The 57,671-nt window shown below is 63.7% G+C and carries 48 protein-coding genes (1 of these 48 running past the window's edge); 16 read left to right on the forward strand and 32 right to left on the reverse strand.

The genetic code is table 11. From position 1 onward, the window contains the following. Window positions 1-229 precede the first annotated feature (229 nt). Window positions 230-988 carry a helix-turn-helix transcriptional regulator gene (locus VOI29_RS00005; protein ID WP_323775408.1) on the reverse strand — a complete coding sequence of 253 codons (759 nt, stop codon included), beginning with the start codon at window positions 986-988 and terminating at the stop codon, window positions 230-232. 139 nt (window positions 989-1,127) lie between these two features. On the opposite strand from VOI29_RS00005, the gene speB reads away from it, so the two are divergent. After that, window positions 1,128-2,099, forward strand: a complete 972-nt coding sequence (gene speB / locus VOI29_RS00010; protein ID WP_323775409.1) for an agmatinase — start codon at window positions 1,128-1,130, stop codon at window positions 2,097-2,099. A 174-nt stretch (window positions 2,100-2,273) separates the two neighbouring features. Here speB and VOI29_RS00015 read toward each other — a convergent pair whose 3' ends face one another. After that, window positions 2,274-3,482, reverse strand: coding sequence for a mandelate racemase/muconate lactonizing enzyme family protein (locus VOI29_RS00015; protein WP_323775410.1), 1,209 nt, complete (start codon window positions 3,480-3,482; stop codon window positions 2,274-2,276). Between the two features lie 14 nt (window positions 3,483-3,496). Beyond that, window positions 3,497-5,155, reverse strand: coding sequence for a GMC family oxidoreductase (locus VOI29_RS00020; RefSeq protein WP_323775411.1), 1,659 nt, complete (start codon window positions 5,153-5,155; stop codon window positions 3,497-3,499). Window positions 5,156-5,258: 103 nt separating this feature from the next. Here VOI29_RS00020 and VOI29_RS00025 point away from each other — a divergent pair, with 103 nt between their 5' ends. After that, window positions 5,259-6,149 (forward strand): LysR substrate-binding domain-containing protein, encoded by an 891-nt coding sequence (locus VOI29_RS00025; RefSeq protein ID WP_323775412.1) that lies wholly within the window; start codon window positions 5,259-5,261, stop codon window positions 6,147-6,149. A gap of 14 nt (window positions 6,150-6,163) precedes the next feature. Here the strand turns inward: VOI29_RS00025 and VOI29_RS00030 are convergent, their stop codons facing one another. Both VOI29_RS00030 and VOI29_RS00035 read right to left on the reverse strand, forming a co-directional pair. Then, complete coding sequence (locus VOI29_RS00030; RefSeq protein ID WP_323775413.1) at window positions 6,164-7,279, reverse strand: cystathionine gamma-lyase; 1,116 nt, start codon at window positions 7,277-7,279, stop codon at window positions 6,164-6,166. 162 nt (window positions 7,280-7,441) lie between these two features. Next, window positions 7,442-9,133, reverse strand: coding sequence for a thiamine pyrophosphate-binding protein (locus VOI29_RS00035; protein WP_323775414.1), 1,692 nt, complete (start codon window positions 9,131-9,133; stop codon window positions 7,442-7,444). A gap of 893 nt (window positions 9,134-10,026) precedes the next feature. On the opposite strand from VOI29_RS00035, the gene VOI29_RS00040 reads away from it, so the two are divergent. Both VOI29_RS00040 and VOI29_RS00045 read left to right on the forward strand, forming a co-directional pair. Continuing rightward, the gene (locus tag VOI29_RS00040; protein WP_323775415.1) at window positions 10,027-11,280 is read left to right on the forward strand and encodes an aminotransferase class V-fold PLP-dependent enzyme; all 1,254 of its coding nucleotides are present in this window, start codon (window positions 10,027-10,029) and stop codon (window positions 11,278-11,280) included. A gap of 263 nt (window positions 11,281-11,543) precedes the next feature. Next, a complete protein-coding gene (locus VOI29_RS00045; RefSeq protein WP_323775416.1) occupies window positions 11,544-13,961 on the forward strand; it encodes an FAD-dependent oxidoreductase in 2,418 nt (805 codons plus the stop codon). A 120-nt stretch (window positions 13,962-14,081) separates the two neighbouring features. Here VOI29_RS00045 and VOI29_RS00050 read toward each other — a convergent pair whose 3' ends face one another. From VOI29_RS00050 to VOI29_RS00060, 3 genes are all read right to left on the reverse strand, one after another. Beyond that, window positions 14,082-14,468, reverse strand: coding sequence for a type II toxin-antitoxin system death-on-curing family toxin (locus VOI29_RS00050; protein WP_323775417.1), 387 nt, complete (start codon window positions 14,466-14,468; stop codon window positions 14,082-14,084). Beyond that, complete coding sequence (locus tag VOI29_RS00055; RefSeq protein ID WP_323775418.1) at window positions 14,465-14,689, reverse strand: AbrB/MazE/SpoVT family DNA-binding domain-containing protein; 225 nt, start codon at window positions 14,687-14,689, stop codon at window positions 14,465-14,467. Before VOI29_RS00055 ends, VOI29_RS00050 begins: the two co-directional genes overlap by 4 nt. A gap of 80 nt (window positions 14,690-14,769) precedes the next feature. Next, entirely contained in the window at window positions 14,770-15,657 is an 888-nt protein-coding gene (locus tag VOI29_RS00060; RefSeq protein ID WP_323775419.1) for a LysR substrate-binding domain-containing protein, read from the reverse strand. 209 nt (window positions 15,658-15,866) lie between these two features. Here VOI29_RS00060 and VOI29_RS00065 point away from each other — a divergent pair, with 209 nt between their 5' ends. Together VOI29_RS00065 and VOI29_RS00070 are read left to right on the forward strand one after the other, a co-directional pair. Then, on the forward strand, window positions 15,867-17,237 hold the full coding sequence (locus VOI29_RS00065) for an MmgE/PrpD family protein (protein ID WP_323775420.1): 1,371 nt from the start codon (window positions 15,867-15,869) through the stop codon (window positions 17,235-17,237). A gap of 50 nt (window positions 17,238-17,287) precedes the next feature. Then, window positions 17,288-17,596, forward strand: coding sequence for a trimethylamine methyltransferase family protein (locus VOI29_RS00070; protein WP_323775455.1), 309 nt, complete (start codon window positions 17,288-17,290; stop codon window positions 17,594-17,596). Here the strand turns inward: VOI29_RS00070 and VOI29_RS00075 are convergent. Beyond that, a complete protein-coding gene (locus VOI29_RS00075) occupies window positions 17,538-18,425 on the reverse strand; it encodes a LysR family transcriptional regulator (RefSeq protein WP_323775421.1) in 888 nt (295 codons plus the stop codon). The genes VOI29_RS00070 and VOI29_RS00075 overlap by 59 nt on opposite strands. Before the next feature lie 144 nt (window positions 18,426-18,569). On the opposite strand from VOI29_RS00075, the gene VOI29_RS00080 reads away from it, so the two are divergent. The 6 genes from VOI29_RS00080 (at window position 18,570) to VOI29_RS00105 (ending at window position 26,997) form a co-directional block, all read left to right on the forward strand. Continuing rightward, window positions 18,570-19,190, forward strand: coding sequence for a glutathione S-transferase (locus tag VOI29_RS00080; protein ID WP_323775422.1), 621 nt, complete (start codon window positions 18,570-18,572; stop codon window positions 19,188-19,190). Window positions 19,191-19,253: 63 nt separating this feature from the next. Next, the gene (locus VOI29_RS00085; RefSeq protein WP_323775423.1) at window positions 19,254-21,305 is read left to right on the forward strand and encodes a pyridoxamine 5'-phosphate oxidase family protein; all 2,052 of its coding nucleotides are present in this window, start codon (window positions 19,254-19,256) and stop codon (window positions 21,303-21,305) included. Window positions 21,306-21,934: 629 nt separating this feature from the next. Then, entirely contained in the window at window positions 21,935-23,443 is a 1,509-nt protein-coding gene (locus VOI29_RS00090; protein WP_323775424.1) for an FMN-binding glutamate synthase family protein, read from the forward strand. 38 nt (window positions 23,444-23,481) lie between these two features. Next, window positions 23,482-25,155, forward strand: coding sequence for an acetolactate synthase large subunit (locus tag VOI29_RS00095; RefSeq protein WP_323775425.1), 1,674 nt, complete (start codon window positions 23,482-23,484; stop codon window positions 25,153-25,155). Further along, complete coding sequence (locus tag VOI29_RS00100) at window positions 25,152-26,537, forward strand: aldehyde dehydrogenase family protein (RefSeq protein WP_323775426.1); 1,386 nt, start codon at window positions 25,152-25,154, stop codon at window positions 26,535-26,537. Before VOI29_RS00095 ends, VOI29_RS00100 begins: the two co-directional genes overlap by 4 nt. A gap of 115 nt (window positions 26,538-26,652) precedes the next feature. After that, entirely contained in the window at window positions 26,653-26,997 is a 345-nt protein-coding gene (locus VOI29_RS00105; RefSeq protein WP_323775427.1) for a RidA family protein, read from the forward strand. Window positions 26,998-27,076: 79 nt separating this feature from the next. On the opposite strand, the gene VOI29_RS00110 is transcribed toward VOI29_RS00105, so the two are convergent. From VOI29_RS00110 to VOI29_RS00125, 4 genes are all read right to left on the reverse strand, one after another. Further along, window positions 27,077-28,768, reverse strand: a complete 1,692-nt coding sequence (locus VOI29_RS00110; RefSeq protein ID WP_323775428.1) for a BCCT family transporter — start codon at window positions 28,766-28,768, stop codon at window positions 27,077-27,079. Window positions 28,769-29,056: 288 nt separating this feature from the next. Further along, the gene (locus tag VOI29_RS00115; protein WP_323775429.1) at window positions 29,057-30,478 is read right to left on the reverse strand and encodes a carnitine 3-dehydrogenase; all 1,422 of its coding nucleotides are present in this window, start codon (window positions 30,476-30,478) and stop codon (window positions 29,057-29,059) included. Window positions 30,479-30,590: 112 nt separating this feature from the next. Beyond that, on the reverse strand, window positions 30,591-31,508 hold the full coding sequence (locus VOI29_RS00120) for a 3-keto-5-aminohexanoate cleavage protein (RefSeq protein WP_323775430.1): 918 nt from the start codon (window positions 31,506-31,508) through the stop codon (window positions 30,591-30,593). A gap of 18 nt (window positions 31,509-31,526) precedes the next feature. Then, a complete protein-coding gene (locus VOI29_RS00125; protein ID WP_323775431.1) occupies window positions 31,527-33,473 on the reverse strand; it encodes an acetoacetate--CoA ligase in 1,947 nt (648 codons plus the stop codon). 128 nt (window positions 33,474-33,601) lie between these two features. Between VOI29_RS00125 and VOI29_RS00130 the strand changes: the two genes are divergently transcribed. Continuing rightward, on the forward strand, window positions 33,602-34,588 hold the full coding sequence (locus tag VOI29_RS00130) for a GlxA family transcriptional regulator (protein WP_323775432.1): 987 nt from the start codon (window positions 33,602-33,604) through the stop codon (window positions 34,586-34,588). A gap of 23 nt (window positions 34,589-34,611) precedes the next feature. Here VOI29_RS00130 and VOI29_RS00135 read toward each other — a convergent pair whose 3' ends face one another. The 18 genes from VOI29_RS00135 to VOI29_RS00220 form a co-directional block, all read right to left on the reverse strand. Beyond that, a complete protein-coding gene (locus tag VOI29_RS00135) occupies window positions 34,612-35,514 on the reverse strand; it encodes a complex I NDUFA9 subunit family protein (RefSeq protein ID WP_323775433.1) in 903 nt (300 codons plus the stop codon). A 243-nt stretch (window positions 35,515-35,757) separates the two neighbouring features. Next, a complete protein-coding gene (locus VOI29_RS00140; protein ID WP_323775434.1) occupies window positions 35,758-36,795 on the reverse strand; it encodes an extracellular solute-binding protein in 1,038 nt (345 codons plus the stop codon). A gap of 20 nt (window positions 36,796-36,815) precedes the next feature. Beyond that, a complete protein-coding gene (locus VOI29_RS00145) occupies window positions 36,816-37,625 on the reverse strand; it encodes an ABC transporter permease (protein WP_323775435.1) in 810 nt (269 codons plus the stop codon). Between the two features lie 3 nt (window positions 37,626-37,628). Further along, window positions 37,629-38,558 carry an ABC transporter permease gene (locus VOI29_RS00150; RefSeq protein ID WP_323775436.1) on the reverse strand — a complete coding sequence of 310 codons (930 nt, stop codon included), beginning with the start codon at window positions 38,556-38,558 and terminating at the stop codon, window positions 37,629-37,631. Next, window positions 38,558-39,649, reverse strand: a complete 1,092-nt coding sequence (locus VOI29_RS00155) for an ABC transporter ATP-binding protein (protein ID WP_323775437.1) — start codon at window positions 39,647-39,649, stop codon at window positions 38,558-38,560. The genes VOI29_RS00150 and VOI29_RS00155 overlap by 1 nt, the downstream gene beginning before the upstream one ends. A gap of 321 nt (window positions 39,650-39,970) precedes the next feature. Further along, complete coding sequence (gene argE, locus VOI29_RS00160; RefSeq protein WP_323775438.1) at window positions 39,971-41,122, reverse strand: acetylornithine deacetylase; 1,152 nt, start codon at window positions 41,120-41,122, stop codon at window positions 39,971-39,973. Then, entirely contained in the window at window positions 41,115-41,321 is a 207-nt protein-coding gene (locus VOI29_RS00165; protein ID WP_323775439.1) for a dodecin, read from the reverse strand. Before VOI29_RS00165 ends, argE begins: the two co-directional genes overlap by 8 nt. A gap of 11 nt (window positions 41,322-41,332) precedes the next feature. After that, window positions 41,333-43,402, reverse strand: coding sequence for an FAD-dependent oxidoreductase (locus VOI29_RS00170; RefSeq protein WP_323775440.1), 2,070 nt, complete (start codon window positions 43,400-43,402; stop codon window positions 41,333-41,335). A 105-nt stretch (window positions 43,403-43,507) separates the two neighbouring features. After that, the gene (locus tag VOI29_RS00175) at window positions 43,508-44,446 is read right to left on the reverse strand and encodes a LysR substrate-binding domain-containing protein (protein WP_323775441.1); all 939 of its coding nucleotides are present in this window, start codon (window positions 44,444-44,446) and stop codon (window positions 43,508-43,510) included. A 27-nt stretch (window positions 44,447-44,473) separates the two neighbouring features. After that, window positions 44,474-45,970 (reverse strand): aldehyde dehydrogenase, encoded by a 1,497-nt coding sequence (locus VOI29_RS00180; protein ID WP_323775442.1) that lies wholly within the window; start codon window positions 45,968-45,970, stop codon window positions 44,474-44,476. Between the two features lie 26 nt (window positions 45,971-45,996). Beyond that, entirely contained in the window at window positions 45,997-46,671 is a 675-nt protein-coding gene (locus VOI29_RS00185; protein ID WP_323775443.1) for a DUF1028 domain-containing protein, read from the reverse strand. 83 nt (window positions 46,672-46,754) lie between these two features. Continuing rightward, window positions 46,755-47,171: a RidA family protein gene (locus tag VOI29_RS00190; RefSeq protein WP_323775444.1), complete on the reverse strand. Its 417-nt coding sequence runs from the start codon at window positions 47,169-47,171 to the stop codon at window positions 46,755-46,757. A 59-nt stretch (window positions 47,172-47,230) separates the two neighbouring features. Then, window positions 47,231-48,505, reverse strand: coding sequence for an NAD(P)/FAD-dependent oxidoreductase (locus VOI29_RS00195; protein ID WP_323775445.1), 1,275 nt, complete (start codon window positions 48,503-48,505; stop codon window positions 47,231-47,233). 247 nt (window positions 48,506-48,752) lie between these two features. After that, the gene (locus VOI29_RS00200) at window positions 48,753-50,216 is read right to left on the reverse strand and encodes an aldehyde dehydrogenase (protein WP_323775446.1); all 1,464 of its coding nucleotides are present in this window, start codon (window positions 50,214-50,216) and stop codon (window positions 48,753-48,755) included. A gap of 28 nt (window positions 50,217-50,244) precedes the next feature. Continuing rightward, the gene (locus VOI29_RS00205) at window positions 50,245-51,282 is read right to left on the reverse strand and encodes an LLM class flavin-dependent oxidoreductase (RefSeq protein WP_323775447.1); all 1,038 of its coding nucleotides are present in this window, start codon (window positions 51,280-51,282) and stop codon (window positions 50,245-50,247) included. Continuing rightward, window positions 51,279-52,205 (reverse strand): flavin reductase, encoded by a 927-nt coding sequence (locus tag VOI29_RS00210; RefSeq protein WP_323775448.1) that lies wholly within the window; start codon window positions 52,203-52,205, stop codon window positions 51,279-51,281. The genes VOI29_RS00205 and VOI29_RS00210 overlap by 4 nt, the downstream gene beginning before the upstream one ends. After that, window positions 52,202-53,023, reverse strand: coding sequence for an alpha/beta fold hydrolase (locus tag VOI29_RS00215; RefSeq protein ID WP_323775449.1), 822 nt, complete (start codon window positions 53,021-53,023; stop codon window positions 52,202-52,204). Before VOI29_RS00215 ends, VOI29_RS00210 begins: the two co-directional genes overlap by 4 nt. Further along, complete coding sequence (locus tag VOI29_RS00220; protein ID WP_323775450.1) at window positions 52,995-53,597, reverse strand: amino acid synthesis family protein; 603 nt, start codon at window positions 53,595-53,597, stop codon at window positions 52,995-52,997. Before VOI29_RS00220 ends, VOI29_RS00215 begins: the two co-directional genes overlap by 29 nt. Before the next feature lie 134 nt (window positions 53,598-53,731). Here VOI29_RS00220 and VOI29_RS00225 point away from each other — a divergent pair, with 134 nt between their 5' ends. Beyond that, window positions 53,732-54,391 (forward strand): GntR family transcriptional regulator, encoded by a 660-nt coding sequence (locus VOI29_RS00225; protein WP_416361466.1) that lies wholly within the window; start codon window positions 53,732-53,734, stop codon window positions 54,389-54,391. A gap of 103 nt (window positions 54,392-54,494) precedes the next feature. Here VOI29_RS00225 and VOI29_RS00230 read toward each other — a convergent pair whose 3' ends face one another. Then, window positions 54,495-55,412 (reverse strand): LysR substrate-binding domain-containing protein, encoded by a 918-nt coding sequence (locus VOI29_RS00230; RefSeq protein ID WP_323775451.1) that lies wholly within the window; start codon window positions 55,410-55,412, stop codon window positions 54,495-54,497. A 139-nt stretch (window positions 55,413-55,551) separates the two neighbouring features. On the opposite strand from VOI29_RS00230, the gene ugpB reads away from it, so the two are divergent. Together ugpB and ugpA are read left to right on the forward strand one after the other, a co-directional pair. Further along, on the forward strand, window positions 55,552-56,853 hold the full coding sequence (ugpB, locus tag VOI29_RS00235; RefSeq protein ID WP_323775452.1) for a sn-glycerol-3-phosphate ABC transporter substrate-binding protein UgpB: 1,302 nt from the start codon (window positions 55,552-55,554) through the stop codon (window positions 56,851-56,853). Between the two features lie 70 nt (window positions 56,854-56,923). Beyond that, a protein-coding gene (gene ugpA, locus VOI29_RS00240) for a sn-glycerol-3-phosphate ABC transporter permease UgpA (RefSeq protein WP_323775453.1) crosses the window boundary here: on the forward strand, window positions 56,924-57,671 show its 5' portion. 134 nt of this gene lie beyond the right edge of the window; the window shows 748 of its 882 coding nt (coding positions 1-748); it begins with the start codon at window positions 56,924-56,926; its stop codon lies beyond the right edge, outside the window.

Consider the following 57,671-nt stretch of genomic DNA (forward strand, 5'->3'; position numbering starts at 1 on the left):
GAGCGGTTTGACGAAACCCTCCTGAACTTCCTGGCCTGAAGCATGCCCCGTGCGGGTAAGAACCGCGCGGGGCATCCGCTTCAATCCCGGCAATCCGTAGGACGTGATCGGTGTAATCCTGTGTCGCCAGCATCGGTTCAGTGTCCACTCCCCTGATGCTGCCGCCCCTACCGGTGCGTGGCAGCCTGGTCCGGCAAAGCCGCGGAAGGCCATCGCCCTGCGGCGCAAGCTAACCCGCCCCGGCCAAATGCCGGGTGGCCATGGAAAACAACTCTGCCTGCGACGCAATTCCCAGTTTGGAATAGGCGTGATGCCGGTGGACTTTGACCGTGCCCTCGGCAATTCCAAGGTAGGCGGCGGCGGAGGGCGTCGAATGCCCCTGCAGGACCAGCTGCACCACCTCCCGTTCCCGCGGGCTCAGGACGCTGCTGCCAAAGGTTTGCATCCGGTCCTCCCAATCCGGCTCCTGGAACCCTGCTGCCGGCGTCTCTGCCTGCCCCCATTGCCGCCGGACCGCAGCGGATACCACCCGGAATGCTGCATTCAGCCGTGCGGTATCCGCCGCTTCAAACCGCTGGCGGCGGGAAAAACGGGCCAGCGAAACAATGATCCAGCGCTCTGCTCCGTCCTGCACCAGGACGCCGATCTCGTCGCTGATACTGATCTTGCGGAAAAAGGTGCGGTAGTATTCCGACCGGTAGAACGCCTCCGGCGCCAATTCCATCAGCCGGTAGGCCCCTGGGGTGCAACCGTTGCGGCAGGCCTGGTAGAGCGGATCCAGCAGATAGGGGCCGCTGGCGTAGAATTCTACGCTGATCGCCGCCTGCAGCTCATCCAGATCCTGATACAGCGAAACGGGCGGCAGGGCGCCCTCATAGCGTGAGACGATCATCGAATCAAAGCCGCAGCACAGCGACAGGATTTGCCGCAACGCACCGGGACAGCGGTCGGTGCCAAGTGTTTCTGCCAAGGCAGCAATGGCTCTCACCCAGCCGGCGGCCAACGGGGGGTGGGGGATCTCAACGGTCAAATCTATACCTTTCGATATATGTCCTTTGCTAAGTTTACTGGCATAAGCGTGGATTTCAAACTGGGGCCAGCCGGAATTTCATTTAACGGAGCCCCAGATGACCGATACCTCCAGCGTGAACCCCGTACAGGGCGACCTCGCCTTTACCCGCGCAAGCGACCGCGGCGTGATTGCCGAGGCCAGCTATGCCGGCGCGCTCAGCTTCATGCGCCGCCGCTATACCCGCGACCTGAGCGGCGCGGATGTGGCGGTGATGGGCGTGCCCTTTGACCTGTCGGTCTCCAGCCGTTCCGGCACCCGTCTGGGACCGCGCGCGGTGCGCTCAGGGTCCAGCCATATTGCCTGGTCGAAACCCTGGCCCTGGGAGGCGGATCCTTATGAGGCGCTGCGGGTCGTCGACTATGGCGATTGCGAGTTCGACTATGGCTATCCGCACATGGTGCCGGGCCAGATCGCCCAGGCCGCCCGCGATGTGCTGGCCGCCGGCACGGCACTGCTGTCGATTGGCGGCGATCATTTCATCACCTATCCGCTGCTGAAGGCGCATGCCGAGAAACACGGCCCCCTCAGCCTGATCCAGTTCGACGCCCATTCCGACACCTGGGCGGACGAGGAAGGCCGCATCGACCACGGCACCATGCTGTGGCACGCCATCCGGGAGGGTCTGGTGGACCCGTCCTGCTCGGTCCAGGTCGGCATCCGCACCCATAACCCCGATCCGATGGGGATGAACATCATCGATGCCATAGAGGTGCAGAAGTCCGGGCCGGAGGCTGTGGCAGAGAAAATCCGCACCATCACCGGCGGCCGCAAGACCTATGTCACTTTCGACATCGACGCGCTGGAGCCTGCCTCTGCCCCTGGCACCGGCACGCCGGTGATTGGCGGCCTCAGCCCCTATCAGGCGCAGGAGATCATTCGCGGACTGGCGGGCATTGATGTCGTTGGCATGGACGTGGTCGAGGTTGCCCCGGCCTATGACATCTCCGAGATCACTGCCATCGCTGCGGCCACCATCGCCAGTGATCTGCTCTGTCTCTACGCCGCTGGACCCTCTGGCCGGCGGTGAGGCGGCTGTTCGCGCTCAACCGCCAACCGCCCCGGCCGGGGCGGTCTTTTTCGGCAGCCGGAACAGGCTGCGGTGGTCAATTGGGTGGAAACCCGGACGATGCCGGTGCCTGCCCTGCCGGCGCCACCGCCGGCACTGCACATGGGGGCAGCGCACCCGGGCCAAGCTCTGCCGCTATTGAACCACTGGTTCCTGCGCCAGTTCCAGATGCAGTTCGCGGCCGGTATAGGGGCTCGCAGCAATCGCCGCGTCGTCCAGTTCCACCCCCAGGCCCGGCTCGGCGGAGGGGATCACATAGCCTTCCTCCCAGGTGATCGAGGATTTGAGGCAGGACATATACGGCCCTTCAAAAGTGCCGATGCTTTCAAGGATCAGAAAATTCGGGCTGCAGGTGGCGATCTGGATGTTCGCAGCAGCCACCACCGGCCCGCAATACAGATGCGGTGCGATCTGGGCCTGCCGGGTTTCGGCCATGCTGGCGATCTTTTTGGCCTCCAGCAGGCCGCCGACGCGTCCCAGATCCATTTGCAGGATCGAGGCTGCACCAGCCTCCAGCACCCGCGCAAATTCGTGCTTGGTGCAAAGCCGCTCGCCCGTCGAGACCGGCACCGAGGTGAACCGTGCGACCTCCGCCATATCGGCGGGGTTCTCCGGCGTTGTGGGTTCTTCGAACCACAAGGGCTCATAGGGCTCCAGCCGCCGTGCCATCCGCTTGGCGCCGGAAACGGTGAATTGCCCATGGGTGCCGAACAACAGGTCCGCCCGGGTGCCGACCGCCTCGCGGATGCGTTTCACAAACAGCTCGCTGCGCTCCAGATCCTCCAGCCGCGGCTGGTGGCCGTCATAGATCGTATAAGGCCCGGCAGGGTCGAATTTCACCGCGGTGAAGCCCTGCTCCACCCGCTGCAGCGCAACCTCGGCAGCAATGTCCGGATCGTTGTAGACATTCGGCATGTCCGGGTCCGGATAGACGTCCCCTTCCGGCGGATAGAGATAGGTATAGCTGCGCAGACGGTCATGCACCTGGCCGCCCATCAGCTCATAAACCGGTTTGCCCGCGGCCTTGCCGATGATGTCCCAGCAGGCCATCTCCAGCCCGCTGAGCACGCCCATAACGGTCACATCAGGGCGCAGCGTGTAACCCGCGCCATAGGATTTGCGCCACAGTTTCTCGATATGATGCGGATCGCAGCCAGCAAACTGGCGGGCAAACATTTCCTCGGCCATCGCGCAGCACAGATCCGGGCCAAAGGTAGCGTTATAGATCTCCCCCGCCCCGGTGATGCCGCAGGCAGTGGTCAGGCGCACAAAGATGAAGTACCGCCCGCCGTGGCGCGGCGGCGGATTGCCGAACACAAAGGTTTCGATCTTGTCGAGTTTCATCAAGGGTTTCCCTGTCATTCAGCCGCCAAGGGCCTGTTTTCATTGTCTTCCAGCACCAGTTCGGCGCCGCGCGCCGCCAGCATCATGGTTGGAGCATTGGTGTTGCCCGAGGTCACATTCGGAAAGGCAGAGGCGTCGATCACCCGCAGCCCCGCCACCCCGTGCACCCGAAGCTGAGCATCCAGAACCGAATCCGCGGCATCATTGCCCATCCGGCAGGTGCAGGAGGCATGGAACACGCTGCCTGAGCGTTCCCGGAAATTCTCCAGCAAAGTGCTGTCATCCATCCCGATGATATCCGGCGCCCGCCGTTCGCGAGTGACGCGCTTGATCGCCGGGATTGCCGCCAGCGCCTGCAACAGGCGGCTTGCGCGTACAGCTGTTGCCTTGTCCGCATCCGTTGACAGCGAATTCGGCTCAATCAGCGGCGCCTGCGCGGGGTCCGCGGACTGGATATTAATCTGCCCCCGGCTGGTTGGCCGGCTGGGCTGCACGCACAGCAGGAAACCATTGTCCCGGTCAATCTGCGGCTTGCCATTGGGACGCGTCGAATAAGACGCCGGGTTGCAATAGACCTGCACATCCGGCAGCGCCGCGTCCTTGGTGCGGACAAAGCCGCTGCACTGATTGACCGGAACGCTCAGCGGCCCTTTGCGGGTCAGCATATATTGCAGCCCGGCCTTCATCTGCCCGGCAAAGCTGCCCAGCCGGTCGTTCAGCGTTGCGGTATTGGCCCAGAAAAAATGCGACACTGCCAGATGGTCTTGCAGCCCCTGCCCGACCTGCGGCAGATCCTGTGCCACGTTGATCCCGTGCCGCTGCAGCAACCCCGCCGGGCCGATGCCGGACAATTGCAGCAGTTGCGGCGAATTCACCGCACCCGCGCTCAGGATCACCTCCCGCGCTGCCATCGCCTGTTTCTGCCGGCCGTTCACCCGGTAGGCCACGCCAGTGGCGCGCCCGCCGGCAGTCAGTACCTTCTCCACCAGCGCACCGCTGACCACGGTCAGATTGCCGCGCTTCATCGCGGGCCGAAGAAACGCATCGGCCGAAGACCAGCGCCGCCCGTCCTTTACGGTGCTGCGCACGAATCCTATGCCCTCGCTTGGCGGGGTATTGGCGCCAGCATCGGCAGGCGCATTCATGTCCGGCAGCACCGGCCAGCCCATCTCTTGCCCCGCGGACAGGAAGTTGCTGGCAAAGGGGTGCATCCGCGCGCTCAGGTCCGTGACCCGTACAGGACCTGTCCCGCGCAGACGGCGGCTGCCGTCGTGCCATTCGTCATGGCTCTCCAGCGACTCATAGCTGCGACGGACGCAGTCCCAGCCCCAGCCCGCGGCGCCCGCAGCCTCCCAATCGTCGAAATCATGCGGCAGCCCGCGCACATAGGCCATCGCGTTGATCGAGCTTGACCCGCCCAGCACCTTGCCCCGCGGCCAATAGGCCGCGCGCCCCTTCAGCTCCGGATCCGGTGCCGCCGAGTAGCGCCAATTGACCGCCGGGTCCGAGAAGGTAAAGCCGTAGCCCACAGGGATTTTGATCCAGAACCGCCGGTCGGTGCCGCCCGCCTCGATCACCAGCACCTTGTACCGGCCATTGGCAGTCAGCCTGTCGGCCAGCACACAACCCGCCGATCCGGCCCCGACGATAATGAAGTCAAATGTTTGCGCCATAACGTGCCAAGTCCGCTTGTTTCCCGCGACCTTGCACGGCGCCTTAGGTATAAATCAAACAATGGGTTTTGCGTCTAAGGCCCAACTGTGCTTAAAGGCATGCATGACCGATCTGCCCCATGTCACCTGGCTGAAAGCTTTTGAGGCCGCCGCGCGGCTCAACAGTTTCTCTGCCGCCGCCGAGGAACTGGGGCTGACGCCCGCCGCCATCAGCCAGCAGATCCGGCTGCTGGAAAAGCATCTGAACAGCCAGCTGTTCAAACGCCTGCCCCGCGGCGTTGCACTGACCGACACCGGCCAGGCCTATGCCCAGCCGATCCGTAAATCCTTTGACGACATGCAGCGTGCCACCACCGGGCTGTTCAGCAGGAAGCGCAAGCGGGTGGTGCATTTACGCGCCACTATTTCCTGCGCTGCATTGGTGATCGCACCGCAACTGGCCCGGTTCCAGGCAAACCACCCGGATATTTTCGTGCAACTGTCGACCACCGTTTGGGCCAGCCGCTTTGATGAGCAGGCGCTGGATATCGATATCCGCTATGGTTCCGGCGATTGGCAGGAAAGCCAGATCCTGCATCTGGGCCACGAAAACGCCGTTCCGGTCTGCAGCCCCGCCTATGCCGCGGCCCTGGGCGGCAACCCGTCCATCGCAGACCTCGCCCGCGCCGATGTGGTGCAGATCATCGGCTCGGAAACCGACTGGGGCCGCTTGGCCGATCTGCACGGGCTGACCCTGCAGGTGACCACCGACTGGCTCAAGGCCGATTCCTCGCTGCTGGCACTGCAAACGGTGTCCGCAGGTCGCGGGGTGACGATGGTGCTGGAAAGCTTTGCCCGGCAATATATCGAGCAGGGTCTGGTTCTTGCGCCAACTGCATACACTCTGCCGAAACGCCGCTCGCACTATATGGTGATCAACGACGGCGCTGGTCAGCGCGACGAGGTGAAAGCCGTCAGCAACTGGATCGCAACGCTTTATCAGACGCTGACTTGACGCCCTGCCCCGGCTTAGCCGCCAAGCGCCGCGAGCGAAGCCGCCATGGCGTTCCACAGTTCCTCCGCCGGCTCGGTCCCGACCGAGATCCGCACGAACCCCGGCGCCACCGCATCGCCCCAGCGGGCGCGGCGTTCCGCCGATGTATGGACTCCGCCAAACGATGTCGCGGCACGGATCAGCGGGCAGTTGTTGATAAAGGCGTCCGCCTGTTCAGCGCTGTCGAGAGTGACCGAGATCAGGAACCCGAACCGTGACATCTGCTGTTTCGCCAGTGCGTGCGACGGGTCTGACGCCAGGCCGGGGAAACGGACCGCCTGCACCCGCGGATGCGCCGCCAGCCGGTCGGCCAGCACCTCCGCCGTGCGGCACATCCGGTCAAAGCGGATCTCCAAAGTCTCCAAGCCGCGGTGCGCCAGCCAGGCCTCTTGCGGGCCGGGAATGCCGCCGCCGAACTGTCGCCATTCGCGCGCCGCCTGCAGGATTTCTTCGTTGCGGGTGGCCAGATGTCCCATCAGCACATCCGAATGCCCGCCTGGCGCTTTGGTGTCGGAGGCCGCGACCACATCCGCGCCCAGCTCCAGCGGGCGCTGGCCCAGCGGTGTCATGGTGGTGTTGTCGACGATCAGTTGCCCGCCCGCCGCATGAACTGCATCTGCAATGGCGCGCAGATCGCAGAGATCCAGCCCGGGATTTGACGGTGTTTCCGCAAAAACAACGTCAAAGCCTTCAAACCCGCCGTCCGCGAAGCTGGTGGTTGGGCGCTGTTCGAGCTCAACCCCGAGGTTTTGCAAAAACCGCTCGCTCAGGCGCCGGGTGACGTAATAGCCGTCCGAGGGGATCAGCAGTTTTGACCCTGCTTTGACGGTGGCAAACAACGCTGCCGAGATCGCCGCCATGCCGGAGGGGAAAGCCAGCGTTGGCGCGTCTTCCAGATAGGCCAGCACATGCTCCAGGTGCTCCCAGGTGGCGTTGTCCACCCGGCCATAACTGGGCCCGCCCGTCCAGTCGCCCGGCAGGTGGTACATTGAGCTTTGCGTCAGCGGCAGCGCCACCGGATCGCCTTCGGACAGCGTGTTGCCACGCAGATGCAGCATGGCGCCGGCTTTGAAGTCGGTAGGGTTTTCCATTGGGGCACCTTTCCTGAATGCGGGCTTCAGGATTGATAACCCGCTTGCGGGCAGAATAAAATCGGGAGCAGTAGAACTCAAAGGTTTGTACGAAAAGACAGAGGGCAGCGCCGGCCCATTAAGGGACGACGGGCAGAAGCGACCTTGTCAGATCACCAAATCTCACCCCATCCAGCGGCGCACCGGGGCGGCGGAGTCTTCCAGCGCCTGGCAGACCACGTCGATCAGGGTCGGGCCGTCATGGGCAAAGGCCTCCTTGATCGCCGGGTCCAGGTCCTCGGGCCGCTCAACCCGCCATGTCTTGACGCCAAAGGCTTCGGCCACGGCGGCGTGGTTGGTGCGGTTGAAGTCGACATTGTAATAGCGTTTGCCGCAATCATCGCGCTGACTGGCCTTGATCCAGCCGAAGTTGGCATTGGAGAACACCACATAGGTAATGGGGGCCGCGCAGCGCACCACGGTTTCCAGCTCGCCGCAGGTGAAATTGAAGGAACCGTCGCCCATCATCCCCACGACTTTACAAGCCGGCCGCCCGAACCAGGCGCCCAGCGAGGCCGACAAGGAATAGCCCAAAGCGCCATGCGCCCGGTTGGTGATGTATTGGCGGCCCGGATGTTTCTGCTGCGAGTAGGCATTGTAGTAGGGGCAGCTGGTGCCGGGGTCGGAAACCACGATGGCGTCATCGGGCAGGTTCCGGTTCAGCGCGTGGATGATCTGCTCGGGCAGGACCTGTTCGGTCTTGCTGTTTGCCAGTTCCTCGAACCTGGCGAACTTGCGCTGCTTGATGTCGGCGACTCTCGCAGCACCGCCAAAGGACGGCAGATCGGCCTCGCGGTTGTCCAGATAGGTATTCACCGCCTGCAGCGCCAGTTTCAGGTCGGCCACCACACCCGCTTCGGTCGGGTAATTGGCGCCGATGACCATCGGGTCGTTGTCGAAATGCACGATGCGCTGGCCGGGCTTCGGTGCTTCCCAGCGCGAAGTGGTGGTGGACCCCGCCCGGCAGCCCATGAAGACCACCAGATCGGCGCTCTCCATCATCTCCCAGGTCTCGCCGGTGCCGCCGTTGGAACCAACCACGCCCAGCGATTGCGGATGGGTATCGGCAAGCGATCCCTTGCCGGAGATCGAGGTGCCCACGGCAATGTCGAGTCGGCTGGCAAGCTTGCCCAGCTCCTCCATCGCGCGCGCGATCACCACGCCGCCGCCGCAGACGATCAGCGGTGATTTGGCGCTGAGGATGGCCTCCACCGCAGCCTCTGCAGCACCCGGTTCAGGTGCTGCGCGGTAGGCAGGGTAGCTGTGATGTTTTGGATCGCCCCAGATATCATCGGCGGGAACGTCGTCATACTGGATGTCATAGGGCAGCCCTAAATGAACCGAGCCGGACCGCCCGGTGGTCATCGCGCGGAACGCCTGGCGCACCATGCGCGGGATGTGGCCGGCGCGCTTGATCACCGTGTTGAACTTGGTCAGCGGCCGCATCAGCGCGTCCTGATCCACTTCGGTCAACGGGTATTTCCCGTAGGACCCCACCGAAATGTCAGTGGTGATCGCCAGCACCGCATAAGAGCTTTCGTTGGCCTCGATCAGCCCGGGCAGGATGTAGGTGGCGCCGCCGCCGGACGGACCCTCGCACACACCCACCCGGCCGGTTACCCGGGAAAACCCGTCGGCCATATAGGCCGCGCTGCGTTCATCGCGCGTAAGAACGTGGGTGATGCCGTGCTCCAACCGGTTCATCGCATCATAGAATGGCAGCGTGGTATCGCCGCAGAGGCCGAAGATATGGGTGACGCCATGCGCCTCCAAAGAGCGTACCATCGCCTCGGCGCCGTTCATCGTGTTGTTCATAAGTGCCCCCTGCAAGCCGTCGTGAAAACTGTCCGGAGCTGATATCCGGGTCTGTACTCTAAGCTGTATACAATTTTGCAGACAGATGTGAAGACTAAACTTCCACGCGCTGCCAGCCGTTGACCTATCAGACCTCGTTCAGTCGGGGTGCCGGGTTACCCCAGATCCGGTTATTTGGCGGTTTCTGCCAGAATATCAGTGCCATATTGCTGCCATCCCTCGGCAAAGCTGGCCGCCGGCTGTTAGATTGGATACCCGATATCCCTGGACACTCACCTTGACACTAAAGCGCTGGAAGAGCTGGAGAAACAGTATGACTCCGCTCAGAACATGCGCAGCAACGGACCCAGGCTGACGGGGTTCATCACTTGCGCCGGCATTGCCTTTGCCCTGTATCACCTGTGAACGGCCGGGTTCGGCGTGACCCTGCGGGTGGTCTCCACCGTGGTGTTCCACTTTGTGCTGTTTGGCCTGGTGGCGCTGGAAAGCTATTTTCCCACCCCCCTGGCCATATCAAGAACCCATCGAGCCTCGGCCTCACCACGCTTTATGATAGGCTGGATGGGATCACCGTGCCGGCATTGCTGGCCAACCCGGCCGGCGCAATGAAGGAGCGGCTGATCGGCGCCGCCAAACGGCTGGAGGCCAAGCTGAAACGGCCGGTTTCGATATCATAACACTGGCGGAGATGGCACACCGGGCTGCATTGCCGTGCCATTTTCGGGGTTCATAACCTGAGAATTTATAATCCGGCGAAAGACTGAACCGCCCGGCGGCGCCGGCGGGCAGCCACAGAGGTTTCCGCCTCTCATCCTCGGAATTTTTTGCATGCTCCCGCCTCGCAACCGCTCTACTGTGCCGGCAAATAGACCTCTTGCCCGGTTGGACTTGCCATGACTCAGATCACCGACGCCCTGTTGGACAAAATCCGCACCCGCTTTGCCCAAGTTGACACCTGCTCCCAACAGGGCAGCCGCATCTTTTTTGAAAACGCCGGCGGCGCGCTGACGCTGAACGCGGTGGTGGAAACCTCCGCCCGCTATGCCGCAATCCCTGACAACCAGGGCCGCAACAACCCCGGCAGCCACGAGCTGGTGCGGGTGATCACCAAGGCCAAGGACGATATGCGCGTTTTCATGAACGCCCCCGGCGGCCAGTTCTTTGCCGGTGAAAGCGGCACCGAGCTGTTGTTCCGCCTGATCATGAACGCCTGTCTCGGCTCGCCTGAGGGCGGCACCGTTCTGGGCTCTACGCTGGAGCATCCGGCGACCCGCTCCGCCTGTGCCCGCTGGGCCGGCGTGGCGCGGCAGAACCATGTGCTGATCCCGCATGACAACGCCACCGGCACCGTCACTGCAGAGGCCTACGCCCGGGCGGTCACACCGGATACGGTTGTCGCGACCATTGTCCATACCTCCCCCGTGACGGGAATGGGCGTCGACCTTGCCGCCTGCGCCGCCGCCATCCGCGAAGTGGCGCCGGGCTGTCTGATCATCGTCGACGGCATCCAGCACGCCGCCCATGGCCGCATTGACCTGACCGCCTACGGCGCCGACGGCTATGTGATCTCGCCCTACAAGATGTTCTCGCGCCACGGCTATGGGCTGGCCTGGATCTCGGACCGGCTGACCGGGCTGCCGCACAATTCGCTGATCGACGGGCCGGAGGACAATTGGGAAATGGGCACCCGCGACACCGGCAGCTATGCAACTCTCTCCGATGTGGCCGATTACCTGGAATGGCTCGGCGGCGAGGTCAGCGGTGCCACGGACCGGCGCAAAAAATTCGTGGCTGCGGGGGAGGCAATCCATGCCCATGAAAAGGCACTGACCGATGCAATGATCCATGGCACCGGCAACCTGCCCGGCCTGGCGGAGATCGAGGGCGTCACCATTCTAGGCGGCGCAGATAACCCGGCGCGCGAAGGGCTGGTATCGCTTGCTGTTGATACTGTGCCGTCGGAGGAAGTTGTGAAGCGCCTGAACGAGCAGGGCATCCGCACCCACCTGCGCAAGGCGGATCACTACTCGGGCAATATCCTGACACCGCTCGGCATGGAGGCTTGCGTGCGCGTCTCCATGTGCCACTACAACAGCATCGGCGAAGTGGCAAAGTTCCTCGCCGTGATGAAAGAGATTGCAGGTTAGTGTCTTCCAAATTTGCTGAGGGCAGCGCGCGACCCTGGGAAAGTGCAAAGCGCATTCCCGGGGAGGGCCAGGCGCAGCCGGGCTTCTCTTTCAGCAGGAAGTGCCCCGCACTCTGATGACCCATCGAATCCGGGGCCATTGGGTTTGAATTCTTCACGGGTCATCCCATCCCCTCGCAGCTAGGGTCGCGACGACAGAATTGGCGGCTCTCCCCAGCCTGCGGGGCGGGCCGTGCCAGAGGCGCAGGTAAAGGAAACACAGGCATGAAAACCCATGCACAGGCAGTTGTCATCGGCGGGGGCCTGGTCGGCTGCTCGATCCTCTACCACCTGGCCAAACTCGGCTGGAAAGACGTGGTGCTGCTGGAGCGCGACGAGCTGACCGCCGGCTCCACCTGGCACGCGGCGGCCAACATCCACGGGCTGCACGACAACAACAACGTGACCCGCGTCCAGCACTACACGATGAACCTGTATAAGGAGCTGGAGAAGGAAACCGGCCAGGGCTGCGGCGTGTTCCAGCCGGGTTCGCTGTATCTTGCCAAAACCGAACAGCGCGAGCATCAGCTGCGCCTGCAGGAGGCCAAGGCGAAATACTACGGGCTGAACTTCCACGAGGTCAGCCGCGAGCAGGCCAAGGAGCTGCACCCGCTGGCGCAGTTCGACGACATCCGCTGCATCATGTTTGAACCCGATGGCGGCAATGTGGACCCCTCCGGCGTCACCATGGCCTATGCGGCCGGCGCGCGCGCCATGGGGGCGCAGATCGAACGGTTCTGCCCGGTGATCGGCACCGAGCAGCAGCCCGATGGCACTTGGATCGTGAAGACCGAAAAGGGCGACATCCATACACAATGGGTGGTGAACGCCGGCGGTCTCTGGGGCCGCGAAGTGGCGGCCATGGCGGGACTCACCCTGCCCTTGCAGCCCACCGAGCACCAGTATTTTGTGACCGAGAGCATTGACGAAGTGGCAAACATGGGTCGCCGCCTGCCCTCGATCGCCGACCGTGACGGCGAATACTATTTCCGCCAAGAGGGCAACGGCTTCCTGATCGGCGCCTATGAAAAGGACATGCGATTCTGGGCAGAAAACGGCACCCCGCTGGACTTTGCACATGAGCTGTTCCCCGACGATCTGGACCGGATCATGGAGAACGTGATCCGCGCCACCGAGCGGGTGCCTTGCGCCGAGACCGCAGGCGTCAAACGGGTTATCAACGGCCCGATGATCTGGTCGCCGGATTCGAACGCCATCTGGGGCCCGGTGCCCGAGCTTAAGAACTACTTCTGCTGCACTGGCATCATCCCCGGCTTCTCGCAGTCCGGCGGCCTCGGCCTGCTGGCAGCCCAGTGGATGATCGAGGGCGAGCCGCAGTACGACATGTTCGCCTGGGATCTGGCGCGCTTTGGCGACTGGGCCGACAAGGCCTTCACCAAGGCCCGGGTCGAGGACCAATACGCGCACCGTTTCGCCATCCACTTCCCGAACGAGGAACGCAGCGCCGGCCGCCCGGCCCGGGTGCGCCCGGTGTATGAGCTGCAAAAGGAACTGGGCTGCGTATTCGGCCTGAACTGCGGCTGGGAACATCCTCTGTGGTTCTCCGGCACCCCCGGCACCCAGGACACCAACAGCTTCACCCGCCAGAACTGGTGGGAGCCGGTGGGCCGCGAGGTCAACATGCTGCGGGAAAATGTCGGCGTTATCGACATCTCCAACTTCGCCAACTACGTGATCAAGGGGCCGGGCGCCTTTGACTGGCTGGACAAGCTGGTCGCCAACAAGGTGCCCACTGAGGTCGGCCGCTCCTGCCTGACCCCGCTGATCTCGGTGCGCGGCGGCGTGGCTGGCGACTTCACCATCACCAAAGTGGCCGATGACGAGTACATGATGGTCGGCTCCGGCATGGCGGAACGCTACCACCAGCGGTTCTTCAACATGGTGGAGCTGCCGGAAGGCACCACGTTTGAGGTCGCCACCAACCGCATTGCGGGATTCAACGTGGCCGGTCCAAAATCGCGCGGCATGCTGCAGCGGATGACTAATGCGGATCTATCGAACGAGGGTTTCCGCTTCATGCGCTCGCGCACCATCGACGTGGCAGGCGTGGAATGCCTGGCGGTCCGGGTGTCGTTCACCGGCGATCTGGGCTGGGAACTGCATTGCGCCGAGAAGGATCAGGTCAAGCTCTACGCCGCCCTCTTGGAGGCGGCGAAGGAGTTCGATGGCGGCCCTGTGGGCGGCCGTGCGCTCGCCAGCTTGCGGATCGAAAAGGGCTATGGCTCCTGGGGCCGCGAATACAGCCAGGAATACTGGCCGCAAGAGGTTGGCCTGGCCGGGCTCATCAAACTGGACAAGGACTTCCTTAACAAGGATGCGTATCTCAAGGTCAAGGACAACGCCCCGCGCGAAGTGCTGTCGGCGTTTGAGATCGACGCGGTCAACGATGCCGATGCCTCGGGCGGCGAGCCTATATTCACACCGGACGGCCAGCCGGTGGGCCGGGTCACCTCGGGCGCCTATGGCTATTCGGTCGGCAAATCGCTGGCGCTGGGATATGCCAACCCGGCGGTTGGCAAGCCCGGCGATGAGGTCGAAGTCTACATCCTCGGCAAGCCGCACAAGGCGCGAATCCTGGAAGCGGCCGCCTTCGACCCCTCGGGTGCGCGTCTGCGGGCTTAAGGCATTCCGGCAATAAACCGGGTCACCATTTCTTGGTGGCCCGAATTGAAACGCGAAGGGCAGCGCCCGCAGACGGGAGGGACCAGCCTGCATTGTGTCGCAGCACACACGGCGGAAAAATTAAATGGGCGCCATCCCGGCCGTCAGCCAAGCTGCAAATGCCACTTCATCCACATCGCCGGTGGCGAGGTTTTCCATCATCCGTACGCCCTCAACCGGGTCTGGACGGAACTGGTAGCCGTTCAACCTCAGGAAGGTGACAGCCGTCACAAAGGCCGTGCGCTTGTTGCCATCGACAAAGGCATGCGCCTTGGCAATGCCAAACGCATAAGCCGCGGCGACTTCCGCCACCTCTGCATCGGAATAGGCCGCAAGGTTCATCGCCCGCGCACAGCCCATCTCCAAGAGCGCCTTGTCGCGCATGCCTGCCGCGCCGCCGTGGCGGGCAATCTGCCGGTCATGAATGATGATAACCGCCGTCAGCGGCACCCAAATGTACTTGCTCACGCAAGCGCCTGCAGCAGATCGCGATTCTCATCCATCACGATCTCAGCCGCGGCCAGCGCCTCGGCCACCGAGGGGTCATGCGCCACCACCCTGAGGCTGCCGTCATCGCCGCGCACCACAAACAGCGTGTCGCCTTCCTTGGCGTCCAGCATGGTGAGCATCTCTGTCGTCAGGGTGATGACAGCAGAGTTCCCGACTTTTCTGATCTTGGTTTCAATCATGGATGCGCCTTCCGTATATATGCATGTATATACGCGCGGACGAACGGGAAATCAATGCGGCCCGCCGTTTCCGCCTGTCCTTACAACTCCATCTCCGCCGCCGCCTGCAGCAGCCAGGTCTTGAAATGCTTGACCGAGGGCGTCGCCGCCTTGTCCTTGAAGGTGGCGAAATAGGTCCAGGGGCAGTCGAGATCAAAGTCGAACGGCTCCACCAGCCGCCCGGCCTCCACATGCGAACGCACCAGCGATTTCGGCAGCACCACACAGCCAAGCGCATTGACCGCGAACTCCAGCCCCATGTTGGACGAATTGGTCTGCAAGCCGCCCTTCAGCTCGATCCCGGACAGCCCGAAATGCTTGGCGGTCTTTTCCCAATAGACCGGGCGGCCCAGGATGTGGATCAGCTTGGCCTCCGCCAGCTGTTCCGGTCTGCTCAGCGGCTTGCCGGCTACCCGGAACTCCGGCGAGCAGACAAGCGCCAGCTTTTCATCCCATAGCTTGACCGCCGGCCCCATCACATCGTCGACATGGTTGATTGTGATCGAAATGTCCGAAACGTTGGTCTCGACATCGACCCAGATGGTGCTGTGAATGGTCAGATCGATATCCGGGTGTGCCTTGGTAAAATCCTTGATCACGTCGATCAGCCATTTCTCCGCCAGGCTGACCGGGCAGGAAATCACCACTTCCCGCTTGTGGCTTTGCGAGATCAATAGCTGGGTGGCACTGTCGATCTCCTGCAGCGCGTGCCGCACCGAGGGCAGATAGGCCTCGCCCACATCCGTCAGCGACAGCGACCGCGGGTGGCGCACAAACAGCGGCCGGCCGATGAATTCCTCCAGGCTGCGCACATGGTTCGATACCGCCGACTGGGTGCAGTTCAGCTCATCCGCCGCCGAGGTGAAGCTGAGGTAGCGCGCCGCGGCCTCGAACGAGCGCAGGAATGTCAGATGAGGCAGGTTTTTCATGGGACAGTCCGCTGGCGGTTTCGGGGCCATGATCCCATGCTTTGGAATGGGCTGCAATTCCCAGAAGTTAGCGCCACAGAGAGGTCAGAAAACGACGCCAAGCGCAGCATTCACGAAATATTCCGCGGCTTTGACCCCCTTTAATTTGTGTGTCACCTGGCGCCATTGAGCCTAGCCTGTTGCGGAAACCGCCCTGGGAGAGAACCGCCATGGCCGCCACATTCGACCGCGCCGCCGATTTCATCTTCGGCCTTACCCCCGGCGGCCTGCCGGAAACCACCCGCCAGGCCGCGGCGCTGATGTTTCTCGACACCCTGGGGATCACCATCGGCGCCACCCCGATGATGGCTGGCCGTATCGCCCGCGAAACCGCGGCGGCGCTCTATGGCTGCGGTGAGGAAGGCTTCGCTGCGCGGATGCTGTTCGACGGCCGCAAGGTAAGCGTGGCAGGTGCCGCCTATGCCGCCGCCACCGCGACCGACAATCTGGACGGCCATGACGGCTATTATCCGACCAAGGGCCATATCGGCGTGGTGGTGATCCCGGCAATTGCCGCACTGGCGGAAACCGTGCCGGATTTTTCGGGGCCTGAAGCGCTGGCCATCACCACGCTGGGCTATGAGCTGGCGGGCCGCGCCGCCCTGTCGCTGCACGCCACTGTCGGCGATTACCACACCTCGGGCGCCTGGAACGCGCTGGGGGTGGCGGCGATGGCGGCCCGGATGCGCGGCCTCAGCCGGACGCAATTGCGCGAGGCGCTGGGGATTGCCGAGTTCCACGGCCCGCGCAGCCAGATGATGCGCGAGATTGCCAACCCCTCAATGCTGCATGACGGCTCCGGCTGGGGTGCGATGGTTGGGATGTCGGCGGCGGTCTTGGCAGAGAAAGGTTTCACCGGGGCCCCGGCGATCACCCTTGAGGAAGACCGGGTGGCGGAACACTGGGATGACCTCGGCAGCTTCTGGCAGATGGAGCATCAGTATGTGAAACCCTACCCGATCTGCCGCTGGGCCCATGCCCCGATCGACGCGCTGCGGCAGGTGATGCTGGACCACGGTCTTAGCCACGAAAAACTTGCCAGGATCCGCATCAACACCTTCCACGAAAGCGCCTGCCTCTACCCCGGCATGCCTTCGACCACCAGCCAGGCTCAGTATTCACTGGGCTTTGCGGTGGCGGTGCAGGCCGCCTATGGCCGCATCGGGGTCGAACATATCTCGGGCGAGGGTCTGGCCGACCCGCTGGTGGCCTCGATCCACAAGCGGATCTCAGTTGCCGAGGCGGCGCGCCATTCGGTGCGCTTTCCCGCCTGCCGGGTGGCTGATGTGGTGGTGACGCTGACCGACGGCCGGGTGATCGAATCCGGCGATGTGCATGCGCGCGGCGGCCCCGAGGCGCCATTCTCTAAGGAAGACGTGGTTCGCAAATTCATGGAGTTCGCGGCGCCTTCGCTGGGGGAAACGCGTGCCGGCGAAATCCGTGATGCAGTGCTGGGGTTCACCAGCGGAGACAGCAAATTCTCCGATCTCGGCCGTCTGATCTACGACGCGCCTGAACATTTAGCCAGCAAGCTAACCTGAAAGGCAAACGATATGGCACGCGACAGACCCGGCGGCGGACGCCGGACCAGATCAAGGAGGATCCCGGCGTCATCACCATCAACCCGGTGAACTCGCCGCGGCTGTTTGACGATGCGATGGGCGACGGGCTGATTGCGATGGAGGAATACGGCCAGCCGGTGAAGGTGACGCCTTCCACTCTGATGGGGGCGATGACACCGGTGACCCTGCCTGTGGTGCCGGCCCCTCGTGCTCCCCGGAGTATTTTAACCAGAACGAAGCCCCCTCCCAAACGGGCGCGGGCGGTGCAGAGCGGACCAATCAGCGCGGTCCGAAATACTCTGCCAGATGGTCGATCAAAGCGCGGATCCGCGCTGTGAGATGGCGGCTGGACGGATAAACCGCGTAGAGCGTGATCGGATCGGTTTCCTGTGTTTCGAACAGCACTTGCAACCTGCCATCCTGCAGAAACGGCAGCGCGGTGTAATGCGGGCAGCGGGCAATCCCGAGGCCGCTGGCAGCCATATGGGCCACAGCACGCGGTGAATTGGCACGAAAAGTGCCGCCGACAATGACTGTCCGCTGCCGGTCCTTGCGGCCGAAGGTCCAGGCATCCGGCTGCGGCGAGGTCATCTGCAGCAGGCAGTTGCGGGCAGCCAGCGCTTCGGGTTCGGCAGGGGTTCCCTGCGCCGCCAGATAGGCCGGCGACGCCACCACCACCAGCCGCATGGCACAGAGCTTGCGCGCGATCAGTGTCGAATCCTTGAGAGCTCCGAAACGGACCGCCAGATCCACGCCCTCCTCCAGGATAGGCAGGTGGCGGTCGGACAGCAGCAGTTCAACCGCCACCTGAGGATGCATCTGCTGGAACGGCTGCAAGGCTTCGACCAGCTCCCGGCTGCCGAAGCCGGTAGGCGCAGTGATCCGGACCGGGCCGCCCAGCTCCTGCTGGCGCAGCTGCACCACGTCCTCCAGCTCGTCGAACTGATCCAGCAGCGGCAGGCAGCGCTCCAGATAGGCGCGGCCCGTGTCGGTCAGCGTTACCTTGCGAGTGGTGCGGTTCAACAGCTGCGCACCCAGCTGTTCCTCCAGCCGGGCCACATATTTGCTGGCCAGTTTGGTGCTGATACCCAGCTGCAAGGCACCGCTGGTAAAGGAGCTTTGCGCCGCAACGGCCGCAAAGGTGCGCATGCAGGCCAATTTGTCCATCGTGTCTCTCCCGGCGCCTTTATTTATGAACACTGCATACACAATCAATCGCCGAAAAGGAATATTATCGCCCTTGCGCGCCGCCGCTATCTTGCCCGTGTTATCAATAACCCACGGCACATGCCGCACAGAAGGATCCCAGTCATGCCGCATTCCATCCGCATTCACAGCTTCCCCCTCTCCGGTCACTCCCATCGGGTAGAGCTGTTCGCCAGCCTTGCCGGCATCGCCCATGAGGTGATCAACGTCGACCTTGCAGGCGGTGAACACAAACAGCCCGCGTTTCTGACGCTGAATCCCGCAGGCCAGGTTCCGGTGATCGAGGATGGCGAAACCGTCTTGTCCGATTCCAACGCCATTCTGGTCTATCTCGCCCGCAAATACGCGCCGTCCTGGCTGCCATCCGATCCGGTTCTGGAAGCGGAAGTGCAGAAGTTCCTGACCCTGGCGGCGGGCGACATTGCCTTTGGCCCGGCAGCCGCGCGGCTGATCACCGTCTTCAACGCGCCGCTGGACGCGGAGTTCTGCGCCACCGTCGCCGCGCGTGTGCTGGGCAGGATCGATGCCCATATGGAGGGCCGCGGCTTCCTGGCCGGCGACACCCCCACAATCGCCGATGTGGCGGTCTACTCCTATCTGGCCCACGCGCCCGAGGGCGGAATCCCGTTGGAGCCCTACCCGAATGTGCGTGCCCTTCTGGCCCGCATCGAAGGCCTGGAGGGCTTCAAGCCGATGCCCGCCACCAAGGCTGGCCTGGCGGCCTGACCCCTTGCGCGGCGGCTGCTCTGACGGCCGTCGCCTCTCTCCTTCAGACAACAGGAGGTTTCCGTGACTCCCTTTGATGCAGACAGCCCCTCGCCCTTTCATGAAGGCGAGCAGGAAATGCAGCGCCGCGCGGGCAAGCGTGATGCAATGGAAGCCTTCGCCCGCCGGCTGATCCGCCCCTTCATGCCGGATCAGCACCGCGCGTTCTTTGCGCAGCTGCCGTTTCTGGCGGTAGGCGCGGTGGACCATCAGGGCTGGCCCTGGGCAACCCTGCTGAGCGGCCCGCCCGGATTTGCTGCCACCCCGGATGCGCGGCATATGCATGTATCACTGAGCGGCAGCACCGAGGATCCCGTCCATGTTGCCATCCGCAAGGGCGCGCCATTGGGGATTTTGGGGATCGAACTGCACAGCCGCCGCCGCAACCGGGTCAACGGGCGCATCATTGCCGCCGCGCGGCACGGGTTTACCCTGCGTGTCGATCAGTCTTTTGGCAACTGCCCGCAATACATCCGGCTGCGGGATTTGAAACCTGCAGAACCACGGGTAGCTGCCAAGCCGCAGCGCTTTGTCAGCTTAGACAGCGCCCGCACCGCACTGATTTCCGATGCCGACATGTTCTTTGTCGCAAGCCATGTGCCTGCGGCGGCGCACCCCGAACGCGAAGGCGTCGATGTCTCGCACCGGGGCGGGCGGCCCGGTTTTGTCCGCGTCGACGGCAACACCCTGGCCATCCCCGATTTCCCCGGCAACAACCATTTCAACACCTTGGGAAATTTCCTGCTGAACCCGCGCGCGGGCCTGGCGTTTGCGGATTTCGAAACAGGCAGCCTGCTGCTGCTGACCGGTACGGTTGAGCTGCTGGGCGAAAACCACCCTGATGTCACCACCTTTCAGGGCGCTGAGCGCGGCTGGCGGTTTACCCTGCACCAAGGCATCTGGCTGGAGGGCGTTCTGCCCTTCCACGCCGAACGCGGTGATTTTTCACCCAACGCGATGATGACGGATACTTGGTCTGAGTCAGAGGCCCGCAAAACCCTGGAAGCACAACGCAGCGCCTGGCGCCGCTTTCAGGTTGCGCGGACCGAGCAAGAAAGCACCACGATCCGCTCCTTTTATCTGCAGCCGGAGGACGGCGGCCCGCTGCTGCCATTTGAGGCCGGCCAGTTCCTGACCCTCCGCGCCGCGCCGCCCGGCACAGAAAGGCCGCTGGTGCGGACTTACACGGTCTCCTCAGCCCCTGGGGAAGGCCACTACCGCATCTCGGTCAAACGCGAGGAAAACGGCACCCTGTCCCGGCTGCTGCATGACACCCTGCAGCCCGGCACGATGATTGAGGCCAAGGCCCCGCGCGGCGCTTTCTTTCTGGACCCGTCGCAAATGCGTCCAGCGGTGCTGATCGCCGGCGGCGTGGGGATCACGCCCATGATTGCCATGGCGCGCCACAGCTTGCGCGAAGGGCTGCGCACCCGCCATCAGCGCCCGCTTATTCTTTTGCACGCTGCGCGCAGCGTCCGGGACCGCGCCTTTGCCAGTGAACTGCGCAGGCTTGAGCAGGCCGCCGGCGGCATGATCCGGTATGTTTCGCTGATCAGCGAGCCTGCCGCGGATGAGGTGGCAGGCAGGGATTTCGATCTGACAGGCCGCATCGATACCGGAATCCTGCAGCGGCTGCTGCCGCAACAAAGGGCTGATGTCTACCTCTGCGGACCTGGCGGGTTCATGCAGGCCGTCTATGACAGCCTTCTCAGCCTTGGTGTCCGCGACGCTGACATCCACGCCGAGGCCTTCGGGCCATCCGCATTGGCGCGCGCCGCAGATGCCGCGCGCCTGAAGGATACAGTGCCAGAAGCCGCAACCGCCATTGTCCGCTTCACCAGATCCGGATTTGAACAGCCGTGGACCCCCGCAGACGGAACCCTGCTTGAGCTGGCAGAAACCCATGGGCTGACACCGGAATTCAGCTGCCGCGCCGGTAATTGCGGCAGCTGCAGCACCCGGCTTGGCGCAGGCAAAGTGTCCTACCGCCGCGCGCCATCGGCTGCGCCTGCGCGAGGGGAAACACTGATCTGCTGCGCCGTCCCTGCGTCAGACACAATCGAACTGGATTTGTGACCCGGACTCGCTCCGTGAAGCCGCACCATCGTGCCATTGCCACCGGCGGCGGCGTTGCCGGCGCCTCTGCCCTCGATCACCCGGCACTTCGGAATGACCGGCCCGAACGAGCAGCTGCCCGGTGCACCTTATGCCACCGGTTTGAAACGCGGACGGCGGATGGGCTCAGCGCAAAATTATCCCGAATACTGAAAGCTCACCCACCACGGTGACGTTTTGCACATGATCTCCCAGCGGGTAGCGCCGCAGGCTGTGCCGTCGCACCTGCGCCACAATTCCAACACCGAGGCGCAAATCACCCGGACCGGGAGTTCGCCGAAGGGGCACTGGAGCGCTGACAGCGCAGCCCTTGCTGCAGCGGAACGGGCGCGGGGCCGGTCCCTCGCACCCGCAGGCTGGACAAGGTTCCACCCGGTGCCGCAGTATCCGGGTATTGGCCCGCGGTGCGGAACCATTGCGCTCGGTCGCAGGTTCTCCTTGGGGACAGCAACTTGCCCGCCCCTGCGGCTCCAAAGGAAGTGACCACACCGTGAATGCAATGCCCGGTACAAAGGCGCATTCTCTATAGGCGAAAACCAGGCCCGCGGAACCAGCCGCGCCGCCAAGCCCCCAAAGGAGCGACGGAAAACATGTCCCAGATATCCAGCACCGTCCTGGCGCTGCTTGAATTCCTGTCATATGCGTTCATCTTTGTCTTCGGCGCCGGCGTTTTATGGCTGGTAGTGATCTACATCCGCGACAAAACCCAGACCGACAGCACCCTGCGCCGCAATTACCCGGTGGTGGCCCGCTTCCGCTATTTCTTTGAACATATGGGCGAATTCTTCCGGCAGTATTTCTTTGCCCTGGACCGCGAGGAAATGCCGTTCAACCGGGCGGAACGCTCCTGGGTTTACCGGGCCGCCAAGAATGTGGACTCCACCATTGCCTTCGGCTCCACCCGGGATCTGCGCCCGGCCGGAACAGTCTATTTCGCCAATTGCCCCTTCCCGGCGCTGGCGCAGGACGCAACGCCCGCCGCCTCCGTCACCATCGGCCCTTACGCGCGCCACCCCTACACCACGGATTCGATCTTCAATATCTCCGGCATGAGCTTTGGCGCCATCTCCGTGCCCGCGGTCCGCGCGCTGTCGCATGGCGCCAGAAAGGCCGGCATCTGGCTCAACACCGGCGAGGGCGGGCTGTCGCCCTATCATCTGGAGGGCGGTGCCGACATCGTGTTCCAGATCGGCACCGGCAAGTTCGGCGTGCGCAAGCCCGAAGGCGGCTTTGACGAGGACAAGCTGCGCGCGGTCGCTGCGCATGACTCTGTCCGCATGTTCGAGCTGAAGCTCAGCCAGGGCGCCAAGCCCGGCAAGGGCGGTATTCTGCCCGGCGCCAAGGTGACACCGGAAATTGCCGCCATCCGCGGCTTGATCCCCGGCGAGGACGCCATCAGCCCCAACCGCCACCCGGAGGTCAGTACGGTAAGCGACCTGCTGGACATGATCGCCTATATCCGCGAGGTGACCGGCAAGCCGGCGGGCTTCAAGGCGGTGCTGGGCGCCTATGGCTTTATCGAGGGCCTGTGCCAGGAGATCCTCTCCCGCGGCGTCGAAAGCGCGCCGGATTTCATCACCATCGACAGCGCCGACGGCGGCACCGGCGCCGCCCCGATGAGCCTGATTGACAACATGGGCATGCCGCTGCGCGAAAGCCTGCCGCTGACCGTCGATATCCTGACCCGCTATGGGCTGCGCGAGCGGATCAAGGTCTGCGCCAGCGGCAAGCTGATCAACCCGTCCGAAGTTGCATGGGCGTTCTGCGCCGGCGCCGATTTTGTCAACTCCGCCCGCGGCTTCATGTTTGCGCTCGGCTGCATCCAGGCCCTGCAGTGCAACAGGAACACCTGTCCCACCGGCATCACCACCCATGACCCCAAGCTGCAATTCGGACTCGACCCCGCCAGCAAATCCGAACGCGTCGCCTATTACGCCAAGAACATGAAAAAGGAGGCCGAAATCATCGCCCACAGCTGCGGCGTCGCGGAACCGCGGCTGCTGCAGCGTTACCACGCGCGCATCGTGCTGGATAACGGCCGTTCCGTCTCGATGGATGAACTGTTTCCGGTGCCGGCACAGCAGCACGCCGCGCAATAAGCCGCCCTCCCCTGCACTCTCAATCAACAGGAGCCCCCATGCCCGAGACCCGCTCTGTGCCCCATTCCCCCGCCAAAGCTTCTGACCTGCTGGTCGACGCGCTGGAGGCCGAAGGCGTCGAATACGTCTTTGCCGTCCCGGGCGAGGAAAACCTCGACCTGCTGGAATCCCTGCGCACCTCGAAGATTGAGCTGGTGCTGACCCGCCATGAACAGGGCGCCGCCTTCATGGCCGCCACCTATGGCCGCCTGACCGGCAAGGCGGGCGTCTGCATGGCGACACTGGGCCCCGGCGCCACCAATTTCGCCACCCCCGCCGCCTATGCCCATCTGGGCGGCATGCCGCTGATCATGATCACCGGCCAGAAGCCGATCAAGAAATCGAAACAGGGCCGGTTCCAGATCATCGACGTGGTGGGTCTGTTCGAGCCGATCTGCAAGATGTCCAAACAGATCGTGCACGGCAATACCATCCCGGCGCTGATCCGCGAGGCATTCCGCACCGCCGAGGAGGAACGCCCCGGCGCCGTCCTGCTGGAGCTGCCGGAGGACATCGCGGCAGAGGAAACCGATGCCTCCGTCATCCCGCCCCACCCGCGCCATTACGCGGTGGCGGGGGACGAGGTGCTGACCGAGGCCGCGGAAATGATCCGGGGCGCTAAGATGCCGCTGCTGCTGCTTGGGGCCGGCGCCAACCGCCGCAAGGCGCGCTCTGCCCTGTGTGATTTTACCGGCCTGATCCAGATCCCCTTCTTCAACACCCAGATGGGCAAGGGCGTGGTCGATGAACGCTCGGACCTGTTTCTGGGCACCGCCGCGCTGTCGGACGGCGATTATTTGCACTGCGCCATCGAACGCGCCGACCTGATCATAAACGTGGGCCACGACGTGGTTGAAAAACCGCCCTTCTTCATGGAGGACGGCGGCACCAAGGTGATTCATGTGAACTACAAGGCAGCGCAGGTCGACCAGGTCTATTTCCCGCAGCTGGAGGTGGTCGGCGACCTGGCGCAATCGATCACCCGGCTGGGCAATATCCTGGGCGGCCCGCTGGACTTTGACCGCAGCTATTTCCAGCGCATCAAGCAGGAAACCGAGAAACACCTCTCCGACCGCGCCGGCGATGCGCGTTTTCCGGTGATCCCGCAGCGGCTGGTGGCGGACACCCGCAAGGTGATGGGCGACTGCGATATCATCGCGCTGGACAATGGTATCTACAAGATCTGGTACGCCCGCAATTACAAGGCTTATCACTCCAACACCGTTCTGCTGGACAATGCGCTGGCGACGATGGGCGCGGGCCTGCCATCGGCGATGATGGCGGCCAAGCTGAACCCGGACCGCCGGGTGATGGCGATCTGCGGCGACGGCGGCTTTATGATGAACAGCCAAGAGCTGGAAACTGCCGTCCGCCTCGGCCTCAACCTGGTGGTGACGGTGCTCAACGACAGCTCTTACGGCATGATCCGCTGGAAGCAGTCGCACGCAGGCTTTGCCGACTGGGGGCTGGAATTCGGCAACCCGGATTTTGTCCAGTACGCCAACAGTTACGGCGCCACCGGCCACCGGATCGAGCGCACAGAAGACTTGGTGCCTACGTTTGAGAACGCCTTTGACGCGGGCGGCGTGCATCTGATTGACGTGCCGGTGGACTACAGCGAAAACCAGCGCGTGCTGATTGATGAACTGGCTGAAAAAGTGTGCCTGATATGACCGGAACCGTAAAAGTCGTGAACCCCTTCAGCCTGGAGCGCATCGGCACGGTCGAGACCTCAGACTGGGACCGGATCGACGCGATGCTCACCACCGCGCATGGGCTGTTCCGCCAGCGGGATAGCTGGCTGCCGGCCTATCAGCGGATAGACATCCTTAAGAAAACCGCCCGGCTGATGGAAGCGCGGTTCGACGAGCTGGCGCTGCTGATCGCCAGCGAGGGCGGCAAGCCGCTGGTGGATGCCAAGGTAGAGGTCAAACGCGCCATCGACGGGGTGGAGCTGTGCGTGCATGAGATCGGCCAGATGACGGGCAAGGAAATCCCGATGGGCTTGACCGAGGCCGGATCGGGCCGGATTGCCTTTACCCAGCGCGAGCCGATCGGCGTGGTCGTCGCCGCCAGTGCCTTCAACCACCCTCTGAACCTGATCGTGCATCAGGTGGCGCCCGCGGTGGCCACCGGCTGCCCGGTGATCGTCAAACCGGCGCAGGACACGCCGCTGTCCTGCCAGGCCTTTGTCGCGATGCTGCACGAGGCCGGGCTGCCGCCGGACTGGTGCCGCGAGGTGGTCTGCTCCAACGCAGTGGCGGAAATGATGATCACCGATGCGCGGGTCGGCTTCTTCTCTTTCATCGGCTCCGCCCGCGTCGGCTGGATGCTGCGCTCCAAACTCGCCCCCGGCACCCGCTGCGCACTGGAACACGGCGGCGCCGCGCCGGTGATCGTGGCCGGGGACGCGGACATCGACGCGATGATCCCGGCGCTGGCCAAGGGCGGCTTCTACCACTCCGGCCAGGTCTGCGTCTCGGTGCAGCGGGTGTTTGCTCCCGCCGCCAAGGCCGAAGAGATCGCGCAGAAGCTGGCCGAAGCCGCCAAGGCGCTGAAGGTTGGCGACGCCACCGACCCCAGCACAGACTGCGGCCCGCTGATCCGCCCGGCCGAGGTCGACCGGGTGGAGGAATGGGTGCAGGAGGCGCTCGACGGCGGCGCCAGGCTGCTGGCGGGCGGCAAGCGCCTGGGCGAGACCACCTATGCCCCCACCGTGCTGCTGGACCCGCCCGCGGACGCCCGCGTCTCGCAGCAGGAGATCTTCGGCCCGGTGATCTGCATCTACAGCACGGACAGCATCCCGCAGGCGATCGAGGCCGCCAACGGCCTGCCATTCGCCTTCCAGGCCGCGGTGTTCACTCAAAGCCTCGACACCGCCATGCAGGCCGTCCGCCAGCTCGACGCCACCGCGGTTATGGTCAACGACCACACTGCCTTCCGTGTTGACTGGATGCCCTTCGCCGGCCGCCGCCAGTCCGGCTACAACACCGGCGGCATCGGCTACACCATGCATGACATGACCCAGGACAAGATGGCGGTAATCAAGCTCTGACCGCGCCGGGCGCGGCTTGCGCCCGGCAATTATCCAGCCCGCCCGCTTTCGCCCTTTCCGCCTGCGGGTTCCGCCGCTATGCCGGCAGCATCCCAAGACAGGAAAGGCATCGACCATGACCATCACCCGTTCCGGCACCACCGCCCGCTCCAGCAAGATCGTCAAGCACAACGGCGTTGTCTACCTCAGCGGCCAGGTCTCCGAGGCCGAAACCGCCGCCGAGCAGACCCGCGAGATCCTCGCCAAGGTCGACGCCCTGCTGGCCGAGGCCGGCAGCGACAAGACCCGGCTTTTGCAGACCGTGATCTGGCTCGCCGACATGTCCTATTTCGCTGAGCTGAACGAGGTCTGGAACGCCTGGGTTCCCGAAGGCCACGCCCCGGCCCGTGCCTGCGGCGAAGCCAAGCTGGCGCGCGAGATCCTGAAGGTCGAGATCATCGTCACCGCCGCCTGCGACTGATCCGGTTGCCGTCCGGCTAATGCACTGCGCCGGGCCTCCTTGAGGCCCGGCGCTTTTGGTTTCATCCCTGTAATCCGGGTCAGGCAGGCAGATCCCCGGTGATCCCGGTGTCCTCCGGTCCGCTGGCACGCACCTGGATCGGCGCCGCCGAGGGATCATCCCGCAGCGATTTATACAGCCCCCAGACCATCGCGATGATCAGGAATGAAATCGGGAAGGCGGTCGCGATCAGGGCCGTCTGCAGCGCGTTCAGCCCGCCCGACATCAGCAGCACGATGGCGGTTGCGCCGATCCCCGCGCCCCAGATGATGCGGAACTTGTTCGGCGGGTTTTCATCGCCCATCGATAGCATGGTGGTGATCACCAGGGTGCCGGAATCCGCCGAGGTCACAAACCAGCTGACCAGCAGCAGGGTTGCGAGCAGCGACAGCGGCCAGGCGGTCCAGCTCAGATCGCCCATCCAGGAGGTCGCCCCGAGATTGCCGATGGTGCCATACAGCGCCGCCGGCAGTTCCCAGTTGCGCACGGTGGCAATCACCCCTGCGCCGCCGTCGGACGCCGGGCCCGCACCCATGTGCATCTCCTGCCAGATCGCAGTGCCGCCAAAGATGCACAGCCAGAAGAACACCGCGGCGGTCGGCACGCACAGCACCCCGACCATGAACTCGCGGATGGTGCGGCCATAGGAGATGCGGGCGATGAAAATGCCCACCAGCGGCGCCCAGGCGATCCACCAGCCCCAATAGAAGATGGTCCAGCCGCCCTGCCAGGCGATGTCCGCCTCTTCGGTGGCGGTCCAGAAGCCCATCGGGATGAAGTTCCACAGGTAGTCCCCGACAGAGGTGATGTAGAAACCCATCAGCCACTTGCCCGGGCCGATCACCACAAAGGCGGCCAGCAGCGCGACAGACAGCCAGATGTTCCATTCCGAGATCAGCCGGATGCCGCGGGCAACGCCGGACACGGTCGATGCGGTGGCGATGACGGACACGATGACGATCAACACGATTTTCAGGGTCAGCGTCACCTCCAGACCGAACAGCACGTTCAGCCCGGTGGCAATCTGGGTGGACCCCAGCCCCAGCGAGGTGGCAATGCCGAACACCGATCCGAACACCGCCAGCAGATCGACCGCATGCCCCCATGGGCCATAGATCCGCTCACCCAGGATCGGATACAGGGTTGAGCGCATGGTCAGTGGCAGCTTCTTGCGGAACCCGAAATAGGCCAGGCAAAGCCCGACCAGCACATAAAGCGCCCAGCCGTGGAAACCCCAGTGGAAAAAGGTCACCCGCATCGCGTCCTGCGCCCGCTGCATGTTCATGTCCAGATGGCCCGCCATGTCGGCATGGGGGTTGTTCGGATAGCCAAAGGCGCCGGAATTGTCGAAATAGAAGATCGGCTCCGCCACCCCGAAGAACAGGATGCCGACGCCGATGCCGGCCGAGAACAGCATCGCGAACCAGCTGAAGTTGCCGAATTCGGGGCGCGAGTCGTCGTCGCCCAGCCGCAGCTTGCCAAACCGCGAAAACATCAGGCCAAAGCAGAAGAACATGCCGGCAATCAGCACTGCGATGTAGTACCAGCTGAACCAGCTTTCGATCCAGCCGCGGACGGATTTGTACAGGCCGTTTGCCAGCTCGACATTCAGCGCCGTGAAGATCACAAATGCGGCGATCATCCCCATCGCCGCCAGCCCCATCCCCGGATGAAGACCGGCAAAAAAGCCGGACTTCGCCACCAGGTGGCTGTTGGAATTGCTCTCAGACATTTGGTCCTCCCTTTGACCCTATAAGATTTGCCCCCCGGCGCTGGCCGCCTCGGGGGGGCTGCCCGGCCCGCCGGGCAGAAATGTGTTCATCGTGTCCTGCCGTGCGCCGCAAGGGGCCGCCCGCCGTGCGGACCTTTCCCGCGGCAGGAGGCTTTGGCTGCGGGCCGGAGCGGGGAGGGTGTCCGGCCCGCAAAGCGGGGATTCCGGCTGCCTGGCAGGCGCGACACACTGTTCCGCCATGCTGTGCGGCTGAACAGCCTGAAGGCTACCGGTCCCCATCTCAGCCCCTCAGCCGCGCTGGCCGACGTGGCGCCCGGCGCCTTCGGGCAGCGGCAGCCCCGCGTGCGCGGCGGCAAAACTTGCCAACTTGTCCGCCACCGCATCGGACGGCAGCGAAGTACCGCGCGCGTTCAGGTCCATATGCAGCAGCAGCGTTTCCACGGTCGCCGCCAGCTGCCCCTCGGGGCCGGACAGGCGGTGGAACAGATGCATCTTCTTGCCCTCGCCCGTCAGCACCTGGGTGGTGACGGTCAGCGCATCGCCCTCGTGCAGCTCATCCAGGAAGCGCACGTGGTTCTCGACAGTGAAATAGCTGCCGCCCGCAGCGATATAGTCCGCATCGCAGCCGATCAGCTCCATGAACCGGTCGGTCGCCTGGGCCGAGGCCTCGGTATAATGCGCCTCGTTCATGTGCCCGTTGTAGTCGGTCCAGCTCTGCGGCACCGGACGGCTGACGGTCACCGGCAGATCCGCCGCCTCCGGCGTGGGCAGCGCTGCCTCATGGGAGTTGATCACACCGCCAGCCCCGCTGCCGGATTTCTTCAGCGCCCGCATCATGCCGACCAGGTTGTCGTCCCGCAGCCGCTCCAGCTCGCGGATCGGCATATGGCCCGACTGCGCATCCGACTGGCCTGCGATCAGGTCGACCAGCTCGTCGGTGAACTCCGGCACGTCCATCAGCTTGGTCCAGGGCCATTCCAGCGCCGGGCCGAACTGCGCCATGAAATGCTTCATGCCCGCTTCGCCGCCGGCAATCCGGTAGGTCTCGAACAGGCCCATCTGCGCCCAGCGGAGGCCAAAGCCCATGCGGATCGACTCATCCAGCTCTTCGGTGGTGCAGATGCCGTCCTTGATCAGCCACAGCCCTTCGCGCCAGACCGCTTCCAGCAGCCGGTCGGCGATATGGGCGTCGATCTCCTTGCGTACGGTCAGCGGGTACATGCCCACTTCGCGCAACAGGTCCGAAGCTTGCGCGCAGGTCTCCGCATCGCCCACCAGCTCGACCAGCGGCAGCAGGTAGACCGGGTTGAACGGATGCGCCACCACGGCGCGGGCGCCCTCGGCATTCAGCTCCGACGGCTTGAAGCCGGAGGTGGACGAGCCGATCACCGCAGCTGCCGGCGCATGCTCCACGATCTGCGCGTGGATTTTGTGTTTCAGGTCCAGCCGCTCCGGCACGCTTTCCTGGATCCAGGATGCCTCCGCCACGGCCTCAGCCATGTCCGCGTGGAACGTCAGTTCCCCTTCCGCAGGCAGCGCCTTGTCATAAAGCGAGGGCAAAGAACGGCGGGCGTTGGCCAGCACCTCATTGATCTTGCGTTCTGCTTCCGGGTCCGGGTCGAACACCCGCACGTTCCAGCCGTTCAGGAGGAACCGCGCGGCCCAGCCGCCGCCGATAACCCCACCGCCGATGATTGCTGCTGTTTTCATGATCTATCCTCTCGGAATTTCTTCTGGCCCGTGCCCAGCACGAGCCGCGCCCGCCCCTCCCCCGGGAGGGCGCAGTGCGCCCACCCAGGCTCGGCCGCGGCCCTGTATTGAGTTACTTTGCCGCCGGTGCGCGCTTGGTGAGGCCCAGCTTCTCGCGGACCGCGTCGGGGCCGATGATCTTGGCGCCCATGCCCTCGATCACGCCCGCCGCGCGTTCCACCAGCTGCGCATTGGTGGCCAGCACGCCCTTCTCCAGGAACAGGTTGTCTTCCAGCCCGACCCGCACATTGCCGCCCGCCAGCACCGACTGCGCCGCATAGGGCATCTGGTCCCGGCCAAGCGAGAACGCCGACCAGGTCCAATCCGCCGGCACATTGTTGACCATCGCCATAAAGGTGTTGAGGTCGTTCGGTGCGCCCCACGGCACCCCCATGCACAGTTGCACCAACGCGTTCTGCTCCAGAATCCCCTCTTTTACCAACTGCTTGGCAAACCACAGATGGCCGGTGTCGAACGCCTCGATCTCCGGTTTGACCCCCAGATCGGTCATCATCTGTCCCATCGCCCGCAGCATGCCGGGGGTGTTGGTCATCACGTAATCAGCCTCGGCAAAGTTCATGGTGCCGCAGTCCAGGGTGCAGATCTCAGGCAGGCATTCGGCAATATGGGCCATCCGCTCGGTGGCGCCGATCATGTCGGTGGCCGCCTCATTGACCGGGAACGGGCTCTCGACTCCGCCAAAGACAATATCGCCGCCCATGCCGGCAGTGAGATTCAGCACCACATCCACTTCAGAGTCGCGGATTCGGTCGGTAAGCTCCCGGTAAAGCTCAAGTTTCCGGGACGGCGCGCCGGTCTCAGGGTCGCGCACATGGCAATGAACAACGGCGGCGCCAGCCTTGGCCGCCTCAATCGCGGACTCGGCGATTTGCTTGGGGCTGCGCGGCACATGGGGGGATTTGTCCTGAGTGCCGCCCGAGCCGGTCACGGCACAGGTGATGAAGACGTCTCGGTTCATGGTCAGGGGCATGGTTTCGCTCCTTTGGGGTTAAGCTTGCAATTCAGGGTGATCCGCAAACAGCGCCAGCGCCTGCGGGTTGGCGAGGCCGGAGAGGTTGCGGACCGGGTGTTTGTTCACCACGTCGCGCACCGCCAGCTCGGCGGTCTTGCCGGATTTGGTGCGCGGGATGTCAGCGACGGCGATGATCTTTGCAGGCACATGCCGCGGTGAGGCGTTCTTGCGGATTTCAGTTTTGATACGGAGGGATAACTCATCGTCCAGTGCGACGCTTTCGGCCATGACCACAAACAGCACCACCCGCACGTCGTTGTCGGAATTTTGGCCGACAACCACCGCGTCCGACACCTCCTCGATCTTGTCGAGCTGGCGGTAAATCTCCGCGGTGCCGATCCGCACACCGCCGGGGTTCAGGGTTGCGTCCGAGCGGCCCAGCACGACAAAGCCGCCGTGCCCGGTTCGGATGGTGAAATCGCCCTGGCGCCAGATGTTGGGATAGGCCTCGAAGTAGCTGGCGCGGTAACGCGCGTTGCCCGGATCGTTCAGAAACCGCACCGGCATCGACGGGTGCGCATTGCGGCAGACCAGCTCGCCTGCCAAGCCCTCCACAGATTCGCCCTGATCGTTCAGGGTGGCCGTATCCAGCCCCAGCATCGGCGCCTGGATCTCGCCCTGATGCACCGGCAAAACCGGGCAGCCGCCGATGAAACAGCCCAGAATATCGGTGCCGCCGCAGATCGAGGCCAGCTGCACATCCGCCTTCCAATCAGCATAGACATGGGCAAACCCCTCCGGCGACAGCGGCGAACCGGTGGACAGAACCACCCGCAGCGCAGCCAGGTCATGGCTGTCCGCGGGCCGGTTCCGGCGCTTGAGAGAGGCGTCTATGTATTTGGCGGAAATACCAAAATGGGTGACTTTCTCCGTCTCGGCCAGATCGAACAGGCGGCGGATACCGGGATGCATCGGGTTGCCGTCGAACAGCACGATCGCGGCCTCGGAGGCCAGCGCCGCCACCTGCCAGTTCCACATCATCCAGTTGCAGGTGGTGTAATAAAACATCCGGTCGCCCGGGCGCAGGTCGCAGTGCAGCTGCTGCTCCACCAGCATCCGCAGCAGGGTGCCGCCGCCGGAATGCTCGATGCACTTGGGCTTGCCGGTGGTGCCAGAGGAGAACATCACATAAAGCGGGTCGCGGAACCCCATCGGGCGGCAGTCCAGCGCCGGGGCGTCATCCTGTTTGAACGCCTCATAAGCCTCCATGCCCTCCGGCAGATCCGCAGCCTCCCCGGCATAGGGCCAGACCACGATGCGTTCGATCGACGGCACCCGGCCGGCGACCTCGGCAATCGCTGCACGGGTGTCAAAGGTCTTGCCGTTATAGAAATAACCGTCGGCGGCGAACATCAGCTTGGGTTCAATCTGACCCAAACGATCCACCACCACATCCGGCCCGCTTTCCGGCGCGCAAGAGGACCAGACCGCCCCCAAGGACGCCGTGGCCAGCATCGCCGCCACGGTCTGCGGCATGTTCGGAACGTAACCGGCCACATGATCGCCAGCGCCGATTCCGGCCTCCCGCAGCGCGGCGGCCAGCTGCTCGACCTCGCGTTTCAACTCCGCGCGGGTCCAGACCATGCGGCGGCCGTCCTCGCCACTGAACACAATGGCCTCGCGCCCATCGGCGTTCTTCAGGAAGGTGTCCACGACGTTCAGCCGCGCCTCGGGGAAGAACCGCACCTGCATCGGGTCGGCATTCGGCAGCAGAGGCACCCCGCCCTGGTCCCCCGCCAGTCCGCAAAACTCCCAGGCCAGCGGCCAGAACGCCTGCGGCCGCGCAACCGACCAGGCGTGCAGATCCGCGAACCTATCCAGCGCCGTGCCGGCAGCGGCAGCGGCTTGCGCCATGAAATCACACAGCAAAGGTTTGCGGCGCACCGAAAGATCCGGCTGCCAAAGAAGGGGAGCAGTTGTCATGGGACTATCTATAATTAGAGAGCAGTCGTCGGTTCAGCATCGGCGGATCGTCAAGAAGCTTGACTTTCCGCGTCAATAGCGCAGGAAATGCCGCCACGCTTATACAGTTCCGGTCAAATAACATACAAATGCCGCCAAACCCGCCGCCAATCTTTGAATTTCTGCTGTTCGACGGATTTTCGAACATGGTGCTGGCCAGCGCCATGGAACCCCTCCGCGATGTGCGGATGAACGCAGGCCAGGAAACGGCGGGCTGGCGGGTCGCCACGTTGGACGGGGCGCCGGTCCGCAGTTCCAGCGGTCTGCAGATCACTCCGGACGGCGCGTTTGACGCAGGCGCCGGCAACCGCACGCTGGTGCTGGTTGCAGGCTACCGCGTGCGTGAACAGCTCAGCCCGGCGCTGCTTGCAAAACTCAGGACCGCCACCCGTCAGGCCAAGCTGGTTCTGGCACTGGACACCGCCGCCTGGCTGCTGGCCGCCGCAGGGGTGCTGGATGGCCATGCCGCAACGATCCACTGGCAGGAACTGGACGCCTTTGCCGAGGCCTTTCCCAAGACCGGGGTTTCCACCGCGCGGTTTGTGCGCTCGGGCCCGTTCATGACGTGCGGCGGGGCCAGCACCGCGCTGGATTTGATGCTGAACCTCATCCAGGATCTCTATGGCTCGGCTGCGGCCTTTGGCGCCTCGACCATGTTTGTCTATGACCCATCGCGCCAGTCGGAACTGAACCGCGGCGCTGCCCGGCTGGAGCAGAAGGGCTCGCCCAAGGTGCTGAAAGCCGCAAACCTGATGGCAGAGACAATCGAGGCGCCACTGAACAGCGCTGACCTGGCAAGGCGGGTATCGCTGTCGGAGCGCACTCTGGCGCGGGCGTTTCAGCGCGATTTGGGGATGACGCCGGGCAAATACTACAAGATGCTGCGGCTTCAGCACGCCCGTTACCTGTCCGAGGAAACCCACCTGAGTCTGGAGCAGATCGCGCTGCGCTGCGGGTTTTCTTCCGCCTCCTCGCTGGGGCGGTCGTACAGCGGGCTCTACGGCCGCACCCTCCGCGAGGCGCGGGCTCAGGAACGGCCTTGGGTGGCTTCCGGCCATAACGCCAAGGACCGCTAGGACACAGCAGCCGGCAGCGGTGCTCAGACCAGTCCCATGGCGATGGCGGAGTGCGGTTCGATCCCGAGATCGGCAAAGCCCGCCATCGCCTCACCGGCGGTATTGTCCTGCTGCATCAGGACGACCTGCGCCTGGGTCAGCGGCGGATTGCGCATCAGCCAAAGCACAGCCGCCGCCGCCCGCCACACTGCAAAAGGCACCGGCAGCAGCAACCGGCGGCGGCCGGAACGGATCGCCAGGCGCTGCAGGATGCCGCGATAGGTGAAAATATCCGGCCCGCCCAGCTCAAACACTTTTCTGCGCGCCCGCGGACCATCAAGCAACCGGCAGACGGCCTCGGCCACATCGCCTGCCCAGACCGGCTGCAAGCGCGTGCGCCCGGTGCCGAACAGCGGGATGACCGGCAGGCGGTCAACGAGTTTTTGCAGGTCGCCGAAAAAGGCGCCGGAGCGGCTGAACATCACGCTGGGGCGCAATACGATGGCGCCGGGGCAGAGACTGCGGATTGCGGCCTCGCCTTCGGCGCGGGCGCGGACATAGGCCGAGACAGAATGCAGGCTGGCGCCGATTCCGGAAATGTGGATCAGGCGCTGACCGTCGTCCAGGCGCACCAGCCGGGCAATTCTTTGGGCCCCATCGACGTGCACGTCCTTGAAGCTCTGGTGGCGGCTTTCGGTGTAACAGCCGATGCAATTGATCACAGCGCCAAAACCCGTCAGGGCCTGTGCCAATCCGCCCGGGTCTGACAGATCCGTCTTGACCAGGCGGATGCCGGTGCTGGCGGAGCCGCCCTGCGCTGCCGCAGCCTCCGGGAACCGTGTGCCGATGCTGACCCGGCAGCCGTGCTCCTGCAGCCGTTGAACCACCCGCCGGCCGAGAAACCCTGTGCCGCCAAGTACAATCACATTCCGGGCACTGGTGGTCATGGGCACGCGCTCCTCATCAGGCCGGGTACAACGGGCCGGCAACGCAGGGTCCTGCCATGCGCAGCCACCGCCCCAGGCGCGAAATGCACCGGACGGAAACAACCCTCGGCCAGCCACCACATAGCGCGGCAGCCCGTGCGGGCCAGTTGCGGCCAATCCGGCTGCCCCGCTATCGGGTTTGCGGTCCCGGCGGCACCCCGCTCGGGGGAGCGCAAGGGGCAGACAGCCCCCTCGCTTGCCTGCTCATTTCTTGAGGTTGGTCCAGATCTGGTCGTAGACTGCCTGGGTCTGCTGATCGCAGACTTCAATAAACACGCCCTCGCCTGCGTCTGCATGGGGGTTCTTTTCCGGCTGGGCGGCCAGCGCCGGGTCCAGGAACGCGCTTACCCCGGTCACACCGGCATTGTACTGCGCATAATTGGTGACCACGGCGATGTTTTCCGGCTCCAGCAGGAAATCCATGAATTTCAGCGCATTGTCCCGGTTGGGCGCGCCCTTCAGCAGAACGACGTTATCCATCCAGGCGATATAGCCCTGGGTCGGATAGGCATATTCCACATTGGCGCCTTCCTCGCGCGCCTTGGCCGCAAAGCCATCATAGATCTGCCCCACGGCGGCATCCCCCGACACCAGAACTTCCTTGGCGGTGTCAGAGTTGAAGGACGCCCAGTGCTGCTTGGCCTGTTGCAGCATCGCATTCAGCGCCTTCAGCTGTTCGCGGTCGGTGGAGCACTGCGGGATCCCCATATGCAGCGAGGCCATCGCCATCACCTCGCCCTGGCTGTCCAGCATGTTGATCTTGCCCGACAATTCCGCCGGCGGCTCAAACAGAATGGCGGTGGTCTGGATATCCCCGTCATAGGCATCCCGGTTCACTGCAAAAGAGGTAGAGCCCCATTGATAGGGGATCGAGGACGCGCGGCCCGGGTCAAAGCCTGGATCGGCCCATACCGGCGCGATATTGCCTTTGTTCTCCAGCTCGCCGTCGGCGATGGTGTCCAGCAGACCCTCGCCCGCCATGATGCTGACCATGTAATCACCCGGCACCGCCAGGTCATAGGTGCCCATACTGCCGGCCTTCAGTGTCGCCAGCATTGATTCATTGGAGTCATAGGTGTCCATTGTCACCTCGATGCCGGTCTCCGCGGTGAATTTTTCCAAGAGCTCCTGCGGCATGTATTCGAACCAGTGGTACAGCACCAGCTTGCCCTCGGCGGCGGCGGCATTGGCGGCCAGGCTCAGCGCAAACGCCGCGGCGCTGGATTTCAGCAGGGTTTTCATGATGTTACTCCCAGGTTGAATTATTTTGTGGTGTCGGATTTGCTGACGAAGTAGCTGATGGTGACCATCACCACCGAGACGCTCAGCAGCATCGTCGAGATCGCCATGATGTTGGGCTTGATGCCCTGTTTGACCGAGCCGAAAATCGCGGTCGGCAGGGTCTCAACCCCCGCGCCCTTGACGAAATTGGTGATAATGAAGTCGTCCAGCGAAACAATGAAGGCGAGCAGAAACCCCGAGATGATGCCCGGCGCCATCAGCGGCATCAGAATTCTGGTAAAGGCCTGCCGCCGGGTGGCGTAGAGATCCATCGCCGCCTGTTCAAAGCTGTCCTCGATTCCCTGCATCCGGGCCGAGATCGGCAGGTAGGCAAAGGGGATGCAAAAGGCGATATGGGCCACCAGAATAGTCATGTAGCCGCGGGTGAAGCCGATGGCGTTAAAGAAGATCAGCGTTGCCACCGCGGTGACGATCTCCGGCACCATCAGCGGCAGGCTGATCAGGCCAAACGACACCGTGCGCAGTTTGAAAGTGCCGCCGCGCACCATCGCCGTGGCCGCCAGCGTGGCAATTGCCGTGCTGGCCGTCGCCGCGATGATGGCAATCGTAAAGCTGTTGATCGCGGCGGTCTTGAACTTGCCGCTTTCCGGTCCGGTGAACACATCGGCGTACCAGCGCAGCGAGATGCCCTCCCAGTTGGTGATCGATTGGGAAGCATTGAAGCTGTAGATGGTGACGATCACCAAAGGGGCATAAAGCACCACCAGGCACAACAGGGTGATCGCGCGGAAGCCTGTGTAGGTCTTTATGTCGTTGTTTACATGCGCCATGGCTCAGCCCCCTGCCTTGTCTGCTTTGGCCTGCTGGCGGGCCGAGAACATCAGGATGACCAGCACCATACTCAGCAGCACCATTGATGCAGCGGCGCCGAACGGCCAATTGCCGGCATTGCCCTTGAACTGTTCCTCGATCAGCGAGCCGATCATGAAGTTCTTGGCTCCACCCAGAAGATCGGGCGCCAGGAACGACCCCATCGAGGGCACGAACACCAGGATGCAGCCCGCCACCACGCCCGGTTTCACCGCCGGCAGCACGATCCGGCGCAGGGTGGTCCATTTGCTGGCGTAAAGATCCGCCGCCGCCTCGGACAGCGAGAAGTTGTAGCGTTCCACCGCCGCATAGACCGGCAGCACCATGAACGGCAGATAGGAGTAGAACAGCCCCAGCTGCACCGCAAAGTTGGTGTTGACGATATGGATCGGGCTATCGATCAGCCCGGTGCCGATCAGGAAGTCATTCAGCGGGCCCTGGTCCCGCAGCAGGAACTTCATCGAAACGGTGCGGATCAGCAGGTTCACCCAATAGGGAATGGTGATCAGGAACACCCACATCGGCCGCGCATGTTCCGGCCGGGTGGCGATGAAATAGGCGGTCGGGAAGCCGATCACCAGGCTCAGCAGCGTTGCCGCCCCGGCCTGCCAGATCGAGCGCCAGAAGATGGTGATATAGGTCCATTCGATCGCCGGCGGCTCATCCCCGAACAGCCCGCGGTCAAAGAAGAACTGATCATAGGCCGAAAGGCTGAATTCCCAGATCACCCCGCCGCGGAATTCCTTGGTCAGGAAAGAATAGACCAGCATCATGCAGACAGGACCCAGCACAAAAATGCCAAGCACCGCCCAGGACGGCAGCAGCAGCCAGCCGCGGGCGTCCTTGTATGTGTCTGCGCGGGCCGAGCCGCCGCTTGCTGCGCCTGCTGCCATCAGTCCATCAGGAGGCGCCCGGCCCCCAGCTCCATGTTGACGAAAATTTCGCTGCCCGGCTCGAAAATCCGCTTGTTTCCGCGGTCGGAATTGGAGGTCCGCACGATGAACTGCGGCCCTTCGGCCAGATCGACCAGAGTGCTGATGTCGGTGCCGACAAAGATGTTCTCGGCGACCCGCCCTTTCAGGCTTTCGGCCTCCACCGGCGCGTCGGACATGAACAGCCGCTCGGGCCGCACCGACATATGCACCTTGGCGCCGGTCCCTATGCCCTCGACCGAATTGCAGGACAGCGCCTGGCCGCCGCCCAGATGGCAGGTCGCTCGGCCGTTCATGACCTGATCCACCGACACCTCCAAAAGATTGGTCTCGCCGATGAAATCCGCCACAAACATATTGCGCGGCTGCTCATAGATCTCGGTCGGGGTGCCCAGCTGCTGCAACTCGCCCGCCGACATCACCGCGATGCGGTCGGACATGGTCAGCGCCTCTTCCTGATCGTGGGTCACAAAGATGAATGTGATCCCGGTTTCCCGCTGCAGGTGCTTCAGTTCCAGCTGCATCTGCTTGCGCAGTTTCAGGTCCAGCGCCGACAGCGGCTCATCCAGAAGCAGGACTTTGGGCTGCGGCGCCAGCGCACGCGCCAGCGCCACACGCTGCTGCTGGCCACCGGAGAGCTGGGACGGTTTGCGGGCAGCGAACTGCGACAGCTGCACCAGCTCCAGCATTTCGCCTGCGCGGGTGCGAGCCTCAGCCTTGGACTTGCCGCGCATTTCCAAGCCAAAGGCGACGTTGTCCAGGTTCGTCATATGCGGAAACAGCGCATAGTTCTGAAACACCGTGTTCACCGGCCGCTGGTGCGGGGGAAGTTTGGCAATCTCCTCGCCAAACAGCAGGATCTCTCCTTCGGTCACATCCTCGAACCCGGCGATCATCCGCAAAAGCGTGGTCTTGCCGCAGCCAGACGGCCCCAGCAGGGTGAAGAACTCATTGTCCTCGATGGTCAGCGAGATCCGCTTGAGGGCTGTGAAATCGCCATAGCGCTTGACCGCATTGCGCACATCAATTGCGTTTGTCGTATTGCCGGGCACTTGCGCTTCCCCCTCTGCCGCATGTCGTTTGATCCAGCATAGGCAGCGGCGGGGGTGTGGCTAAGAATTGACTTCCTCAGCAAATGTTAGTCTGCGCCTAATCTTTTAAAGTTGTTCAGCGTCAATAGATTAGCATTTTCATGGCGAGACTTTCCGGGCGGGGAACTGCAGCGCTCCGCAGGGAAACCGGGATACGCCCGGGGGGCCGCATCCGCACGGCGCCGGGGGAAACGGGAAAATTGTCATCTGACAATTCCGCTGGAACTCAAAGCCAAATCCGCCATCAGAACAAAGCCGCAGCATCCTGCGCCGCCCCTGCCGCTACTGTGTCAGGCCGCCGAGGATGCGGTCCATCATCGCGTCGCAGGCCGTCAGCTGGCGCAGCTCCAGATATTCGTCGGGCTTGTGCCCCTGCCCCGCCATCGAGCCGGGACCGCAGACAACGGTCGGCACGCCCAGCTGATGGAAAAACCCGGCCTCGGTGCCAAAGGCAACTTTTGTGGTGCGGCTGCTCCGGGCGAGCGTCCGGGCATAATCGGCGACCGCACTGTCCGCTGGCACATCCAGACCGGGGTAGGCGTTGTATTGCTCCACCTCGATGCGGGCGTCCTTTGCCGGATAGCGGCAGGAAACCCGGTCTGCCGCGTCCCGGATCCGCGCCAGTATGTCCGCGCCCCGGTCAGCCGCCAGATGGCGGTACTCAAAGGTCAGCTCAGCCCGGTCCGGCACGATGTTCAGCGCGGTGCCGCCGGACATTTTCCCCGCGTGGACAGTGGAATAGGGCACGTCATAGGCTGCGTCCCGCGGGCCATTGGCGGCGAAATCCGCCTGCAGCGCGCGCAGTTCGGCCAGCAAGTCCGCCGCCAGGTGCAGCGCGTTGGTAAAATCCGGTGCCAGGGCGGAATGGCCGCTTTGGCCGTGGCACACAGCACGCAGGGCAGCCTTGCCCTTGTGGCCGATGGCCACCTGCATTTCCGTTGGCTCTCCCACGATACAGGCCCGCGGGCTGCCGATCAGCGGTGCCAGCCGCTCCAGCATTTGTTGAATGCCGACGCAGCCGACTTCTTCGTCATAAGACAGCACAATTTTCAACGGCTCGTTCAAATTTACTGATGCCGCCCGGTCCGCCAGCGCCAGAACACTGGCCGCATATCCCTTCATATCGGTGGTACCGCGGCCATAGATGCGCTCGCCCTCGCGGGTCAGTCGGAAAGGGTCGCGGGTCCACTCCTGGCCGTCCACCGGCACCACATCAGTATGCGCCGACAGCAGAACCCCCGGCCCTGCCAGGCCTTTTTCGGCATAAAGCCCCGTTTTGGTGCCATCCGGCGACGGCAGCCGCGTCACCGCAAAGCCGCGCTCCACCAGAAAGGCCCCGGCATAGGCGGCCAGGTCCAGATTGGAGTTGCGGCTGACCGTGTCAAACGCGATCAGCCGCTCCAGGATCTCCAGCGTCCGTGACGTGTCAGTCAAGCCGGAACCCGATTTTGAGCGCGACCTGGTAGTGCGCGACCTTGGCGTTCTCGACATGGCCGCGGATCTCGCCGACCTCGAACCAGCTGATGTGGTCGATGGTCTTGGACGCTTTGGCAATCGCGCCGCTTACCGCATCCTCGATGCTGCTGGCGGAGCTGCCCACCACATCGACCGTCTTGTAAATTGAGTCACTCATCACTTTTCTCCTCACTCTGCAGCCAGCTCGGTGATCTCGCGGCGGAATGGCAGCGCATCGCCGATATCCGGCTCATCCAGCTCCCGCGCATAACGGTGGCCTGCGTAAGTAGCCCACGCAATCGGCCCCGGCGCGTTCGCATCGCCGATCAGTTTGACCGATTTGATGCCTGCGTCCAGCCATTCCGCCTCGCGGGAGAGGAGATTTTCATAAAGCCCATCGTTACCAATGCGCGAAGCGACCATCACAACCGCGTCCGCCTCGATATTCCAGGTGCGGTCCGTATAGGTGCAGTTGGAGACCACATAACCGGCGTGGATTTCACTAATGCCCTGATTGAGAACGATTTCCACCCCGGCGTCGACCAGCCGCGGATGGATCGCCACCTGCTCCAGAGTGTTGTTGGTCCAGTCGCTGACATAGGCCGAGGGTGTCACCAGCGTCACCTGCGCGCCTTTTGACGCCAGCAGCTCGGCCAGCACCCCGCCCATGTAATAATGGTCATCATCATAAACCACCACACGGCCTTCGGGGATGGTGCCGTCCATCAGGTCATCGGGGGTATAGATCCTTGCGCCTGCGGCAATCGGCATCGGCACCACGTGCTGGCGCGCGACCCCGTCGGCGCGCCATGTCGCTCCGGTTGCGATGCAGATGTTTTCAAAGCCGAATTCCAGAATGCTGTCCGCATCCAACGGGCTTTCGCGGTAGATCTCCACATTCGGGCGCTGGCTCAGCTGGTAGTCGCGGTAATCCACCACCCGGCCCCAGGCGTTGAGGCCCGGCAGCATGCGTTCGCGCGTTACCCGGCCGCCGATCACATCCTTGGCCTCGGCCACCGCCACGTCATAGCCGCGGCGGCACAGCGCCCAGGCGGCCTCCAGACCAGCCGGGCCGGAGCCGACCACCAGCACGTTATCGCTGCCGCCCTTGGTGTTCATCTTTTCCGGATGCCAGCCCTTGCGCCATTCCTCCATAAAGGTCGGGTTCTGGGTGCAGCGGCTGATCGACATAGTCATGTCGCCGGTGATGCAGATGTTGCAGCCGATGCATTCGCGGATGTCCTCGATGCGGCCTTCCTCGATCTTTTTTGGCAGGAAGGGATCGGCGATCGACGGCCGCGCGCAGCCGATGAAGTCGAGCGTGCCGGATTTCACCATCCTGGCCATCACGTCGGGGCTGGTGAAGCGGCCGACACCGACGATGGGTTTCTCCGTCAGCTCATGAATGCCGCGCACCAGCTGTTCCTGCGCGGCCTCTTCCTTGAAACGGCTGGGGCCGGAACAATCCTCCCACGTCCCCTGCGCCAGGTCCCACAGATCCGGCAGGTCCTTGTTCATCTCGATGTAATCGCGCACCTCGGCGTTGGAAAAACCCAGCTCGCCGATGGTTTCGTCCAGGCTGACCCGCAGCGTGATCGCCATGGTATCGCCCACCGCATCGCGCATGTCCGCGATGACTTCCTGGCTGAACCGCGCGCGGTTCTCCAAGCTGCCGCCGTACTCATCAGAACGCTGGTTGGTCGCCCGGCTCAGGAAGTGCTGGAAAATGCCGAACCCATGCGCGCCATAAAGGCAGATCAGGTCGAAGCCAGCGTCCTTGGACCGTTTCGCCGCATTCACGAACCAGCGGCGCAGATCCCTGATGTCCTGCTTGTCCAGCGCGCGCGCCTGCACCGGGTCATTGGTAAAGGTGCGGATCGGCAGCGCCGAGGGCGCCAGCGGCACTTCCTTGGAATAAAGGTTCGGCCCGTTGATCCCGGAATAGGCCAGCTGAATGCCGGCCAGCGCGCCGTGCGTCTTCATCCGCTCCGACATCTTCCTGAGCTGCGGGATATCCTTGTCCTCCCACAGGCGCAGTTCGATAAAGGGGGTGATCTCGCTGGTGTGGTGCATCTCGCATTGTTCGGTGAAAATCACCCCCCAGCCGCCTTCGGCCTTGATGCCGCGCATCGCTGCCGCCGCCGACGGATCGCGGTAACCGCCGCCGTTGCAATGCGGCACCTGGTAAAACCGGTTCTTGGCGGTAAGCGGGCCGATGTTCATCGGCTCGAACAGAATGTCATAGCGGGGATCGCGCAATTTCCATCTCCTTTGGTGCAAGAGCACTCAAAGGGTACAGGACTGGGCGGGGCGCGAAAGGTCAGCTTGCGGAAGCATTGATTAGCCTGCCGCTAAGCCGCTGGCCTACCCCTGCGGTACGGCGTTCAAACCGGGCAAGGCGCCGGCCTTCACCAAGTCCGTGCAATGCTCGACAAAGGAGCGGATGGTGATTGAGTTTTCCGAGTCCGGTGCCATCAGCAGCCCCATCCGCATCGGCCGCAAATCGCCCTTCAGCGGGATGAACTTCAGCGTCTTGCCGTCGGGGGACTGGTCATTGATGGGACGGATATTGGCAATCGAATAGCCGTATCCATTGGCTACCAGACTGCGCATCACCGCGATGTCGCGGGTGCGTTCGGCCACGTTGGGCTTGATCCCGGCCTCATGGAAAAACGACAGGAAGTACTCGGCGCTGAACGGCAGGTCCAGCAGCACCATCGGATGCTCGCGCAGTTCCTTCACCGTGACCTCCGGCAGATCCGCCAGCGGATGCCCCTCGCCGACCAGCGCATAGGGCGGCAGCTCCGCCAGGGTGATGAACCGCAGATCCGCCGGAATATCCAGATTGTAGGTCAGCGCAATGTCCAGCTCCGCCCGCCGGATACCGCTGAAAATTGCCGCCTGATCCAGCTCGATCTGGCGCACATGCACGTCCTTGTAGCGGTCCTCGAACCCGCGCCGCACCGCAGGCAGCACCACCTGGGCAAAGGTCAGCAGGCAGCCGATCGCCAGCGGCCCCCGCACCTGGCCGGAGATATCGCCGGCAATATCCATCAGCCGGTCCGCCTCGTGCAGGACGCTGCGGGCCTGCTCCAGCATCACCCGCCCCGCCTGGGTCAGCGCCAGCCCTTGCGCGTGCTGGCGCACAAACAGCGGCAGCCCGAATTCCTGTTCAAGCTGCGCAATCGCCGCCGAGATCGACGGCGACGACACGTTCACTTTCTCCGAGGCCAGCGCGATTGAGCCCGCCTCCCCGACCGCAACGAAATACTCCAACTGGCGCAGCGTGTATCTGACTGGCAAGGGCAGGCTCTCCCGGGGCTTGGCGGATCAGGTCTTGTACTTGATCCAGGTGGTCTTCAGCGCAGTGTACTTCTCCAGCGAGTGCAAGGACAGGTCCCGCCCGAAACCGGACTGTTTCATGCCCCCGAACGGCGTCTGCGCCGACAGCGCGTCCACCGTGTTAACCGACACCGTGCCCACCTGCAGGCGGTCCGCCACCCGGCAGGCGCGGCTGAGGTTATCGGTCCAGACCGATGCCGCCAGCCCATAGACCGAGTCATTGGCCATTGCGACGGCCTCATCCTCGCGGTCAAAGGGAATAACCGACAGCACAGGGCCAAAAATCTCATCCCGCGCCAGCGGGTCGCCGTGGCTGACGTCATCAAAAATCGTCGGCTGCACGAAACATCCCTTGCCATCCACGGTGATCCGTTCGCCGCCCGCCACCAGATTGGCTGATGCCTTGCCCGCCTCGACAAAACGCAGGATGCCCTCGGTCTGTTTCTCATCCACGATGGCCCCCATTTTCGACGCCGGATCCAGCGGATCGCCCGGCTGGGTGGCTTCGGCGCGGGCAATCAGCTTCTCGACAAATTCCTGCTGAATCGAACGTTCCACATAAAGCCGCGAGTTGGCAGAGCAGACTTCGCCCTGGTTGAAGAAAATCCCGAAGGCCGCCATATCCGCCGCCGCCTCCAGATCCCCGCAATCGGCAAACACCAGATTGGGGCTCTTGCCGCCGGTCTCGGGCCAGACCTGTTTCAGGTTCGACTGGCCGGAATACTGCATGAACATCTTGCCGATGGCAGTCGATCCGGTAAAGGCAAGGCAATCCACATCCATATGCAGCCCCAGCGCCTTGCCCGCGGTGGCGCCATAACCCGGCACCACGTTGAAGACCCCGTGCGGAACTCCGGCTTCCGCCGCCAGCTCCGCCAGCCGCAGCGCGCTCAGCGGCGATTGCTCCGCAGGCTTCAGCACAACCGAATTGCCCGCCGCCAGCGCCGCCGCCGCCTTCCAGGTCGCCATGTCCAGCGGGAAGTTCCAGGGCGTCACCGCCCCCACCACCCCCAAAGGCACGCGGGAGACCAGCGCCAAATCGCCCGGCCCGGTCGGCGCCACCTCGTCATAAATCTTGTCGATGGCCTCGGCGTGCCACTGGAAAAAATGCGCCGAGCCGGGCGCATCCACCGTCGCCGCATCGGTCACCAGCTTGCCCATGTCGAGCGAATCCAGCAGCGCCATCTCCTCCAGATTGGCGCGGATCAGGTCGGCCAACCGCAGCAGCACCGCCTTGCGATCCCCCGGCGCCATCTGCGACCAGCGCCCGTCCTCGAACGCCCGGCGCCCGGCGGCCACCGCGCGGTTCACGTCCTCTGCATCACATTCGGCAACCTGCGCCAGAACCTCGCCGGTCGCGGGGTTCACACTGGCAAAGGTTTTCCCCGACGCGGCATCCGTGAATTTGCCATCAATGAAAGCCTGCCGGCGGAAAGACAGCGCCGCCGCGCGGCTTTTCCAGTCGTCATAGCTGTAGTCCAGCATCTCTTTCCCTCCCTGATCCGCCGCGCTCATTCGTCGCCGGGCACGCCGTAGGACGGCGCCTCCCGCGGGTCGAGCGCACGCTGCACATAGGCGTCCAGCTGCGGCTTGTAGATCTCCCAGGCGGCGGCAATGTTCTCGATGGGGCAGTCCCCGGTCCAGTCGCAGCGCAGATCCGCCACCGGCCAGCTCACCTTGTCGACGAGTTTCATGCCTGCCGAATGCACCGGCCCGGCTTCGCCGCCCGCCGCCAGCCCGGCGCGCATCGCGGCAATCAGCCGGTCGCCCAGATGCCCTTCAGCCGACTGAAACCCGTCCACAACCGCCTGGCACACCCCGTCATTGGCCAAAAGATTGCCGCCCGAGGCCGCGTCCTTGCCTTCCGCCTGGGTCCAGATCCCCAGGGAATTCGGCCCCGAATGAATGGCGGTGCCGCCGATGCTGTCCACCGCCAGCACCTGCCGGTAGTCGATGAACCGGCCGATCTCGCGCACCTTGGCCACCGCCGCCGCGGCGGTCATGCCCTGCTCCATCAGATCCAGCGCCAGCGGGCCGAGGCTGGGATCGGTCACATTCTGGCTCGCCACCGCGCCAACGCCGGCGCGGGCAAAGGCACAGCGCGCCGCCACCGCCGGCGAAGAGGACGAAACCGCCACCCCGAACATGCCAGTCTGCGCACAGCGCGCCACAAGCGAAAAGGTCATTGCCGAACTCCCTGCTGCTTCTTTCTGGTTAAAAATTCTCCCGGGGGAGTGCGAGCGGGCAGGCAGCCCCCTCGTTTCCGCCCTTACTCCGGAATCACCGCCGTGCCGTCGATCTCCACCAGCCAGTCGGGCCGCGCCAGCGCCTGCACCACCAGCCCGGTCGAAACCGGATGCACGCCCTTGATGTATTCGCCCATGGTGCGGTAGACCGCCTCGCGGTGGCGCACGTCGGTGATATAGACCACCACCTTCACCAGATGCTCCATCGAGCCGCCTGCCTCCTCGATCAGCTGCTGGATGTTCTGCATCACCTTATGGGTCTGCTCGGCCGGATCGTGGCTGTCGATGTTCTTTGCATCCTCCAGGTTCTGCGGGCACTGGCCGCGCAGGTAGACGGTCTTGCCGCCGCTGGTCACCACCGCCTGGCACAGATCGTTGTCCAGGTTCTGTTCCGGATAGGTGTCAGAGGTGTTGAATTTTCGGATACGGATATGGGCCATGGTGTCCTCCTGGCGTGGCGGGATATCGGCGCCGCCGGGGCATCGCCCGGCGGCAGGGGTCAGACAGCGTCCGCGCGGGGCTCGCCGGGACGGCGGTAGCCCTCATAGTGGCGCTGGATGGCGATCTGGTCGGCCACATGCTTGGCATCATGCCAGACCCCCCAGATAAAGGTCGAGCCGCGCCGCGTCTGCCAGGGCAGCCCCAGGAAATAGATCCCCGGCTCGGCCGACACGCCGCGCTGATGCTGCGGGCGGCCTTGGGCGTCAAAGGCATCGACCTGCATCCAGCTGAAATCCTGGCGGAAACCGGTGGCCCAAAGGATCGTGCTGATGCCTTCCTCTGCCAGATCCAGCGCCCGCACCGGATCGGTCAGGCTTGCGGGGTCCGGGAACGAACGGCGCGCGTCCGGTTCCTCCGGCAGATCAATCCCGGTGCGCGCCACATAAGCGTCAGCCAGATCCAGCATCTTCAGGTAATCGGCGTCGCCGCTGGCGATGTTGTCCTGCAGATCAGCGGCAAAATTCAGCACCCCGGCCTCATAGGATTCCGTCAGCCCCAGAAGGGTCACGCCCTCGCCGGCCAAGCGGCGGAAATCCATAGTCCGGCCGCCGTAGGCGCCGCTGACCGAGATCGTCACATGCTCCTTGCCCGGCTCCATCGCCGCCTGGTCCCACAGGCCCAAGACCCCCAGCCACCAGACAAAATCGCGGCCCCGGTACATCCGCGGCGGGCGGTCGTGCGGGCCGACCGACAGATACACCTTGCGGCCCGCCCGGTTCAGCTCATCGGCGATCTGTGCGCCGGAAGAGCCGGCACCGACCACCAGCACGGCGCCTTCGGGCAGCTGCTCAGGGTTGCGGTAATGGAAGGAATGCAGCTGATTCACCTCGGCACTTTCCGGCACCAGCGGCGGGATCACCGGGTGCTGAAAGGCGCCGGTTGCAGCCACAATCCGCTGCGTCTCGATCACCCCGCCCGAGGTTTCGACCCGAAAACCGCCCTGCCCTTCGATCCGGGTGGCGCTGGTCACCTCAACCCCGGTGCGGACGGGGGCCTTGATCCGTTCGGCATATTCGGCAAAGTAATCCGCCACCCTCTCCTTGCCGGCAAAGGCCTCAGGATCGGTGCCGGTGAATTCGAGATTGGGAAAGCGGTCATGCCAGGCCGGGCCGTTTGCCACCAGCGAATCCCAGCGCCCGGTGCGCCAGGCCTCGGCGATGCGGTTCTTTTCCAGCACCAGATGCGGCACGCCATGGCGGGTCAGATGCTCGCTCATGGCAACGCCCGCCTGACCCGCACCGACTACCAGCGTGTCTATCTTTTCAATCGCCATCCCGAAACCCTCTCCTGACACTGCGGCAAGGGCTGCCCCTGCCGGTCTTCCCCATCAGAAGTTCCACATTCCCGGGCCCGGAAAAAGAAACCTATGGCTTACCTCTGCTTCGCGTGCGGCTAATCAGGGAATTTCCGATTTTTTACAGTGCCTTGCCGGACAACAGCAGGCAATAGAAACCGCCCCGCCGCGTGAGCGGCAGAGCGGCTGGAGGCGCGGCTTGTTTTGATAACCTGCGCGGCGAAGGTCAGCGCATCACGAAGGGGTCTGGAATCGGATCGTCGCTGGTGCGCAGCCACACGGCCTTGACCTTGGTGTAATCCAGCGCCGCCTGCAGCCCGCCCTCACGCCCGTGGCCGGACAGCCCGTGACCGCCAAAGGGCGCAATCGGGCTGACCGCGCGGTAGGTGTTGACCCAGACGATGCCCGCCCGGATGCCGCGGATCATCCGGTGTGCACGGGTCAGGTTCCGGGTGAACACCCCCGAGGCAAGCCCAAAGGCGGTGTTATTGGCAATCTCCAATGCCTCGGCCTCAGTCTCGAAGCTGACCACCGACAGGACCGGGCCAAAGAACTCTCTGCTGAGGCAGGGGGCCTCCGGCGCCTCCGAGCAGTCCAGAATGGTGGGCGGGAAATAGAAGCCCTCCCCCTCCACCGCCGCACCGCCGGTAACCAGCTTGGCGCCCGCCTGCAGAGAGGTCTGGATCAGCCGCAGCGCATGGTCGCGCTGTTTCAGGGTGCACAAGGGGCCGACTTCGGTGGCCATGTCCTGCGGCGCTCCGATCACCACGGCCTCGGCCTTTTTCTTGAGCCGGGCCAGAAAGGCATCCTTGATCCCCTTCTGGATCACCAGCCGCGAACCGGCAACGCAGCTTTGCCCTGTCGCCGCAAAGATCCCTGAAACCTGCGCGTTCACTGCGCTTTCCAGATCGGCGTCGTCAAACACGATGAAGGGCGACTTGCCGCCCAGCTCCAGCGAGGTGGAGGCCAGATTTTCCGCCGAGTTGCGCACGATATGGCGCGCGGTCTCCGGCCCGCCGGTGAACGCCACATGGGCGACCTTTGCATGGCTGGTCAGCGCCGCCCCCGCCTCCGGCCCGCCGGTGATCACGTTCAGCACACCGGGTGGAAACCCCGCCTGATCAAAGATGCGGGCAAATTCCAGCATCGGCGCCGGGCCTTCCTCCGAGGCTTTCAGAACAACGGTGCAGCCCGCCGCCAGCGCCGGGCCGATTTTGACAGCGGACAGGAACAGCTGCGAATTCCACGGCACGATGGCGGCCACCACGCCGACTGGCTCACGCCGCAGCCAGACCTCCATATCGGGCTTGTCGATCGGCAGATGCGCGCCCTCGATCTTGTCCGCCAGCCCGGCGTAATAACGGTAGTATTCCGCCACATAAGCGATCTGCGCCGAGGTCTCGCGGATGATTTTGCCGGTGTCGCGGGTCTCCAGTTCCGCCAGCCGCGGGGCATTCTCCGCCACCAGATCGGCGAGCCGCAGCAACAGCTTGCCGCGCTGGGTGGCACTCATGCCCGCCCATTCCGGCGAGAAGAACGCCGCCTCCGCCGCCGTCACCGCCCGGCCCGCATCCGCCGGTGAGGCAGCGGGCATCTGCGCCCAAGCCGCGCCGGTGGCGGGATCAAGGCTTTCAAAAGTTTCGCCCGCATCCTCAAACGCGCCGCCGATATACTGCTGGAAGGTCTGCATTGGCAGGCTCCTTTACTGGAAGGCCGGGTTACTGGAAGGCGGGCATCACGTCCGTAATGAACCGCTCTAGCGAGGCTTTCTTGCGCTCAAAACTCATACTGGAGTCGATCCAGAACGAGTATTCGTCATAGCCCAGGGCCTCGTATTTCTTCAGCCGCTCGACCACAGCTGCCGGTTCGCCGATCACCAGGTCGCGCGCCATCGCCTCAGGCGAGTAGAACGGATGCGCGGCGATTTCCTCGTCTGACAGCGGATCAATCAGTCCCTGAGTGACGTCCCGCTTGTTCATGAACCAGGCGCCAAAGTAGTTGTAGAAGCGGTTCAGCTCCTCCGCCCCGCGTTTCACATCCTCGGCGCTGTCCGCCACATAGGTGTGCTGCAGCAGCATGATCTTCGGCCGCGGCACGTCCGCGTGTTTCTCGCAGGCGGCGTTGAACTTGCCCATCAGATCTTCAATCTCGCCGTCGCCCTGCCACAGCGGCGTCACCTGCACGTTGCAGCCATTGGCCACCGCGAATTCATGGCTGTTCGGGTCGCGCGCCGCGACCCAGATCGACGGACCGTTTTCCTGCACCGGCTTGGGCGAGGATGAGGTTTTCGGGAAAGAATGAAACTCCCCTTCCTGCGCATAATCACCCTGCCACAGACGCTGCACTGCCGGGATCAGCTCGCGCATCCGCTGGCCCGCCTCCCAGGCGTCCATGCCCGGCATCATGCGTTCGTATTCATAGGAATAAGCACCCCGTGCGATGCCCAGGTCCAGGCGGCCATTGGTAATGATATCGGTCATCGCCGCCTCGCCCGCCAGCCGGATCGGATGCCAGAACGGTGCAATCACCGTGCCTGTCCCCAGCCGCACATTCTTGGTGTGCCGCGCCACGTCGATCAGGTTCAGGAACGGGTTCGGCGCGATAGTGAAATTCATCCCATGATGCTCACCGGTCCAGACCGCGTGCATACCGCCGTCATCGGCGATTTTGCACAGCTGGATGAACTCGTCATACAGCTGCTTCTGATCCTGATCCGCCGAAATCCGCTCCATATGCGCAAAAAGCGAAAACTTCATGAGCCCTTGCCCCCTGTCCCGACCGCGCGGACCTGCCCGCGGGTTTGGTTTCCATAATACACTCCGAAATTGCCCATCCGGCTTTCACTGGCGAACCGTTCCAGCATAGTGCAGACCGCCGCATCGGCGATGTCCATCAGCGTGGATTGGGTCAGCTGGGTGAAAGCGCCCTTGGCCGCTGTGCCCCCGGCGGATTGGCACAGAAACGAAATGTGCTGATGTTCGCGCGCTTCGTCCTCGAATACCGAATAGATGAACCCCGGCTCCGCCGCGACGCCGGTTTCAGCAATCAGCCGGGCCAATGCCGCCGAGGCGCCCTCCTTGCCGACGCGGGTTTCCGGCAGGGTCAGCTTGCCCTGATCATTGCCCATCAGCAGCACCTTGCCCTCGTGTTCAATCAGGGCCGAGACGATCAGCTTGGCGCCCTGGCTCAGCGCTTCGGCCTCTGCCGCCGCGGTCACATAGGCGCCGCGGGCGTATCCCAGCCCCGGCGCGGGCGAGGTTTCAAACGCCTCCACCCGGCCGATCAGGATCAGGTGGTCGCCCGCCTCCACAGTTTTGTGCATGGAGCAGTCGAACCAGGCGGAAACACCCTCGAACACCGGGCTGCCCGCTGGCCCCTTGCGCCATTCGACGGCGGCAAAGCGGTCCTCGACAGGCCGGGCAAAGCTGTTGGAGACATCCTTCTGATCTTCTGCCAGCACATTGACTGCAAAGCCCTCCGCCTGCTCGAAAGCGGCGTAATTGCTGGAGGAATTGGCCAGGCAGACCAGCACCAAGGGCGGATCCAGCGACACCGAAGTAAAAGAGTTGGCGGTAAATCCGATGGGATGGCCATCCGCATCCTGTGCCGTCACCACGGTGACACCGGTCATGAAAGTGCCAAAGGCATTGCGCAGGGCGCGCGGGTCGATCTCGCTCATGACGGCTCCTTTTCCGCTGATGCGTTCAGCCAGTCCCGCAGCGCCCTGTTGACCTCGGCGGGGGCAGTCAGGTTGACCATATGCCGGTGGCCTTCGATGACAACCGCGCGGCCTTGCGGCGCGGCATCAGCCATCCTCTGCGCCATGTCCGGCGTTGAGTTGGGATCGCCACCGCCGGTCAGCGCCAGCAGCGGGCAAGCGATGCCGCCGAACCCGTCCGCATAGGTGCTGTCGCCGCGGGCAAAGGCGGTGTAGGCCGCAGCGTAGCCTGCAAGGTTCACAGCCGACAGCCATTCCGCGACCTGTGCCCGCGCCGCCTGGTCCGCCGCACTTTCGCCGAACCAGCGGGTGAGCGGCGTTTCCAGATCAAAGCTGCCTGCGCGGATTTCGGCAGCGCGAGCTTCTACGGCTTGCCGCGCCTCAGGCAAACGCCGGAACACCCCATTCAGCAGCGCCACCCGCGCCACGTTCTCAGCATGGCAGACCGCATAGCCGCCGGCAATCAGCGCCCCCATGGAATGGCCGGCCAGCGACACCGGCCCCAGATCAAGCGCCTGCAGCACGGCGTGCAGCCAGTCCACATAATCCGGCAGCTCCGCGCCCTCAGGCAAGGGCACGCTGCCACCGTGGCCGGGCATATCCAGGGCAATCACCTTGTGGGTCAGGGACAGCGCCTCGATCTGCGGTGCCCAGGCTGCCGATTGCATGCCAACCCCGTGGATCAGCACCACCGGCGCCCGCAGCCCATCCCCCTGGCCCGCCCGTTGGCAGGTGACGGTGCCGTAAGGCTCAGACAGCGGCAGGGTTGTCGGCGTCATGGCCCAGTTCCTTCAGATCCTGATAGCGGTCGCCGATGCGGTGATGCGGGCGGCCGCCGATCGAGGCACCCAGCGCGATCACAATCTCATCCGGGCCCGGCGCATCGGCCACCGACAGCTGGATGGTCAGGTAATGGCTGCGCCGCCCGCCGTCGTTCTTGTCCATCAGCGGGATCTGCAGCGGCGCATTGGCCGGGCCGCGGGTGTTGGTGAACGCCAGATAAGACTTCGCGCCCACCGCCTCGCGGAAATGATTACCGAAGCGCAGAGTGTGAATGAGGGCCGAGGCGTGCTCGACCTCGCCGTTCACCCCGACGATGGCGGATTTGCCGTAGCCCTCAACCTTATCGCCGCCGCCTGCGGCCTTCAGAATCATCGCTGTCAGCTTTTCCCCCAGACCCGGCGCACAGTCGTGGATCGCCGGGCGCAAATCCTCGACAAACCCCTGTCCCGCCCAGGGGTTTTTGATCACCGCCACCGCGGCAAACATCCTCAGCGGCGTCTCTGCTGCCTTGCCGCCCTCGATCAGGGTCTCTTCGGCATGCAGCAGTGTCTTGCGGATTTCAGCGGGCATGGGCGGGTCTCTCGTATCTGATTCCAGTTGTCGTAATATGGTATACCATAAGACAGTATGTCAATGCAGACTTGTTCCGCCCCGCCCCGGCTGCTATCGGAGGACCCATGAACAGCCCCGTGAACCGTCCCGTGATGAGCAGAATAGACCAGCCGCCGCAGACCCTGCGCGACATCGTTCAGGAGCGGATGCGCGAGGCGATCATCGCTGGCCAGTTCGCCCCGGGAGAGCGGCTGGTGGAGCGCCCCTTATGCGACCAGCTTGGTGTCAGCCGCACCGTGGTGCGCGAGACCATCCGCTATCTGGAAGCCGAGGGGCTGGTCGAGATCCTGCCCGGCAAAGGCCCGATTGTGGCGCAGCTCAGCTGGGAGGACGCGCGGCAGATCTACGACATCCGGCAGATGCTGGAGACCGCCGCCGCCACAGCCTGCGCCCGGAACATGACGCCCGGCCTTTCCGGGGCGCTGCAGGATGCTTTGAAGGTGCTGCAGGAAGCGGTTGCCGCTGGCATTCCCGGTCCGATGCTGCGGGCCACCACCGAATTCTACCGGATCATATTCGAGGGCGCAGGCCACAGCGTCGCCTGGGAGATCGCCCAGCGTCTGAATGGCCGCATCAGCCGGTTGCGCGCAGTGACGCTCTCGACTGAAGAGCGTCAGAAACCCGGCCCCGCCCATATGCAGGAGATCTGCGGGGCCATTGTGTCAGGGGATGCAAAGGCTGCGCGGACCGCGATTGAGCGGCACCTTGAAGACGCCAAACGCACCGCGCAACGGCTGCTGCAGGAAGAATAGCCGGTCTTCTGCGGACAAAACTGCCTCGAAAATCACTGTTCATGGCTGAGATCCGCGCCGGATGTCAGCTTGCGGTCCGCATGGCCGCGGCGGCGGGCGGGGCTCATATCCGCGGCGGCGGATCCAGGTCGGCACGGAACGGCGCCAGGCTGTCGGTGAAAGCGTCCAGAAAATCCAGCGCCAGCAGCGACCGGCTGCCCGACACCGGGCGCAGGATCGACAGCCGGTGAGGCAGTTCCGGGGCGAAGGGCACGATGGCAATGCCCTGGCCGCGAAATTGTTCGGCATCCAATGCGCTGACAACGGACGCCCCCTGCCCCTGGCCGACCATTATGCAGGCGGTGGAGAACTGGCGCACCTCAATCCAGCTGTTCAATTCCACCCCGGCTTCGGAAAACGATTTGTGCAGCTTGCGGAAAAACGGGCTGTCGCGCCTTGTGTGGATGATCTTGCGGTGCTGCAGGTCGCGGGGCGTGATAACATCCTGTTCTGCCAGCGGGTCATCCTGCGGCAGCACACAGACGGTGCGGATGGGCAGGTCGATGTTTTCCACCGCCGGATGGGCGGCAAACCCGTCGGTGATGCCGCAGTCATACTGCTCTCCGATGATCCACTCCAGGATCCTCTCGGGCCGGTCCGGCTCCAGCGTCAGCCGCACGCCGGGGCGGTGCTCCAGAAACCCGGCCAGCAGTTTCGGCAGCAGCGCTGTTGCGAACCCCGGCAGGCAGGCGATGCGCAGATGGCCGGCGGTGCGCTCGGTCAAGTCCCGGTTGAGTTCCTCCAGATGGTTCAGACTGTCGAACACCCGGCCCACCTCGGACAGCAGATAGCGCGCCTCGGAGGTGGGAATCAGCAGCCCGTCCTTGCGGGTGAACAGATCCACCGCCACTGTTTTTGAAAAATCAGACAGCAGCCGGCTGGCCGCAGGCTGGGAAATCCCCAAGCTTTCAGCGGCGCGGGTGACGGAGCCGGTACGGGCAACGGCCTGAAAGGCCTCAAGCTGTCGAAGTTTGAATTTCAAGGGGTTAGCCGCTTTCAAGAGAAGAGTAACGCGCCGCCTCATAACATTATGTTATGATTTTTGTCAAAAAACTTTTGCTTGAATTATTTTACCCCCCGGACAAATGCTGTCGCCATAGCCAACCTTTGGAGAGAAGCTCATGCCGATCAAATCTTTGCTCTGTGCCTCGGCCGTTCTGGCCGTTGCTGGCAGCACCGCATTTGCAGAAACCGAAATTCAGTGGTGGCACGCCATGGGCGGCACCAACGGTGAACGCGTCAAAAAGATCGCCGAAGATTTCAACGCCACGCAGGACGACTACAAAGTGGTGCCCGTCTACAAGGGCAACTACACCGAGACGATGACGGCAGCGATTGCCGCCTTCCGCGCCAAGGAACACCCGCAGATTGTGCAGGTCTTCGAGGTCGGCACCGCCACCATGATGGCCGCCAAAGGCGCGATCTATCCGGTTGAAAAACTGATGAAGGACGCGGGCGAACCCTTCAACGGCGACGATTACCTGCCCGCGGTTGTGTCTTACTACCAGACCCCAGAAGGGGAACTGCTGTCGATGCCCTTCAACAGCTCCTCCCCGGTTCTGTGGTACAACAAGGACGCGCTGGACGCCGCTGGTGCCGACGTTCCCACCACCTGGGACGAAGTGCGCACCGCCTCGCAGAAGCTGGTCGGCAACGGCATGAAATGCGGCGTCTCCTTCGGCTACCAGTCCTGGGTGATGATCGAAAACTACTCAGCCTGGCACAACCTGCCCTCCGGCACCAAGGAAAACGGCTTTGCCGGCTTCGACACCGAACTGACCTTCAACAATGACAAGGTCGTGGCGCGGCTGGACGATATTGCCGAAATGGGCAAGGAAGGCCTGTTTGTCTACGGCGGCCGCCGCGGCGACAGCCTGCCGATGTTCACCAACGGCGACTGCGGCATGTGGATGAACTCCTCGGCCTATTACGGTTCGATCGCCGAGCAGGCCGGTTTCGAATTCGGCCAGACCATGCTGCCGCTGGACACCAAGGTGGCTGACGCACCGCAGAACTCGATCATTGGCGGCGCTACCCTGTGGGTCCTGGCCGGCCATGAAGAGGAAGAGTACAAAGGCACCGCCAAGTTCATGACCTATCTGTCCTCGCCCGAAGTGCAGGCCTGGTGGCACCAGGAGACCGGCTATGTGCCGATCACCACCGCCGCTTATGAGCTGTCCAAGGAACAGGGTTTCTATGAAAAGAACCCCGGCACCGACACCGCGATCAAACAGCTGAGCCTGAACACCCCTACCGCCAACAGCCGCGGCATCCGCTATGGCAATTTTGTTCAGATCCGCGACGTGATCAACGAAGAGCTGGAAGCGCTGTGGGGCGGCGAGAAGTCCGCACAGGAAGCCCTGGATGCAGCCGTGGAACGCGGCAACGACCTGCTGCGCCGCTTTGAGCGCTCGGCCAAGTAACCCATCCTGACGACCCGGCCCAGCCGCCCTTTGCAATGGGCGGCTGGGTCTTTTCCTGATTGGGGGCTTCATGCTCAAACGGGTGCATTTCCCTTCTTCCCTGCTGCCCTACCTGCTGGTGGCGCCGCAAATTATCATCACTTTGGTGTTCTTCATCTGGCCCGCAAGCCAGGCGATGTACCAGTCGTTCCTGATCGAGGACGCCTTTGGCCTTGGCACCGAATTTGTCTGGTTCGAGAATTTCGAGCAGCTGCTGACCGACAGCCATTACCTTGCCAGTTTCCAGCGCACCGCGGTGTTCTCCCTCTTGGTGGCGGGTCTGTCGATGGGCACAGCGCTGATCCTCGCGGGCTTTGCCCAGCGGGTGGTGCGCGGCGCGATGTTCTACCGGACCCTGCTGATCTGGCCCTATGCGGTCGCCCCCGTTCTGGCCGGTGCCCTGTGGGTCTTCATGTTCAATCCCACCCTAGGCATCTTCCCCTATTTCCTGGAATTCGCAGGCATCACCTGGAACCATTACCTGAACGGCTCCCAGGCGATGGCGCTGGTGATCCTGGCCGCGGCGTGGAAGCAGGTCGCCTATAACTTCCTGTTCTACCTCGCCGCCATGCAATCGATCCCCAATTCGGTGATCGAGGCCGCCGCCATCGACGGCGCAGGCCCGGCGCGGCGGTTCTGGACCATCATCTTCCCGCTGATTTCGCCCACCACGTTTTTCCTGCTGGTGATCAACATGGTCTACGCCTTTTTCGAGACCTTCGGCATCATCCACGCCGTCACCCAGGGCGGCCCCGGCACCTCCACCACCATTCTGGTCT

Origin of the sequence: Leisingera sp., from assembly GCF_034669605.1 — a bacterium.
Lineage (GTDB): Bacteria > Pseudomonadota > Alphaproteobacteria > Rhodobacterales > Rhodobacteraceae > Leisingera.

What these genes read in the sequence shown, in the direction of transcription:
- speB (WP_323775409.1), top strand. Translation starts at nt 1,128, where the DNA reads ATGACCGATACCTCCAGCGTGAACCCCGTACAGGGCGACCTCGCCTTT.
- VOI29_RS00015 (WP_323775410.1), bottom strand. Translation starts at nt 3,482, where the DNA reads ATGAAACTCGACAAGATCGAAACCTTTGTGTTCGGCAATCCGCCGCCG.
- VOI29_RS00020 (WP_323775411.1), bottom strand. Translation starts at nt 5,155, where the DNA reads ATGGCGCAAACATTTGACTTCATTATCGTCGGGGCCGGATCGGCGGGT.
- VOI29_RS00025 (WP_323775412.1), top strand. Translation starts at nt 5,259, where the DNA reads ATGACCGATCTGCCCCATGTCACCTGGCTGAAAGCTTTTGAGGCCGCC.
- VOI29_RS00030 (WP_323775413.1), bottom strand. Translation starts at nt 7,279, where the DNA reads ATGGAAAACCCTACCGACTTCAAAGCCGGCGCCATGCTGCATCTGCGT.
- VOI29_RS00035 (WP_323775414.1), bottom strand. Translation starts at nt 9,133, where the DNA reads ATGAACAACACGATGAACGGCGCCGAGGCGATGGTACGCTCTTTGGAG.
- VOI29_RS00040 (WP_323775415.1), top strand. Translation starts at nt 10,027, where the DNA reads ATGACTCAGATCACCGACGCCCTGTTGGACAAAATCCGCACCCGCTTT.
- VOI29_RS00045 (WP_323775416.1), top strand. Translation starts at nt 11,544, where the DNA reads ATGAAAACCCATGCACAGGCAGTTGTCATCGGCGGGGGCCTGGTCGGC.
- VOI29_RS00055 (WP_323775418.1), bottom strand. Translation starts at nt 14,689, where the DNA reads ATGATTGAAACCAAGATCAGAAAAGTCGGGAACTCTGCTGTCATCACC.
- VOI29_RS00060 (WP_323775419.1), bottom strand. Translation starts at nt 15,657, where the DNA reads ATGAAAAACCTGCCTCATCTGACATTCCTGCGCTCGTTCGAGGCCGCG.
- VOI29_RS00065 (WP_323775420.1), top strand. Translation starts at nt 15,867, where the DNA reads ATGGCCGCCACATTCGACCGCGCCGCCGATTTCATCTTCGGCCTTACC.
- VOI29_RS00075 (WP_323775421.1), bottom strand. Translation starts at nt 18,425, where the DNA reads ATGGACAAATTGGCCTGCATGCGCACCTTTGCGGCCGTTGCGGCGCAA.
- VOI29_RS00080 (WP_323775422.1), top strand. Translation starts at nt 18,570, where the DNA reads ATGCCGCATTCCATCCGCATTCACAGCTTCCCCCTCTCCGGTCACTCC.
- VOI29_RS00090 (WP_323775424.1), top strand. Translation starts at nt 21,935, where the DNA reads ATGTCCCAGATATCCAGCACCGTCCTGGCGCTGCTTGAATTCCTGTCA.
- VOI29_RS00095 (WP_323775425.1), top strand. Translation starts at nt 23,482, where the DNA reads ATGCCCGAGACCCGCTCTGTGCCCCATTCCCCCGCCAAAGCTTCTGAC.
- VOI29_RS00100 (WP_323775426.1), top strand. Translation starts at nt 25,152, where the DNA reads ATGACCGGAACCGTAAAAGTCGTGAACCCCTTCAGCCTGGAGCGCATC.
- VOI29_RS00105 (WP_323775427.1), top strand. Translation starts at nt 26,653, where the DNA reads ATGACCATCACCCGTTCCGGCACCACCGCCCGCTCCAGCAAGATCGTC.
- VOI29_RS00110 (WP_323775428.1), bottom strand. Translation starts at nt 28,768, where the DNA reads ATGTCTGAGAGCAATTCCAACAGCCACCTGGTGGCGAAGTCCGGCTTT.
- VOI29_RS00115 (WP_323775429.1), bottom strand. Translation starts at nt 30,478, where the DNA reads ATGAAAACAGCAGCAATCATCGGCGGTGGGGTTATCGGCGGCGGCTGG.
- VOI29_RS00120 (WP_323775430.1), bottom strand. Translation starts at nt 31,508, where the DNA reads ATGCCCCTGACCATGAACCGAGACGTCTTCATCACCTGTGCCGTGACC.
- VOI29_RS00125 (WP_323775431.1), bottom strand. Translation starts at nt 33,473, where the DNA reads ATGACAACTGCTCCCCTTCTTTGGCAGCCGGATCTTTCGGTGCGCCGC.
- VOI29_RS00130 (WP_323775432.1), top strand. Translation starts at nt 33,602, where the DNA reads ATGCCGCCAAACCCGCCGCCAATCTTTGAATTTCTGCTGTTCGACGGA.
- VOI29_RS00135 (WP_323775433.1), bottom strand. Translation starts at nt 35,514, where the DNA reads ATGACCACCAGTGCCCGGAATGTGATTGTACTTGGCGGCACAGGGTTT.
- VOI29_RS00140 (WP_323775434.1), bottom strand. Translation starts at nt 36,795, where the DNA reads ATGAAAACCCTGCTGAAATCCAGCGCCGCGGCGTTTGCGCTGAGCCTG.
- VOI29_RS00145 (WP_323775435.1), bottom strand. Translation starts at nt 37,625, where the DNA reads ATGGCGCATGTAAACAACGACATAAAGACCTACACAGGCTTCCGCGCG.
- VOI29_RS00150 (WP_323775436.1), bottom strand. Translation starts at nt 38,558, where the DNA reads ATGGCAGCAGGCGCAGCAAGCGGCGGCTCGGCCCGCGCAGACACATAC.
- VOI29_RS00165 (WP_323775439.1), bottom strand. Translation starts at nt 41,321, where the DNA reads ATGAGTGACTCAATTTACAAGACGGTCGATGTGGTGGGCAGCTCCGCC.
- VOI29_RS00180 (WP_323775442.1), bottom strand. Translation starts at nt 45,970, where the DNA reads ATGCTGGACTACAGCTATGACGACTGGAAAAGCCGCGCGGCGGCGCTG.
- VOI29_RS00185 (WP_323775443.1), bottom strand. Translation starts at nt 46,671, where the DNA reads ATGACCTTTTCGCTTGTGGCGCGCTGTGCGCAGACTGGCATGTTCGGG.
- VOI29_RS00190 (WP_323775444.1), bottom strand. Translation starts at nt 47,171, where the DNA reads ATGGCCCATATCCGTATCCGAAAATTCAACACCTCTGACACCTATCCG.
- VOI29_RS00195 (WP_323775445.1), bottom strand. Translation starts at nt 48,505, where the DNA reads ATGGCGATTGAAAAGATAGACACGCTGGTAGTCGGTGCGGGTCAGGCG.
- VOI29_RS00200 (WP_323775446.1), bottom strand. Translation starts at nt 50,216, where the DNA reads ATGCAGACCTTCCAGCAGTATATCGGCGGCGCGTTTGAGGATGCGGGC.
- VOI29_RS00205 (WP_323775447.1), bottom strand. Translation starts at nt 51,282, where the DNA reads ATGAAGTTTTCGCTTTTTGCGCATATGGAGCGGATTTCGGCGGATCAG.
- VOI29_RS00210 (WP_323775448.1), bottom strand. Translation starts at nt 52,205, where the DNA reads ATGAGCGAGATCGACCCGCGCGCCCTGCGCAATGCCTTTGGCACTTTC.
- VOI29_RS00215 (WP_323775449.1), bottom strand. Translation starts at nt 53,023, where the DNA reads ATGACGCCGACAACCCTGCCGCTGTCTGAGCCTTACGGCACCGTCACC.
- VOI29_RS00220 (WP_323775450.1), bottom strand. Translation starts at nt 53,597, where the DNA reads ATGCCCGCTGAAATCCGCAAGACACTGCTGCATGCCGAAGAGACCCTG.
- VOI29_RS00225 (WP_416361466.1), top strand. Translation starts at nt 53,732, where the DNA reads ATGAGCAGAATAGACCAGCCGCCGCAGACCCTGCGCGACATCGTTCAG.
- ugpB (WP_323775452.1), top strand. Translation starts at nt 55,552, where the DNA reads ATGCCGATCAAATCTTTGCTCTGTGCCTCGGCCGTTCTGGCCGTTGCT.